This is a genomic window from Sphingomonas sp. Y38-1Y, from assembly GCF_032391395.1.
Taxonomy (GTDB): Bacteria; Pseudomonadota; Alphaproteobacteria; order Sphingomonadales; family Sphingomonadaceae; genus Sphingomonas.
The window spans coordinates 1,356,143-1,412,178 of record NZ_CP135916.1; the positions used below are offsets into that span (position 1 = coordinate 1,356,143).

Genomic DNA, 56,036 nt, shown 5'->3' on the forward strand with positions numbered 1-56,036 from the left:
CGTCCTTGGGGCTCTTGCCGCCCCACAGCACGAACTGGAACACAGGGTAGAAGCGCTCGCACTCGTCGATCGCGGTCTCGACCAGCAATTCGGCGCGATCGAGGCTCAGCGTCGCACCATCGTCGTCGTCGCCCAGCATTGCGGCGTGGCGATAAAGGAGGATGCCGCTCGACGACCAGAGCTCGAAATGGCCGATCCAGAGCTGTTCGTTGACCAGCCCGATCGTCTCGTAGATCGCGGCGCGGCGCTCTTCGGCGACGCGGATGTCGGGAAGCGCCAGGAACTGGAGGACGCCGTCCTCCTCGCGCCAGATCGCGCGCAGCTCATATTCGGTCCAGCTGCCCTTGAACTTGGCGACGATCTCGTCGTCCTCGCGCTCATGGCTCCAGCCATGCGCGGAGAAATAGCTTTCGAGCATGTCGATGGGGGCAGCGTCGTCGCGGTCGAACTCGGCTTCGTCGAGCATTCGTCTTTCCAGCGGCGGCAGGGGTGCCGCCGATCCATATGGTGCCGCGCAGCAAGCCGCCGCGCAAGCGGGGCGCCTCGCCCCTGTGCAGAAAGCTGTGGACGGCAGGGTGAAAAGGCAAGGGCGGGGCGACCGCATCCGGCCACCCCGCCCCCGTTCATGCCCGTCCGATCAGCGGCGACGCTCTTGCGGCAGCTGAATGTTCGGCCCGAGATTCTCGACCACCTGACGGGCGTCAAAGGCGCGGACGTCCTGCGGCTTGGGGCCGCGGCCCGTCTGGATCTCCGCCTGCGCTTCGTAGCGGTCGATCTGGCGGACATCGGTGATGCCGCCGCCGAACCCGCCGCCCCAGCCGCCCCAACCACCCCAGCCGAAGCCCGGGCGGAAGTAGCGCCAACGCGGACCCCAGCCATTCCAGCCGCCGAACCCGCCGCCCCAGCCGGGACCGTAGAAGGGGTCGTCGATGACCTGGGTGCGGGTACGCCGTTCCGTGTCGCGGTCGACAAGGGTGAAGAAGTCGTAGCCACGCTCGAGCGTCAGCTGCGCCGCGCGGAACAGCAGGTAGCGCTCCACCGTCTCGCGCGAGGTGAGGCTGTTGCCCGAGAAGCCGACACGGAAGCGGTTGTTCTCGATCTGCTCGTCGAAATAGCCGGTGCGATAGGTGCCCTGGCCCGTCACGGGGCGATAGGGGGTCGGCGTGGCGCAGGCCGACACGGCAAGCGCGCCGGCGACGACGAGGCCGATCCGACGCTGGGAAGAATTGGACATACGAACACTCCGGTGTGGATGCGGGGAAGCACCCGATCAGGATTAACGCCTGGGACGGCGGCTTTGGTCCGCCGGGTCGCGCGCGACAGGCTGTGCCAGAACGTCGATTAGCGGATGCTGAATAAGTCATTACGCACGCGCCGGGACAAGCCCCTTTCGCGGGGCCTCGCCGCGCACTAGGGCTGGAACATGGACAAGGGGCGGGCCGGCGCACCGCTTGCGCGGCGGCGGACATGATCGTGGCGACGGGATCGGCGGCGCTGGCCGGGGCCGTGCTCGCCTTGCTCGTCGCGGGTGCCGCCTGGGCGCTCTACACCGGCCTGAAGATGCGCGCGGCGGCGCGCGGCACCGACAGCGACAATGCGCGGCTCTGGGCACTGATCCGGTCGGCGCCCGCGCGCGCGCTGGTGGTGCGCGGCGACGGGCGGGTCGAGGCGTCGAGCCAGCTGCTAGTTTGGTTGGGATTGTCCTCGCCGCCGCGCGAGCTGTCGGGCCTGTCGGCGGACGGCGCCGGGCTGGTGCGCGAGGATGCCGATCGGCTGGCGGCCGCGATCGAGGGTGCGCGGCGGGCGGCGATCCCGTTCCGCCTGCCGGTGCGCGCGGTGGGAAGCGACCGGCTGTTGATGGCGGCGGGCGAGCGGGCCGCGTCGGCGCTGACGCGCGATGCCGGGGTCATCGTCTGGTTCTTCGACGCAACGGAAACGCAGGGCGAAGTGCAGCGGCTGTCGGAACGGGTCGAAATGCTGCGCGACGCGTATCAGGCGCTGAAGGGCCTGATCGAGGCGGCGCCGATGCCGATGTGGTATCGCACCGGCGACCTGAGGCTGGCGCTGGTCAACACCGCCTATGTCGCGGCGGTCGAGGCGAACGATGCGGACGATGCAGTCGCGCGGCAGGTCGAGCTGGTCGAGATGGGCGCGCCCGGCGCACCGCCCTCCCAGGCACTCGCCGCGCAGGAGGCGGGGGCACCGCGCGCGACCGCGCTGCCGGCGACGATCGGCGGGCAGCGACGAATGCTGCGCGTCCATGACGTGCCGCTTGCCGATGGCGGGATCGCCGGCTTCGCGATCGACATCGAGGATCTGGAGCGAGCGCGGACCGGCATCAAGCGCTTCGGCGAGGCGCAGCGGGCGATGCTCGACCGCATCTCCGCCGGCGTCGTGCAGTTCGGCCCCGACCGCGCGCTGGTCTTCTGCAACCAGCCGTTCCGCCGGCTGTTCGCGATGCGCGGCGAGTGGCTGGCCGACCGGCCCGAGTTCGACCGCGTGCTGGAACGAATGCGCGAGGCGGGTAAGCTCCCTGAGGTGCGCGACTTCCCCGGCTGGAAGAACGAGCGGCGCGGCTGGTTCACCGCGGCCGATGCGCAGATCGAGGAAGGCTGGCACCTGGCCGGCGGCATCCACCTGCGTGTCGTTGCGCAGCCGCTGCCCGATGGCGGGCTGCTGCTGATCTTCGAGGATCGGACCGAGCAGGTACAGCTCGCCAGCGCGCGCGACACGCTGCTGCGCGTCCGCACCGCGACAATCGAGAATCTGTTCGAGGCGATCGCCGTGTTCGCCGCCGACGGCCGGCTCCAGCATTGGAACAACAAGTTCCGCACCGCCTTCGGCCTGGACGAGACCATGCTTCAGGGCCATCCGCGCGTCGATGCGCTGGCCAAGGAAGTCGCGCCGCGGCTCGCCAATCCGTCGCGCGCGGCACTGATGGCCGAGCTCGTCCGGTCGGCAACTGCCGAGCGGCTCCAGCGCGGCGGGCGCGTCGCCTTTGCCGACGGGAAGCATTTCGAGTTCGGCGCGGTGCCGCTGCCCGACGGCAACGCGCTGCTGACGATGCTCGACATCTCCGACAGCCGGAAGATCGAGCAGGCCCTACGCGATCGTGCCGAGGCGCTGGAAGCCGCGGACCGCGTCAAGACTGCGTTCGTCGCGAACATGAGCTATGAGCTCCGCACGCCGCTCACCTCGATCAAGGGCTTCGCCGAGATGCTGGAGGGCGGTTATGCCGGCGCGCTGACGGAAACGGGGCAGGGCTATACCGCCGCCATTCTCGAATCGGTCGATCGGCTGGGTGCGCTGGTCGACGATGTGCTCGATCTGACGCAGGCCGACCAGCCGCCGGTGCGCGAGCCGCTGGGCGTCGGCGATGCCGCCGAGGCCGCCGCCGCCGCGGTCGCGCCGCTCGCCGCCGACAAGCGCATCGACCTCGCCACCGAGGTAAAGGGCACTGCGGGCAAGGTGCAGGCGGAGGGCAGGCGCATCCGCCAGGCAATCGAGCATGTGCTTCGCCACGCGATCTTCGGCACGCCCGCGGGCGGCCGGGTGCTGCTGCATGTCGATGGCGATCGCGACCGGGCGCGGATCGTCGTGTCCGACGACGGGCCGGGCATGTCGCCGGAGGCGCAGGCGCGCGCGTTCGACCGCTTCGCGCGGCACGGCGTCACCGGCTCCGGCGAGCGCGCGCTTGGCCTCGGCCTCGCCATCGCGCGCCAGGCGATCGAGGCGCATGGCGGCACGGTGACGCTGATGTCCGAACCGGGGCAGGGGACGCTGGTGACCATCGAGCTGCCGCGGCGATGATCGCGCTGGGCGACGAGGCGGCGGCGCTGGCGCTGGGCGCCAGGCTGGCGGCGGTGCTGCGGGCGGGTGATGCGGTGACGCTGTCGGGGCCGCTGGGCGCAGGCAAGACGACGATCGCGCGCGGCCTCCTCGCGGCGCTGGGGCTGGAGGGGGAGGCGCCGAGCCCCAGCTATGCGATCGTCCAGAGCTATCAGCCGCCGGAAGTCCGGCTGCCGGTGATGCATGTCGATCTCTATCGGATCGAGGACGAGGGCGAGCTGCTCGAACTCGGGCTGGACGACGCACGCTATGACGGCGCGCTGGTGGTCGAGTGGCCCGAGCGGGTCGGGGCCCACGTCTTTCCGGATGCCCTTCGCGTGACGCTGATCGTCGCCGAGGACGGGTCGCGCGGCTTGACAGCGGACGTGCCGGCGGCATGGGAAGCGCGATGGCCCCTGACCTGAATCCGCCGGCCGCGGCGCTGCCCTTCCTCGCGGCGCTCGGCTGGGGCGATGCCGAGATCCAGCCGATCCCCGGCGACGCCTCGTTCCGCCGCTATTTCCGCATCGTCGCGCCGGGACGCAGCGCCATCCTGATGGCTGCGCCGCCCCCGCGCGAGGACCCGCGCCCGTTCCTCTCGGTGGCGCGCTGGCTGACCGATCGTGGATTCGCCGCGCCCGAAATCCTGGGCGAGGATCTGGGCCGGGGCCTGATCCTGCTCGAGGATTTCGGCAATGCCCGAATGCGCGAGACCGTCGACGCGGCGCCCGAAAGCGAGCTGCGGCTGTATGAAGAGGCGGTGCGGCTGCTCGTCCGGCTGCACGAACATGCGCCGATGGACCTGCGTCCCTATGACATGGCAGAATATCGGCGAGAGGCGGCGCTGCTGACGGAATGGTATTGCGCGGCGCTGGGGCTGGACGTCGATGTCGACGGGTATGCGAGGGCGTGGGAGGCGGTGCTCGCGCCGCTGTCGCCGCCCAGCGTCACGGTGCTGCGCGACTATCATGCCGAGAATCTGATGCTGATCGAGGGGCGGGCGGAGACGCTGGGGCTGCTCGATTTCCAGGACGCGCTGGCGGGGCATCCCGCCTACGACCTCGTCTCGCTGCTCCAGGATGCGCGGCGCGACGTGCCGACGGCGATCGAGGCGGCGATGCTCGACCTCTATGTGCGAACGGTCGGCGCCGACGAGAGCTTCGCGATCGCCTATCACGTGCTCGGTGCGCAGCGGAACGCCAAGATCGTCGGCATCTTTACCCGGCTGTGGAAGCGCGACGGCAAGCCGCGTTACCCGACGCTCTGCCCGCGCGTGTGGGGATATCTGGAGCGCGACCTGGCGCATCCGGCGCTGGCCCCTGTGGCGGCGTGGTTCGATGCCAACATCCCGCCGCACCTGCGCGGCGATCCGGTCGAGCTCGCGCGCTGATGGCCCAGACGCTCTCGCTTCGGCCCAACCCCGACGTTGCGGTGCCCAGGACCGCGATGGTGATGGCCGCGGGCCTCGGCAAGCGGATGCGTCCGCTGACGGCGACGCGCCCCAAGCCGTTGGTCGAGGTCGCGGGCAAGCCGCTGATCGACCATGTCTTCGACCGGCTGCGCGCGGCCGGCGTCGCAAGGGCGGTGGTCAACGTCCATTATCTCGCCGACGTGCTGGAGGCGCACCTCCGCCACCGCGTGAAGGGCATCGAGATCGCGGTGTCCGACGAACGATCGCAATTGCTCGAGACCGGCGGCGGGCTGGCGCACGCGCGCGGGCTGCTGGGCAACGAGCCGATCCTGTGCGTCAATTCCGACAATCTGTGGGTCGATGGGCCGATCGACGCGATCGTGCAGCTGGCGCAGATGTGGGACGCCGACCGGATGGACGCGCTCCTCCTGATGGTGCCGCTCGCGCGGGCGAACGGCCATTCGGGGCGCGGCGACTTCCACCTCGATGCCGAGGGACGGATCGTGCGGCGGCGCGCGGCCGGCCGGCTGGCGCCGTTCGTCTATACGGGCGTCCAGATCCTCAATCCGGCGATCGTGCGCGATTATCCCGAAGGGCCGTTCTCGACCAACCTGTTCTGGAACCGCGCGATCGAGGCGGGGCGCGCTTATGGCGCCGCGCATGAGGGACTGTGGTTCGATGTCGGCAGTCCCAAATCGATCGGAATGACCGAGGCATTGCTCGCCGATGGCTGAAGCGGCCAGAGGCCCTTCGGTTTCCACCATTCCCGCGCACAAGGCGTTTGCCGACACGCTCGCGATCGGGCTGATGCGGCGATACGGGCGCGAGCCGATGGGGCTGGCGCGCGGGGTCGTCATCGTGCCGACCAGCCGCGCGGTGCGGGCGATCACCGATGCGTTCGTGCGGCTGAGCGAGGGCGGGCTGCTGCTGCCCCGCATCGTCGCGATCGGCGACACCGACTTGGACGAGGCGGTCGGGCCGTTCTTCGACCCCGCGGACGCCGCGCCGGTGCCGCCCGCGATCGAGCCGCTCAAGCGCCGGCTGATCCTCGCGCGGCTGCTTCAGGAGGCGCGGCCGGGCCTCGACCCCGCCGAGGCCGTGCGGCTGGCCGGTGACCTCGCCCGCACGCTCGACCAGTTGCAGGTCGAGGAGGTCGACCCGGCACGGCTGCGCGCGATCGATCTGTCGGGCGAGCTGTCGCAGCATTGGGCGACGGCGCTGTCGACGTTCGAGGTGGTGCTCGACCGCTGGCCGGGCGAGCGCGCGCGGCTGGGCGTCATCGACCTGGCCGAGCGGCGGCGGCAATTGCTCGACCGCGCGTGCCGGCACTGGGCAAATGCGGCGCCCGCGCGGTTCGTATGCGCAGCGGGCGTGACCTCGCCGGTGCCGGCGGTGGCGCGGCTGCTGCGCTGCGTGGCGGGGTTGCCGGAGGGGTTCGTCGTGCTGCCGGGTCTCGCGACCGGGCTGGACGATGCGGCGTGGGACGCGCTGGGGCCGCACGCACCCGATCCGGTGAGGGGCATCACCCGCCCGTCGATCGAGACGCACCCGCAATTCGCGCTCAAGCTGCTGCTCGACCGAATGGGCGTTGCGCGCGAGGAGGTGCAGCCGTGGCGCGTTGCGAGCGAACTCGACGCGCCGCCCGCGCGGGGGCGGGCGATCGACAGCGCGATGCTGCCCGCGAGCCTCACCCACCGCTGGCCGACCCTGCCCAAGGGCGAGCGCCGCTTCGACGGCGTGACTGCGATCGAGGTGGCGACCCCGGCCGAGGAGGCGCAAGCGATCGCGCTCAAGCTTCGCGAGGCGCTGGAGGTGCCGGGGCGCACCGCGGCGCTGGTGACGCCCGACCGCAACCTGGCCGCGCGCGTCGCCGCGCATTGCGCGCGCTGGGGAATCGCGATCGACGATTCGGCGGGCCGGCCGCTGGCGATGCTGGCGCCGGGGACGTTGCTCCTCGCCATCGTCGAGGCGGCGGGGCAAAGCTTCGCCCCGATGGCGCTGCTGGCGTTGCTCAAGCATCCGCTGGTCGCGGCGAGCGATCCCGAGCGGCGCCTCAAGTGGTTGGAGGGCGCGCGGCGGCTCGACCTGGCGCTGCGCGGCCCGAGGCCGGCGCCGGGGCTGGCGGGCATCGACGCGCATCTTCGCGAGGGCGACGCGCGCACCGCGCGGCTGCGCGAGGCGGCACGCGAGTGGTGGGACGGCGTGCGCGATTGCCTCGCCCCCGTCGCGGCGATGGCGGAGGGCGGCGACCGGCCGCTCGGCGATCATGCGGCGCTACTGCGCGAGGCGGCGACGTTGCTGGCGGGCGATGCCGCCTGGGCGCGTGCCGAGGGGCGGGCGGCGGCCGATCTGCTCGAGGCGCTGGAGCGCGACGGCGGCGAGGGGCCGCGCGCGATCTCCGCCGGCGCGCTGCTGCCGTTGATGCGCAACCTGCTCGACGAGGTGGCGATCCGGCCGCCGCAGGGCGGGCATCCGCGGCTCGCCATCTATGGCCTGATCGAGGCGCGGTTGCAGAGCGCCGACGTCGTCGTGCTTGGCGGGCTGAACGAAGGATCGTGGCCCGCGCTGCCCGCGCCCGATCCGTGGCTGGCGCCGCGCATCCGCGGCGAGCTTGGCCTGCCGTCGCTCGAACGCCGGATCGGTCTCGCCGCGCACGACTTCGCGATGGCGCTCGGCGCGCGCGAAGTGCTGCTGACGCGCGCGCGGCGAGATGCGTCGGCGCCGACGATCCCGTCGCGCTTCTGGCTGAGGCTGGAGGCGCTGGCCGAAGGGTTGGAGTCCGAGCCGGGATTGAACGGCTGGGTTCGCGCGCTGGATACCGCCGCGCATCGTCCGGCGGCGCGACCGGCGCCGTGCCCGCCGCTCGCGGACCGGCCGGATGCGATCAGCGTGACCGAGGTCGACCGGCTGAAGGCCGATCCGTACGCCTTCTACGCGCGGCGGATGCTGCGGCTGTCGCCGCTCGATCCCGTCGACGCCGATCCGAGCGCGGCGTGGCGCGGGACCGCGGTGCATTCGATCCTGGAGGCATGGTCGCGCCGCGACGGCCACGATCCGGTGCGGCTGGTCGAGCGCGCGCACGCGATGCTTGCCGACACGCGAACGCACCCGATCGTCCGCGCGCTGTGGCGCCCACGCCTGATCGCCGCGGTCGAATGGATCGCCGCCGAGCTGACCCGCCAGATGGGTGAGGGCCGACGCGTGCTGGGCGTCGAGGAATCGGGCGCGATCGCGATCGAACGCGTGACGCTGACGGGCAAGTACGACCGCATCGACCGGATGCCCGACGGCAGCCTGGGCATCGTCGACTACAAGACCGGCAAGCCGCCGAGTCCCGCGGCGGTGGCGGCGGGGTTCAGCCTACAGCTCGGGCTCATCGGCCTGATCGCCGAGCGCGGCGGGTTCGACCGGATTACGGGCGAGGCGATGAGCTTCGAATATTGGTCGCTGGCGAAACGCGGCGATGCGCTCGGCTATACGCAGAGCCCGGTCGGCGGGCGAAGCGGCATCGCGCCGGAGGATTTCGTCGGCATGGCGCACGACCATTTCGTCGCCGCGGTGCGCGAGTGGCTGACGGGGGAGGCGCCGTTCACGGCCAAGCTGGTGCCAGAGATGGCGCCCTATGCCGAGTATGACCAGCTGATGCGGCGGGACGAGTGGTATGGGCGTGATTGATCCCCGTTCCTACCGATCAAAACGCGTCGTACCCCGGCGAAGGCCGGGGTCCAGTGACGCGAAGCTGCTGGTTGCCATCCACGTGCTCCAACTGGACCCCGGCCTTTGCCGGGGTAAAGCACCATGAGCCGCCCACTCCATTCTCTCCGCGGTGCGCAGCGGGACGCGAGTCATCCGGAACGCCATGTCTGGCTCGCCGCGTCGGCTGGGACCGGCAAGACGCAGGTGCTGGCCGCACGGGTGTTCCGGTTGCTGCTGGCGGGGAGCCGACCCGAGGCGATCCTGTGCCTGACCTTTACCAAGGCGGGCGCGGCGGAGATGGCCGAGCGGATCGCGGGCACGCTCGCGCGCTGGGTGCGGCTCGACAGCAACGATCTGTTCCACGAGCTGCGCGGACTGGGCGAGCCCGCCACCCCCGACCAGGTCGAGCGCGCGCGGACGCTGTTCGCGCGCGTGCTCGACGCGCCTGGTGGCCTTCGCATCCAGACCATCCACGGTTTCTGCCAGAGCCTGCTCGCCGCCTTTCCGGCGGAAGCGGGGCTGGTGCCGGGCTTCCGTCCGCTCGAACCGCGCGAGCAGGCGGTGCTCCGCCGCGACGCGCTCGCCCGGCTGCTGGAGGACGAAGCGCGGGAGGGGCGGGTGCGCGTCGAGGAAGCGATCGGCGCGCTCGCGCTCCGCCTCGGCGAGGCGCGGGTGGAGGCGTTCCTCCATGCCTGTGCTGCCAAGCCCGATGCGATGGACGCGCTGCCGATCGGTGACGGGATCGCGCCGTGGCTGCGCCGCCAGCTCGGCCTGCCGGCGGGCGACGTCGATGCCGAGATCGAGGCGTCATGCGGCGACGATCGCTTCGACCTCGAAAGCCTGCGCGCGCTGTCGGCGCTGCAATCGGGCTGGGGGACGAAGCGCGGGCTCGAGCGCGCGGACGTCATCGCCGCCTGGCTTGCCGCCGAACCGGCGGTGCGCGCGGCGACGTTGGGCGACCTCCACCTCGTCTGGGCGACAGGCAAGGGCGATCCACGCGGCGGCAAGGGACAGGTGCCGCCCGGCGACGACTATGCGCCGCTCGCCGAGCGGCTGCACGGCCGCTGCGCCGAGCTGCTGCAGCTCAAGGTGCGTGCGGGCTATGCCGATGCGCTCGCCTCCGCGCTCGATGCGGGCCGCGCCTATGCCCAAGCTTATCGAAGCGCCAAGCGGCTGGCGGGGGCGGTCGATTTCGACGACCTGATCGCCGCGACCGTGCGCCTCCTGGAAACGCCGGGGATGGGCGAGTGGGTGCGCTACAAGCTCGACCTCGCGACCGAGCACGTCCTGATCGACGAGGCGCAGGACACCAACCTGGCGCAATGGCGGATCGTCCAGGCGATCGCCGACGAGTTCTTCGCGGGCGAGGGGACACGGGGCACGCGGGTGCGGACGCTGTTCACCGTCGGCGACGACAAGCAGGCGATCTTCGGGTTCCAGGGCACCGACCCGATCTTCTTCAACGCCGCGCGACTGCATTTCGATCGGCTGGGCGCCGGGCCGCCGATCGAGGCGGAGGCGCGCCGTCCGCTCGACACGGTCGCGCTGACCGAAAGCTTTCGGTCCACGGCGACGGTGCTGCGCTTCGTCGATGCCGCGCTCGACGCGCTGCCCGAGCCCGGCATGGGATCGGGCGATCGCCAGCCCCATGCCAGCCGCGTGCCGGGACCGGGCCGGGTCACGCTGATGCCGCCGGTGATCGCGGGCGGCAGCGACGCGGACGAGGAGAGCTGGATCGACGACCAGGTCCGCGAACTCGCCCGCCGCATCGCGCGGCAGGTGCGCGACTGGCTGAAGGATGGGCATCGGCTCGCGTCGAAGGGCCGGGTGCTCCGGCCCGAGGACGTGATGATCCTGGTCAAGCGGCGCGGCGATCTCGCTTCGCTGATCGTCGCGCGCCTCTATGCCGAGGGGGTGCCGGTGGCGGGCGTCGATCGGTTGCGGCTGAACGCGCCGCTCGCGGTGCAGGACCTGCTCGTGGCGATCCGCTTCGTGCTCCAGCCGGGGGACGACCTCAGCCTTGCCAGCCTGCTCGTCTCGCCGCTGATCGGCTGGAGCCAGGACGAGCTGATGGCGGCGGCGATGAAGCGGCAAGGGGGGCTGTGGCGCCACCTGCGCGCGACGCAGCCGGCCGAGCGGCTGGCACCGCTCCAGCACCTGCTCGCACGCGCCGACTTCACCACGCCCTATCGCTTCCTGGAGGACATCCTCTCGGGCGAGATCGAGGGGCGCCGCCGCCTGATCGAGCGACTGGGCGAGGAAGCGCGCGATCCGATCGAGGAGCTGTTGTCGGCCGCGCTCGCCTTCGAGCGGAACGCGACGCCGTCGCTCCAGCGCTTCCTCGACTGGTTCGACCGCGGCGAGGTCGAGATCGTGCGCGACAGCTCGCGGCCGCAGGCGGCGGTGCGGGTGATGACCGCGCATGGTGCCAAGGGGCTGCAGGCGCCGCTCGTGATCCTGGCCGACGCGACCGCCGACCCGACGCAGAACCGGCGCGAACTGATCGAGTGGCAGCCCGACCTCGACCTGCCGCCGCTCCCCGTCTTCCGCCCCCGCGCCGCCGAGCGCGGCGGGCCGCTCGACGCGGTGGTGGAGGCGAGCGACCGGCGCGAGCTGGAGGAGCATTGGCGGCTCTTCTACGTCGCGGCGACGCGGGCGGAGGAGCAACTGGTGATCGCCGGCAGCCTGTCCGAGCGGGCGAAGGGCGAGGCGCCGGCGCTCAGCTGGTACCGCGCGGCGTCGCTGGCGATGGATGCGCTGGGCGTGCCGGCCGGCGAGATGCGCGTGCTGGACGATGCCGAGCCGGCGGCGGCGATGGTGGCGGAGACGGGCGGGTCGGGATCGGCCGCGATGCCGCTCCCGGCCTGGGCACGGCAACCGGCGCCCGAGGAGGCACGCCCGCCGCGACCGCTCGCGCCGTCGTCGCTGGGCGATGATGCCGTTGCCGATCCGCCCCCCGCCGGCCCGGCGATGCAGGCCGCGGCCGAGCGCGGGCGGCTGCTCCACGGCCTGTTCGAGCGGCTGCCGGCACTCCCGCCCGGGCACCGCGCGGCGGCCGGCGAGGCGTGGCTGGCGGGCAATCCGCTGGGCGACGGGCTGGCGGCGCAGGCGCTGTCGATCATCGAGCATCCCGATTTCGCCGAGCTGTTCGGCGCGGATGCGCTGGCCGAGGCGCCGATCGCGGCGACGGTGGAGGGGCGGGTGATCGCGGGCACCGTCGACCGGCTGCTGGTCGAGCCCGATCGCGTTCGGCTGGTCGACTTCAAGACCGGCCGGCGGGCGCCGGCCGCGCTGGACGAGGTGCCGGTGCATCATGCGCGGCAGATGGCGGCCTATGCCGCGGCGCTCGGCGTCATCTTTCCGGGGCGGAGGATCGAGGCGGCCTTGCTCTACACCGCCGGCCCGCGGCTGATCGTGCTGCCGGCCGAGACGCTGGCGGCGCTGAAGCCCGGCTTGCCGGCCGCGGAGCAAAGCTTGGCTTCGCGCGCTTGAGCGGGGATGCCCGGCCTCATACGTTAAGCGCCAACGAAGGAGTTTAGACCCATGCCCACCAAGGCCATCACCGACCAGAGCTTCACCACCGACGTGCTCGACGCCGACAAGCCCGTGCTCGTCGACTTCTGGGCCGAGTGGTGCGGGCCGTGCAAGATGATCGGCCCGAGCCTCGAGGAACTGTCGGAGGAGCTGGGCGAGCAGGTGACGATCACCAAGCTCAACATCGACGAGAATCCCGACGCGCCGGGCAAGTACGGCGTGCGCGGCATCCCGACGATGATCCTGTTCAAGAACGGCGAGGTTGCCGCGACCAAGGTCGGCGCCGAGCCCAAGGGCCGGCTGAAGGCCTGGCTTGAGAGCGAGCTCTGATCGTCTTTCATCGCTGATTGCGGAGGGGCCGGCACCTTAGGTGTCCGGCCCCTTCTTCTTGTTACCCGGCGAAGGCCGGGGTCGAGTTCGGAAGGCTGATGGTAGGCGCAGCGCCCGTCACACAAGCCTTCCCAACTGGGCGCCGGCCTTCGCCGGGGAACAAGTAAGATGGCGCACACCGCGCGCTCGTAACGCCACTGTCACAACCGTCACGCCATCGTCATATCTTCGCAACCGAACCGTCTTCGAAACCGCATCCGCGCGTCACGCATGCCGCCTAGCGCGGCGGCGAGGTCGACGGGGGGAAATCCGAGTCGATCGAGGGGCCGACAGCGCCTCAGCCTCGTGAACCCGGAACCGCCGGAACGGAGATCTTCATGGCCGACTTCAAACGCCTTAGCCTTATCCTGCTGACGAGCTGCGCGGGCGCGACGCTCGCGGCGTGCGACGGCGCCTCGAGCGTCGCCTCGCCGGGCGAAGGCACCATCATCGTCCCGTCGCCCACGCCCTCGCCGGCGCCGACCCCCACGCCGACCCCGACCTCGACCGCGGGCACCCCGGCTGCTGACTGTCCGACCGGCACGACCAATGTCGGCACCGTCGGCAATTTCCGCAGCTGCCGCATCCCCGCGCTCGTCTCGGGCTCGCTGACGCTGCCGCGCCGCGCTGGCACCGCCTATGAGATCAACGGCCGCGTCGACGTGGGCGTGGATCGCGGCGGCGCCGGCACCGGCGGTTCGCAGGCGAACCTGACGATCGAGCCGGGCGTGCTGATCTATGCCAACACGACCAACGCCGACAACGACTTCCTGGTCGTCAACCGCGGCTCTACGATCACCGCCGACGGCCTGGCCAACGCGCCGATCATCTTTACCGCGCAGCAGAACCTGACCGGCAACGTCACCGACGAATCGCAGGGCCTGTGGGGCGGCATCATCCTGGCCGGTCGCGCGCCCGTCTCGAACTGCAACCTGTCGGGCGTCACCGGCGGCTCGGCGACCTGCGAGAACGTGGTCGAGGGTACCGGCAACGCGCTCTACGGCGGCGCCACCGCGGGCGACAATTCGGGCATCATGCGCTATGTCCAGATCCGCTATTCGGGCACGGTCATCACCCCGAACAACGAGCTTCAGGGCCTGACCACCGGCGGCGTCGGCTCGGGCACGCGCCTCGAGTACATCCAGATCCACAACAGCTCGGACGACGGCATCGAGATCTTCGGCGGCACGCACAATGCACGCTACTTCGTGGTGACCGGCGCCGATGACGACAGCATCGACACGGATGTGGGTTGGAAGGGCTTCATCCAGTTCGCGCTGGCGATCCAGAAGCCGAACAACACGCAGACCGACAACTACATGATGGAAATCGATTCGAACGGTGCCGAGGACGCGCTGCCGCGTCAGAACGGCCGGATCTCGAACTTCACCTTCATCCACACCTCTACCGCGACGAATGCCGGCATCCGCATCCGCGGCGGCGCCGACTTCACCTTCGTCAACGGCATCATGACCACGCCCCAGGCGTGCATCAACACCGTCGCCGGCACGACCGAGAATGGTGGCAAGTCGACGATCCGCGGCGCCAACTCGGCGATCGACGAAGCCGGCGCGCCGGTCTTCAACTCGGTCTATTTCGCGTGCGGCTCGCTGTCGGCCGAATCGACGCAGAGCGGCGTGACCGTGACCAATGCCGAGCAGGCGGCGCTGTTCACCGCGGGTACCAACAACGTGACCAACGGCACCGCGGCCAACGCCTATACCTCGACCTATCTGCCGGGCACGGGCGCGGCGGCGGTGACGCCGTTCAACGCCTCGACGCTCAACCCGGCGGGTTCGGCGTTCTTCGTCCAGACCTCGTACATCGGCGCGATCAACGGTTCGGCCGACACCTGGTACCAGGGTTGGACCTGCAACTCGAACCGCGGAAACTTCGGTTCGACCAGCGGTGCCTGCACCGCCGTTCCGACGACCTGATCGACGAAAAGCACCGAACAACGGGGGTGGCGGTGAAAAGGGGCCGCCATCCCCGTCGTGCCCAGTCGTCCTGCGCTTTCCGCGCGGCGATGCCCTGACGGAACCGAGAACATGACAAAGCCTGTGGCCTTCGCCAGCCTGCTCCTCCTCACCTCGACGCTGGTCGCGCCTGCCGCGCTGGCGCAGACGAGCGGCGGCGGCGCGCCCGCGACGAACGCGAGCCCGCCCGCGCAGGTGGTCAGCCCCAGCGCCGGCCAGCCGGGCACGCCGCCCGACACCGGCCCGGACGCCTCGCAGGCGCCCGACGCGCAGGACGAGGTCGAGGTTTCGGTCCCCGGCGCCAGCAGCGGCGATGCCGGCGACGACATCGTCGTCATCGGCCGCAATATCCCCAACATCGTCCGCAACACGCCGCAGGTCGTCTCGGTCCTGTCGAGCGAGGACATCGCGCGCACGGGCGAGGGCGACATCGCCGGCGCGCTCAGCCGCGTCACCGGCCTGTCGGTGGTCGGCAACGGCTTCGTGTTCGTCCGCGGCCTTGGCGACCGCTATTCCTCGTCGCTGCTCAACGGGTCGCCGCTGCCCAGCCCCGAGCCGCTGCGCCGCGTGGTGCCGCTCGACATCTTCCCGACCAACGTCATCGCCTCCAGCCTCGTCCAGAAGAGCTTCTCGGCCAATTTCCCGGGTGAGTTCGGCGGCGGCGTCATCAACCTGACGACGAAGGCGGCGCCCAAGAAGAGCTTCCTCCAGATCGGCGGATCGGTCGGTTTCGACACCGCGACCACGGCCGAGCTCGGCTATACCTATGACGGCGGGTCGCACGACTGGCTCGGCTATGACAGCGGCGAGCGCAAGATCCCCGGCTTCATCCGCGAGGCCGGCATGAACGGCACCGGCGTGACCGCCGCGCAGGTGACCGAGCTCACCAATGCCGAGACGTCGCTCGTCTTCGAGAACCGCAACATCCCCGCCAACTTCTCGGGCGAGATCAGCGCGGGCACGTCGTTCGACGTCGGCGCGACGCGCATCGGCCTGATCGCCGGCGGCGGCCTGTCCAACACCTGGCGCACGCGCGACGCGATCCAGCAGGTCGCGATCGACCAGGACGGCAGCCTCGTCAGCGACTTCCGTAACGTCGCCACCGATCACCGCGCGCTCGTCAACGGCCTGTTCGGTGTCGGCGCCGAGGTCGGCCGCCATCGCCTGCGCTGGACCAACCTCTACATCCACGACACGCTGAAGCAGGCGATCCTGGGGCAGGGCGAGGACCAGAACAACCTCGACCTCCTCAACCAGAACACCAACTGGTTCGAGCGCCAGCTGTTCACGACCCAGGGCGTGGCCGAGCTGAAGTTCGGCAATCTCAACGTCGACCTGCGCGGCGCTTATGCCAACACGCAGCGCAACTCGCCGTACGAGCGGACCTTCACCTACCTCTTCTCGCCGCAGGTCGGCGACTACATCAACAACCTCGCCAACCAGTCGCTTGCGCAGATCGCGTTCAGCGAGCTCAACGAGGATCTGTGGTCGGGCAGCGTCGACCTTGGCTACGACCTCGATCTCGACACGCCGGTGACGGTGCAGGCGGGCTATGCCTATTCGGACGCGGACCGTACCTCGTTCCGCTACCAGTTCCGCTATCAAGCGCTGAACGGCCTCGATCTGGCCGAGCAGCAGCTGCGCCCGGACTATCTGCTGAGCGACTATAACGTCATCCTCAACAACATCGTCCTTCAGAACGAATCGACGTCGCAGGGCGCGGCGGCCTACACCGCGTCGCTGCGCACCCATGCCGGCTATTTCCAGGTCGAGACAGAGGCCTTCGAGGGTCTGCGCGCCCAGGTCGGCGTCCGCTATGAGGATGCCGAGCAGCGCGTGCTGCCGGTCGGCACCAACGTGACGGGCACCAACCTCAACAACGGCTACTGGCTGCCCGCCTCGACGATCACGTGGAACTTCGCCGAGAACATGCAGCTTCGCCTGCACGCCTCGAAGACGATCGCGCGGCCGCAGTTCCGCGAGCTGGCGCCGCAGATCTATCTCGACTTCGAATCGAACCGGCAGTTCATCGGCAACCCGCGCCTGACCGACAGCGAGCTCTACAACCTGGAGGCGCGGTACGAGTGGTTCTTCAAGCGTGACCAGCGCCTGACCGCCGCGGGCTTCTTCAAGCGCATCGAGAACCCGATCGAGGCGTTCGGATCGCCGGGCGCCGGCAGCTCGTCGCTGCTGACCAGCTTCTCCAACGCGCCCGGTGCCAAGCTGTACGGCGGCGAGGTCGAGCTGGTGAAGCACTTCCCGCTGGACGGGATCGGCCTGGGCGACCTGTTCGCGACCAAGCGCGCGGTGCTGATCGCCAACTATACCTATACCAAGTCGGAGCTGGACGCGCAGAACCAGTCCGTCGTCAATCCGATCAACGTCAACGGCCCGCTGATCCCGGCAAGCCAGCTGTTCGTCGACGGCAGCCCGCTGGTCGGCCAGTCGAACCACCTGGTCAACGCGCAGTTCGGCCTGGAAGACACCGAGATGCTGAGCCAGGTAACGCTCCTGGTAAACTATGCCAGCGAGCGGATCACCAACCGCGGCGCGATCGTCAACGGCGTCCGCCTGCCCGACATCCGCGAGAAGCCGGGCTGGCGCTTCGACGTGGTGTGGCGCCAGGGCATCCCGCTGGGCAGCGACGACGACAAGCAGGTCGAGCTGAAGTTCGAGGCGCGCAACCTGACCAAGACGCGCTACCAGGAGTTCCAGATCTTCAACAACGGCGCGCGCGCCGACGTGAACACCTATGACCTGGGCCGGATCTTCAGCTTCGGGGTGAGCGTGGGTCTTTGATCCACGTCCTCCCGCGAAAGCGGGAGCGCGGCGTACCGAGTTAAAGGGGGATCGGGCTTTCGGCGACCATGCCGAAGGCCCTTTCTCGTCCAGCTCCGTTCGTGCTGAGCCTGTCGAAGCACGTGCCCGGCGACACGCCCTTAGACTAGCAACGGTAGCGGCGGCGAAGCTCGGTCTAGCCGCTCACCAGCCCCAGGGGCGCTCGCGGTACCATTTGGTGATGACGTACTTCGTCCCCGCGCGCACCTTCATCCCGTGGTGAAGCGTCGCCGGGTTCGGCCGACCGTCGGAACGCAGGTTGTTCCAGGCGAGGAGCTTGCCCGTTTCCGGCTGGACGAGCTTGTCGACCACCTTGAACCGCGTGGCGCCGCCGGCTTCGGGTTCGTTGAGGTAGATCATCAGCGTCCAGGTGCGGTTGCCCGCAACCGAGCAGAATTTGGCGAAGTCTGCGCCCTTGGGCTCGAAATAGTCGGTGTGCGCCTTGAACTCCTGACCCACGGCATAGCGCTGGCCCTGCACCGGCTCGCCATGGCGCGGATCGAGGCCGCTGAAGGCGGCGATCGCCGCTTCGAGTCGTTCGACCGCGGGCTCGGCGGCGTCGAGGTCGCAGGTCTCGCTCGTCCGAAACGCATTGTCGCCATTGGCATCCGCCAGCGTGGAGGGGCGGCGGTCCCGGTCGATCAGCGCGATCAGCTCGGCGCAGTGCGCGGCATCTAGGAAGCCCTTGGCGATGAACAGCGTCAGCTTGGGATTTGGCAGCTTCTGCACGCCGGGCTGCGCGGCGATGTGCGCCACCACAGGCTCGCTGGGATGTCCCGATCCGAGATTGCTCATCGCACCTTCCTGCCAGAGCGGCGCGCGTGCGACCAGCGTGCCATCAAACCGTAACCTTCGCGTCGCATCGCCGTCACCGATGGCCGCAGCAGCAAGGGGGCGGGGCGACATGGCGAGCGAAACCGCGATCGAGGCGCTGACCGCCGACGCGCTGGCACAGGGCGCGAGCGACATCCACCTCGATCTCGACGTCGATGCGGTGCGTGTGCGGCTGCGAGTCGATGGCCGGCTACGCGCCTGGGTGCCCTCACGGCTTCAGCCCGAGCGGCTGCGCGCCGATGCCTGGCAGGTCGTCGATGGCGGTGCCGACCGGCTCGCCGACTGGCATGTCGCGGCGCATGCCGATGGCGAGCGGCTGGCGCTGCGGCTGCGGTCGGAGCGGGCGGGCGGCGTCGCCGATGCATTGACGACGCTGGGCTTCGCCGCCCCGCAGGCGCGGACGATGGTGCGCGCGCTCGAGCGGCCGGGCGGCGTCGCAGTGATCGCGGGTCCCGCGCATTCGGGACGGCGCCAGACGATCGCGGCGCTGCTCGGCGGCGAGGCGCGGACGCAGAGCGTGGTTGCGGTCGGGATCGATGACCTGCCGGGCGCGCTGACGATCGGCGAAGCCGGCGGGGGTCAGCAGGCGATCATGGAACGCGCGCTGACGCTCGATCCCGACGTGCTCGTGCTCGGCAGCCTGGACGATCGCGGATCGGCGTCGCTGGCGTTCCAGGTGGCGGCGAGCGGGCGGCGCGTGATCGCGCGGGTCGAGGCGCCGGACGCGATCACCGCGTTCGAGCGGCTACGCGGCCTGGGCGTCGATCGGCTGGCGCTGGCGGCGCATCTGCGCGCGGTGACGGCGCAGCGGCTGGGCATGCGGCTGTGCCATGGCTGCCGTCGTCCGGTGCAGGCAAGCAACCGCGTCGCCGCGTTGCTCGGCTTCGATCCGGGTGCGGTGATCCACGAAAGCGCGGGCTGCACCGACTGCGGCGGCCGGCGGACCGGCGGACGGATCGGGGTGTTCGAGCTGATCGCGTTCGACGCGGTGGTCGCGCGGCTGGTCAATGACGGCGCCGATGCGGCACTGCTGGCGCGGCATGCTTTCCTCAATGCGCCGCGGCTCGATTCGGCGGCGCGGGCGATGGCGCGCGAGGGGCTGATCGACGCGGTCGAGGCGATCCGGATCTCGCGCGGGGAATAAGGACGAGCGCGTCGCGCCCGACTTACTGCGCCATCCCCTTCGCCCCGGCCTGCATCGCCAGGAAGCGGTCGAGGAGGACGAGGCGGAGCGCAATGCCCTCGCGCCACGGCGCGTTCGGCGGCGATAGCCGGAGCGCGCGCAGCCAGGCAGGACGCGCGGCGGCAAGGTCGCCGGCGCGGACATAGGCTAGCCCTTCGTAGAAATAAGGGCCGGGATGCTGCGGGTTGATGAGGTGCGCGCGGCGGAACGCCATCCGCGCCGCGGGCGACATCGCGCCGTCCGCGCCCGCCGTCGCAAAGGCGAAGCCCGTCCACAGCGGCAGGCTGTTGGGCGCGGAGCGGACGCCGCCCAGCATCGCCCGCGCCGCCTTTCGCTCCTCGCCCGCGCGGGTCAGCGCGTCGGCGATGAAGAAATAGCTGTCGCTATACTGAAAGCGGCCGAACAGTTGCTGGCGTAGCGTCACCAGCTCGGCATCGGCGACGCCGACGGGGGGCTCGGTCTTGGGCGTCGCAGCGGGAAGTGCCGGCGATCCCTGAAGCGCATAGCCGGTCGCGCCCAGCATCAGCGCCGCGCCGGCGAAGCCGACCACCGCCTTTGGCAGGCGAAGCACGAGCATCAGCGCGAGCGCCGCGGCCGCGATGCCGGCGAGCGCGAACCAGCCCATCAGCCGCGTCCGCGCTCGGAAGACATCAGGCGCGCCCGATCAGGCGCATCGCCTGGGCATCGGCGACCTGCGCCGCGGGCGTGTCGGTGCGCTCGCTCTCGGCCCACACAGCCTCGAGCCGCTCGGGAATGCGCGCGATGCGGCTCTCCACCTCGGCGCGGTCGCCCTGGCCGAGATATTCGAGGCCCACATTGATGATGCCGCCGGCGTTGATGACGTAGTCGGGGGCATAGAGGATGCCGCGATCGTGGATCGCCCGACCCTCAACTCGCGTCGCGAGCTGGTTGTTGGCGCCGCCCGCGACCGCCTTGCAGCGGAGCGCCGCGATCGACGTCTCGGTCAGGATCGCGCCCAGCGCATTGGGGCTGACGATGTCGGCCTCGACGCCCAGGATCGCGTCGGGATCGGCCAGCGCCGCGCCAAGCTCGTCGGCCATCGCGCTCGCGCGGTCGCAATTGACGTCGGCCAGCGTCAGCCGCGCGCCGTCGTTGGCGAGCAGGCGAGCGAGGCCGCCGCCGACGCTGCCCAGGCCCTGGATCGCGACATGGACGCCCGCCATGTCGTCGGTGCCGAGCGCACGCTTCGCCGCCGCTCGGACGCCCAGATAGACGCCGTGCGCGGTAAAGGGACCGGGGTCGCCGCCGGCGCCGCCGCTCGCTTTGACGGGCAGGCCCGAGGCGTAGCGCGTCTCGCCAGCGATCGTCGTCAGGTCGGCCTCTGAAATGCCGACATCCTCGGCCGTCACATAGCGACCGCCGAGCGATTCGACCGCGCGGCCGAACGCCTTGAGCATCTCGGGCGTTTTGGTGCGGTTGGCATCGGCCAGGATCACGCCCTTGCCGCCGCCCATGGGGAGCCCGGCCATCGCGTTCTTGAAGCTCATGCCGCGCGACAGGCGCAGCGCGTCGGTGATAGCCGCGCGCGGATCGGCATAATGCCAGAAGCGCACGCCGCCCGCCGCCGGGCCCAAGGTCGTCGAATGCACCGCGATCACGGCCTGCAAGCCGCTCACCGGATCGGTGAAGAGGTGAACACCCTCATGGTCGTCGAAGTCGGGGAATCCCCAGTCGGTAAGCACGTGACAATCCGCCGATCGCAGGAAGGAAGGGGGAGGTGGGGCGGACGACGGGACTTGAACCCGCGACCCTCGGTACCACAAACCGATGCTCTAACCAACTGAGCTACGACCGCCACTGAGCCCGCGCGCCTAGACCCAATTCGCGCGCCGCGCAAGATCGTTGCGCGGGTTTGGTGGAGGTTTTGAGCGGGGGCGCCTTTCCAGAACCGTCACCCCGGACTTGATCCGGGGTCCCGCTGCCTCTCCGGGCCTGTGCAAAGAACAAGCGGGATCCCGGATCAAGTCCGGGATGACGCGCTCAACTCCGTTCGTGCTGAGCTTGTCGAAGCACGTGTTCGAAGCGGCACGGTTTGGGGCACGTCCTTCGACAGGCTCAGGACGAGCGGAGCGTTCGGATCGCGTCCTCGATCGCGCCGTAGACCTGCGCCAGATCAACCTCGCCCACGCAATAAGGCGGCATCACATACACCGTGTTGCCGAGCGGGCGGAGGAGCACGCCGGCGGCGGCGCAGTGCGCCTTGATCGCAGGGCCGAGCGCCGAGAGATAACCGCTGCGCGTATCCTCGACCTCGAACGCGGCGAGGGTGCCGAGCGTGCGGGCGGCGGTGACGCCCGGCCATCCGGCCGCCCGATCCATCCAGCCGCGCTGACGCTCGCCCAGTGCGGCGACGCGGTCGAGCACCGGCTCTTCCTGCCAGATGGCGAGGTTGGCGGCGGCGGCGGCGCAGGCGATCGGATTGGCGGTATAGCTCGACGAGTGGAAGAACATGCGCGCGCGGTCGTCCGAGTAGTGCGCGTCATAGACGGGTGCGCTGGCCAGCGTGACCGCGAGCGGAAGGCTGCCGCCGGTCAGCCCCTTGGACAGGCACATGATGTTGGGGACCACGCCCGCCTGTTCGCAGGCGGTGAGCGTGCCGGTGCGGCCCCAGCCGGTCATCACCTCATCGGCGATGAACAGCACGCCGTGCCGCGCACAGATCGCCGCCATCGCCGCGAGCCGCTCGGCCGGATACATCCGCATGCCCCCCGCACCGAGCACCAGCGGTTCGACGATCAGCGCCGCCGGCCGCTCGCGGCACGCGGCCTCCAGCGCGACGAGTGCGGCGTCGTCGTCGGGGAAGGGAAGGGTGCCGACGTCGAACAGCAGCGGCGCATAGGCAGCGTTGAACACGCCGCGCGCGCCGACCGACATCGCCCCGATCGTGTCGCCGTGATAGCTTCCCTCCAGCACGAGGATTCGGTGGCGCGGCTGCCCCCGCGCGGTCCAGAAGCCGAGCGCCATCTTCAGCGCGACCTCGACCGCTGTCGATCCCGAATCGGAAAAGAACACGTGTGCGAGTTGCGGCGGGAACAGCGCGGCGAGGCCGTCGGCCACCGCCTCAGCCTGGGGATGGGTGTGGCCGGCGAAGATGATCTGGTCGGTGCTCGCCGCGGCCTCGGCGATGGCGGCGGCGATGCGCGGGTGGGCGTGGCCATGCGTCGTCACCCACCAACTCGAAATCGCGTCGATCAGCCGATCGCCGGTGTCGGTCCAGAGATAGGCGCCCTCGGTGCGGACGATGCGGGGGATCGGCTCGCCCAGACCATGCTGGGTAAAGGGGTGCCAGATGCGCGTGCGGGTCATCCGAAGTCGGCGAGGTCGAATCCGGCCGCGAACGCCGCGGCGAGCGTGTCGGGCGTCAGCGGATCGATCGGGGCGAGCCGGCCGAGCCGCCGCACGTCGCCCATTGCCTCAATCGTCGCCTCGCTGTCGGGCACGCTGTCGCCGACGAAGGCGATGCCGTGGATCGGGATGCCGCGGCGGCGCATCGCCTCGATCGAGAGGAGGCTGTGGTTGATCGTGCCGAGCGCGGTGCGGGCGACGAGGATGACGGGGAGGTTCCATCGCGCGACGAGGTCGATCGTCGGCAGCGTGCGCGTCAGCGGGACCATCAGCCCGCCGGCGAGCTCGATCACCAGCGGGTCGATGGCGGGCGGGGTCAGGCGCGCGGGGTCGATCGTCACGCCGTCGATCTCGGCGGCCAGGTGCGGCGAGCAGGGGGTGGCGAGGACATAGGCCTCGGGCAGCAGTCGCTCGCGAGGGATGCCTGCCAGCGCGGCGACGGCGGCCGTATCGGTGCCCTCGTCGGTGCCCGACTGAACCGGCTTCCAATAGGTCGCGCCGATCGCCTGCGTCAGCGCGGCGGCGAAGACGGTCTTGCCGATGCCGGTATCGGTGCCCGCGATGACGAAGCGGCTCACAGCGCAGCCTTCAGTGCGTCGGCCAGCGCATCGATATCGTCGAGCTCGACATGGTTGGTGATCGCGATCCGCAGCCGCGCGGTGCCGGGGGGGACGGTCGGCGGGCGAATCCCGCGCACGTCGAAGCCGGCGGCCTGCACTGCCGCGGCGACCGTCATCGCACGATTGTCGTCGCCGAGGATCAGCGGCAGGATCTGCGATCGGCTTCCGATGCCGAGCGATCGTTCGGCATAAGCGATCCGCTGCCATAGCGCGTCGCGGCGCTCGGGCTCGTCGGCGAGGGTGCGAAGGCTCTCGCGCACGACTGCCGCCATCAGCGGCGAGGGGGCGGTCGAGAAGATGAAGCCGCGACCGCGATTGATGAGGAAGTCGCGCATGATCGCGGGGCCGGTCACCAGCGCCCCTTCGGCCCCCAGCGCCTTGCCGCAGGTGTGGAGCGCGATCGTCCGCTCGGGCGCAAGGGCGTGCGACAGGCCGCGGCCCGCATCCCCGAACACGCCGGTCGCATGCGCCTCGTCCACCAGCAGTATCGCGTCGTGGCGCTCGGCGACCGCGACAAGCTCGGCCAGCGGCGCGAGGTCGCCGTCCATGCTGTAGAGGCTCTCGACCGCGATCCACGGCGTGCCCATGCCGCCGCCCCGCCGCCACGCGGCGATCGCGTCGTCGAATCCTTGCGCGTCGTTGTGCACCGCCGCCACGCGATCGGCGCGCGACAGGCGCATGCCGTCATGGGCGCTCGCGTGCACCAGCGCGTCATGGACGATCAGGTCGCCGCGCTGGGGCAGCGTCGCGAGCAGCGTCAGATTGGCGGCATAGCCGCTGGAAAACCACAGCGCCGCCTCATGTTCGAAGAACGCCGCTGCCTCGCTCTCCAGCGCCTCGATCTCGTCATGGTTGCCGCGCAGCAGGCGCGAGCCGCCCGAGCCCATCGGCACGCCGCGCGCGATCGCGTCGGCGGCCGCCTTTCGCAGCCGCGCCGATCCGGCGAGACCGAGATAGTCGTTGGAGGCGAAGTCGACGCCCTCTCGCGGCGCGAGCGACCGGCGGCGCCCGATCGTCGCCAGCGCGTCGAGGTCGGCCGCCTGTGCCGCCAGCATCATCCGCGGCGCCGATGCTGGCTGAGCACCTCATACGCCATCACCGCGGTCGCGACGGCGGCGTTGAGGCTGTCGGCCTTGCCGAGCATCGGCATCTTGACGCGCAGGTCGCAGGCCGCGGCATAGGCGGGCGGCAGGCCCTGCGCTTCATTGCCGGTCAGTAGGAAGGTCGGCGCGGCATAGGCCGGGTCCTGATAGTCGAGATCGGTGTCGAGGCTGAGCGCCACGAGCTGGCCCGGCCCGCACCGCAGCCAGGCGATGAACGCGTCCCAGCCCGCGCGCACGATCGGCACGGTGAACAGCGCGCCCATGCTCGCGCGAACCGCCTCGACGGAGAAGGGGTCGACGCAATCGTCGACCAGGATCAGTCCGCCCGCGCCGACCGCATCGCCGGTGCGCAGGATGGTGCCGAGATTGCCCGGGTCGCGCAGCCGCTCCGCGACCAGCCAGATGCCGGCGGCGCTGCGGTCGAGCTGGTCGAGCGGCGTCTCGAACTCGGCGAATACGCCGACGACGGCGCCGGGATTGTCCTTGCCCGACAGCTTGGAAAGGATGTCGGGCGTCGTCTCGATGGCGTCGCCGCCCGCCGCCTCGACCGCCTCGACCAGCGCGACGACCAGCGGATGGCGCGCGCTGTCGGCGGCAAAGAACATCTGTTCGGGCAGTCGCCCGCCCTCGCGCGCCTCGGTCAGGATGCGCAGCCCCTCGGCCAGGAAGCGACCCTGCGCGCGGCGGTGCTTCTTGTCGCGAAGCTCGCGCGCCGCCTTGACGGCCTGATTGGAATAGGCGGTGATCTGGCGAGGCATGGCGGCGCGCTTTGCCCCAGCGCGGGCGCGAGGAAAAGGGGGCAGCCCCCTAAGCGACGGCCGGCCGGGGCGGTGCGAGTGCAGCCGGCCTCCATTCCACCAGCCGCGTGGCCCCGATCGCCAGCAACGCCACACCCACGCCAGCGATGCACTCGATCAGATAATGCCCCCCTGTCGTCGGCGTGGCCGCCAGCATCATCAGGTTGATCGGCACGAAGAACAGCCGAAGCCGACCGGTCGGCCAGCTCGCCCAGATGAAGAGCACGGCGGCCGCGGCGTGGAAGCTGGGGAAGGCGATCAGACCGCACAGCGCGCCGAGGTCGATCGCGCGCAGCGTGCCCGACCGCAGTGCCTCGATTACGGCGATGTGCATGAAGCCGGGCTGCGGCATCATCGGGTCGTCAGGCCGCAGGAAGTGGGCGCCGGCGGAGGTCGCGCGCGCCAGGGCGAACAGCGCATTGGTGAGGATGAGTGCCAATGCAAAGGCGAGCACGAAGCGATCAAGCCGGGCCTGATGCCCGCTCCATGCCAGTGCCGCCGCCAGCAGAGTGGGTGTCGCGAAGATCGTGAGATAGGCCGCGTCCAGCGGCGCCCCGATCCAGCGATTGAGCTCGAAAAGCCGCCAGTATGTCGGCCAGAAGCTCTCGAGCGGACCCCCCAGCGCGATCAGGTCGGCATCGGCCCAGCCGCTGGTCGAGGCGGCGATGGCGTAGCTGGCGATCGAGCCCAGCAGGCTGAACGCGGCCAGCATGCCCGCCGATGCGATCGCCGCGGTGGCGCGGGGATGCCGCGTGGCGAACCCTTCGCGGGTCAGCCACGGCAACGCGATCGACAGCGCCGGAAACAGGATGGCGACCAGCGCCATGGGACTTGGCGCAAGCGACAAGCCAACGAGCGGGAGGGCGATGGCGAGCGATAATGCCAGGAGCAACGCGCCTGCGCTGGCCAGCCTTCGATATGTCATGCAGCCCCCCGGTCGCTTGGACCTCAGGCTAGGCGCAGACTCGTTAACAAGCCGTCGGGGTCATGCAGCGGATCCGCCGCCGAGCCGCGCATCGATCGCGCGCTCCACGGCGTCGAGGCCGTCTTCGCTGGCGATCGCGAGGTCGAGGGGGCGGCCGCCCAGCGCCTCGTCATGGCCGTTGAGGAACGCGATCGCACGTTCGGAGCCGAGGCGCTTAAAGGCGAGGAGGGTGATGCGGCCCTGTCGCTCGGCGGCGACCGGGTCCATCTTCTTCATCGCGCGGCGCGGGCTGAAGCCCGAGCGGCGGGGTGCGGGTGCCGGTTCGGCCGGCGTGGTCGTCGGTTGATCGGTCATATTCGTCCTGCCCCCTTCGAATGACGTGCCGCCAGCGCTCAGGTGATCGTCGCGCCGATGACGCTCCTCGATCCGGTGAAGTCCGCTTGGACCGTCCGGATCTGTGCGGCATAGGCCGAGGCGAGCCCCTGATGCGAGCGGCGCGAAGCGACGCACGCGGACTGGTCGGCGCGCATGAGCGACACCTGGTGCCGCGCGAGTAGATAGTTGAGGTCCATGGAGACCACTCCTGCAATGTAAGCGGGAGCGCGATGGTCTCTCAGCCACGGGTGCCTACGGATGCGTGTCCCCGGTGGTAACCGATAGGTAGTGCGGATCGGCCGCAATTATAAGACACGGACGCTTGACTCTTAAATCTACATATCTAGTCTTTTTCTGCAAGGCGGCAGAGAGGACGGGCGGATGCGACGTTGGATCGGCGTGGGCGCGGGTGTCGTGGCGGTCATCGCCGGGCTGCTGATTGCGTGGCGCGTGTTCCTCTACGATCCATATGTGAGTGCAGGCGAGAACGGAGTCTACGCCAATGGCTGCTGCGGCACGATCGAGCTGCGCGACGGGCGCATCCTGCTCAACGGGCACAAGTCGGTGCGCTATGTCGTCGGCCGGGACGACGGCGGCGCGTTCGTTCTGCCGCGCCACTATGTCGGCGCGTTCCCCTATCGGCGGTTCGAGGTCGACGGTTCGGCCGCCGTGGTGAATCTTCGGCTCGACAGGCTGCCGACGCCGGGAACGATCACGCTCTATCAGGGATCGGCGGCTTACGACTTCAAGCGCAAGGCGCCGCCTCCGCCGAACTGAAGCTCACTCTTCGCCGAAGCGGTCCTCGACCAGGGTGCAGAGCGCGGTCACGGCGTCCTCGGCGGCGTCGCCGGTGGCGGAGATGGTGATGGTATCGCCCTTGGCGGCGCCCAGCATCATCAGGCCCATGATCGACGTGCCGGTGACGCGCGAGCCGTCCTTCTCGACGGTGACTTCGGTCGGCTGGGCGCTGGCGAGCGTCACGAACTTGGCGCTGGCGCGTGCGTGGAGACCGCGGCGATTGGTGATGAGGACCGCGCGGCTGACGGTCATGCCGCCGCCTCGCCCAGCACTTCGGAGGCGACGGAGATGTACTTGCGCCCCGCCTCTCGCGCGGCAGAGACGGCTTCGGTGACCTTCATCGTCTTGCGCGCGCCGCCCAGGCGGATGAGCATCGGCAGGTTGATGCCCGCGATCACCTCGACCCGGCCGGTCTCGAGCAGCGAGATGGCGAGGTTGGAGGGGGTGCCGCCGAACAGGTCGGTGAGGACGATCACGCCGCGGCCGCCATCGACCTCGCCGATCGCGCGGGCGATATCGGCGCGGCGTTCCTCCATGTCGTCTTCGGGGCCGATGCAGATCGTCGCGATCGCATCCTGCTTGCCGACGACATGCTCCATCGCGACCACGAATTCCTGTGCAAGGCGTCCATGGGTCACGAGGACCAGGCCGATCATTGGATTTTCCGTCATAGCCTTCATGTCTTGGCGGGCGCGCCTTCGAGCGAGTCCTGCGGCGCGGTGCCCAGGTCGCGGTGTTGTACCGTGGGCGAAAATCCCTCGGCGCGCAACCGTGCGCCCACCCGTTCGGCCAGGTGGACCGAGCGGTGTCTTCCCCCGGTACAGCCGAATGCGACGGTGACATAGGCCTTGCCCTCCGCACGGTAGCGGGGGAGCAGCATCAGCAGCAGCCGCTCGATCGCGTCGACCGACTCGGCATAGGCGGGATCGCCGCGGACATAGTCGGCGACGTCGGCATCGCGGCCGGTGCCGGGGCGAAGCTCTGGCACCCAATGCGGATTGCGCAGGTAGCGCATATCGAAGACGAGGTCGGCGCTTCTCGGTACGCCGCGGGCGAAGCCGAACGACATGACCGACAGCGTCGGTTCGCTGCCGCCCTCGCCGCCGAAGCGGTCGCGCACTTCCTGCGCCAGCGCGTTCGCCGACAGGGTGGTGGTGTCGATCAGGCGGCCGGCCCAGTCCTTGATCGGCTGCAGAAGCTCGCGTTCGCGCAGGATGCCGTCGGCGGCGGGGCGGTCCTGCGCCAGCGGATGGCGGCGGCGCGTTTCCGAATAGCGGCGTTCGAGCTCGGTGCCGCCGCAGTCGAGATAGAGGATCGTGATGTCCTGGCCGCGGTCGGCGAGCTGCTGAACGCGCTTGACGATGCGCGCGGCGTCGAAGCCGCGGGTGCGCGTCCCCATGCCGAGCGCGAGCGGTCGGTCGCCGTCCGGCGATCCCGTCGCGGGCGCGGTCTCGAGCAGCCGGTCGAGAAGGACGAGGGGAAGGTTATCGACCACCTCCCACCCCAGATCCTCGAGCGTGCGGAGCGTGGTGGTCTTCCCGGCACCCGACATGCCGGTGACGAGGAGGATGCGACGGGGCTGGGTCATGGTTTCTGCCGGGCGAGCGCCAGTTCGACCTTGATCGGCGCGGACGGCTCGAGCGAGGCGAGGGCGGTGCAGGGGATGTCGATCCCGGCAATCGAGCGAGACCGGAGATCGGCCGGCAGGCGCTCCGGCGCCGGATCGATCGTCACAAGCAGCGCGACCGGCACGTCCGCGACGTGCGCCATCTCGACGATGCCGATCCCGCGCACCTCGATCCGGCCGGCGATGGTAACGGGCGGAGATGCGAGGAGCGTCGATCCGGCGCGGCGAAGAAGGGTATAGTCGTCGCTGACGAGCACCGCGCCGCGATCGATCAGGCGGAGCGCGAGGTCGGACTTGCCCGTGCCAGAGCGGCCCGCGATCAGCACCGCGCGACCCTGGATCGCCACGCACGACGCGTGCAGCGTCTCCGACGACAACGCCGTCATCCCTCGATCCGATCCCCGTCCCCAAAGGCCCGCGGCAGCCGCACGACGAAGCGCGCGCCGCTGACCCGATCCTCGCGCGACTCGACGTGGATCGTGCCCGAATGGCCTTCGACGATCGTACGTGCGATGGCAAGGCCGAGGCCGGAGTGTGCGCCGAATGCCTCGCCATCCGGGCGGACCGAATGGAAGCGGCGAAAGATCGCCTCGCGCGCTTCCTCAGGCACGCCGGGCCCCTCGTCCTCGACGCGGACGATCAGCCGGCGGCCGGCTGCCGAGGCGCCGACGCTGACGACGGCTTGGTCGGGGGAGAAGGACAGCGCGTTGTCGATCAGGTTCTCGAACACGCGCGCCAGCCGCGACCCGTCGCCATTGACGATCAGGGCCTCGTCGCCGGGCAGGTCGAGGCGGAGGCGGATGTCGCGGGGCAGGCCGCGCGTCCGCCGCGCCTCGACGATCGCCTCCAGCATCTCGGCGAGGTCGAGCGGCTCGAACTTGGTGCGGCTCAATTGCGCGTCGAGGCGCGACGCCTCCGAAATCTCGGTGATGAGACGGTCGAGGCGCTGGACGTCGTCGCGAACGATGTCGAGAAGCTGCGCCTGAAGCGCCGGGTCGCGGATCGACCCCAGCCCCTCCACCGCCGAACGGAGCGATGCGAGCGGATTCTTCAATTCGTGCGTCACGTCGGCGGCAAACGCTTCGGTCGCGTCGATGCGCAGGCGTAGCGCCTGGCTCATGTCGGACACGGCGCGGGCGAGCATCCCGATCTCGTCGCGGCGGTCGGGCAGGCGCGGCACGACCACTTCGCGCGCGCGGCCCAGCCGGACGCGGACCGCGGCGCGGGCGAGCTTGCGGAGCGGCTGGACGATCGTGCGCGCCAGGAAGAAGGACAGGAGGAGCGACGCGAGAGCGACGCCCGCTAGGACGACGGACAGCCGCCAGCGCTCGGCCCGCACGACCGAGGTGATGTCACGCGCATTGACCGTGGTCATCAGCGTGCCGCGAGCCCCCAGCGGCGCGGCGGCGGTGAGGACCGGGGTCCGATCGGGAGCGCGCCACAGCGTCGACGGCGCCTCGTGCGTCGAAAAGGCGCGGGCGACGTCGGGCCAGCGATAGCCGCGACCGCGCGGACGCTCGCGATAGAGCGGCGCGCGGTCGGCGCCAACGACGGTGTCGATCCCTGCGTCGAGGAAGCGGCCGATCGTCTGGCCGACCGGCTGCTTGTCGGGATCGCGCAGGCGGAAATTGGCGACCCCCAGCGCGCGGCTGTCGGCGCGCTGGACGCCGTCGGGGCCGAAAGTGCGGATGCGCGTCCCCGTCTGTCGCGCGAGGCGGGTGACGAGCACTTCCTCGTCGCTCATCCGCGTCGCCATCAGCGCCTGGGCGATCAGCCGCGCTTCCCGGCTCGCCTGTTCGAGCCGCGTGTCGATCAGCCGCGTGCGATAGCTGTCGAGATAGAAGAACCCGCCCGCCAGCATCGCCAGCGCGATGCCGTTGACCGCCAGGATGCGCGGCGTGAGGCTGATCCGCCCCGACCAGCGCAGCGAGAGCGCCCGATCGTCGCTCCGCGACGGGCCGCGATCCTCACTCGTCGGAGAAGCGATAGCCCGCACCATAGAGCGTCTCGATGGCGTCGAACTTGGGGTCGACCTGCCGGAACTTGCGGCGCACGCGCTTGATGTGGCTGTCGATGGTGCGGTCGTCGACGTAGATGTCGTCCTGATACGCTGCATCCATCAGCTGGTTGCGCGTCTTGACGATGCCGGGCCGCTGGGCGAGCGTTTCGAGGATCATGAACTCGGTCACGGTCAGCGTGACGTTCTGGCCGCCCCACAGCACCTTGTGCCGGGCAGGGTCCATGACCAGCCGCCCGCGTTCGAGCACGGGCGCGGCGGGCTCATTCGACCCCTCGCCAAGCCCCGCCGCCGCTTCGGTCCGGCGCAGGATCGCGCGGATGCGGGCGATCAGCAGGCGCTGGCTGAACGGCTTTGCGATATAGTCGTCGGCGCCCATCGCGAGGCCGAGCGCCTCGTCCAGCTCGTCGTCCTTGCTGGTGAGGAAGATGACCGGGATCGTCGACTTCTCGCGCAGCCGGCGGAGGAGCTCCAGCCCGTCGAGCCGCGGCATCTTGATGTCGAGCACGGCGAGGTCGGGGGGATTGTCGATCAGCGCCTTCAGCGCCGCTTCGCCGTCCGAATAGACGCGCGTCAGGAAGCCTTCGGCCTGAAGCGCGATCGAGACCGAGGTGAGGATGTTGCGGTCGTCGTCGACCAGCGCGACCGTCGCGCTCACGGTTTCGGAGGCTCGATGATGCGATGGCCCATGCCGCTCGCCTAGCCCAAAGCGCGACCCGGCTCAATCGCTCGCGAAGGGCGACCGCGCTGCTTGACGAGGGGGCGGAGCGGGCCGACAGCGTGGGCGATGGCCAGTTCCCCCTTGTCGCCGCCCGAAACCGCCGCCGGCCAGCAGGCGGCGTTGATCGCCGGTGCCGGCGGGTTGGCGGCGGCGGTGCTGGTGCTGGGGCTGCTCGGTGATTGGCGGATCGCGGTCGCGTTCCTGGCGGCGGCGCTGGTGGTGGCCGGGGGCGTGCTCGCGTTCGCGCGCGTCGATCGGCGGCGCGGGGCGGAGGCGGCGGGGCCGGACTGGTCGCTGGCGCAAGCGCTGGCGTCGGCTAGCGAGGCGGCCGTCGCGGTTACCGATCGATCCGGACGGCTGGTCTGTGCCAACGACGCCTATCGCCTGCTGTTCGACGGGCTGCCGACGCCGCCGGGCCTGCCACTGGATGGCGATGGCGAGGGGCGGCTGGGCGTCGCGGGCCGGGCGGCATGGCGCGATGGCGCGGCCGAGATCGAGGGGCTGGCACGGCACGGGCAGTCGGTGAGCGCCCGGATCACCCGCGCGGGCGACGACATGCTCCTCTGGCAATTCACGCGGATCGCCGGCGACGGTGCGGCGGCGAGCGGGATCGAGACGCTGCCCGCGATCCTGTCGGCGATCGCCGGCGCGCCGGGCGAGCGGTTGGGCGGCGCGGGCGTGATGACGGTGGCGATCCAGCCCGATGGGCGGATCGAGGCGGCGAACCGCGTCTTCGCCGCGCGTGCGCTGGGCAGCGCCGATGCGATCGTCGAGGGGCGCGACTTCGCCCGGCTGATGCTCGCCGACCCCAGCGGCCATGTTCGTTTCGAGCGGGAGGGTGAGGCGGGCAATCCGCTGCGCCTCATCCAGCTGCCGCTGGGCGAGGGCGAGCAGGCGCCGATCGTCCTGGCGCTGATCGACGAGGAGGATGCGGGGCTTCCCGCCAGCATCGGCGAGGATGTGGCAGCGCATGTCCGCGCGCTCGTCAGCCTGTTGCCCGTGGGCGTCGGCATGGTCGACCGCGAGGGGCGCTTCGTCCACATCAACGATTCGTTCGCGGCAGCGACGGGCGTCAACGCCGCCGCACCGCCGCTCTATCCGGGCGACCTGGTGGTGCGCGAGGACAAGGCAGCGCTCGCCGACGCGATCCGCCGCTTCTCGGGCGGGGCAAGCCATGCCGCCGACATGCAGGTGCGGCTGGCCGCGCGGCCCGACGAGCCCGTCGCGCTGACGCTGGCGGGGGCGCGCGGGCTGGGCAACGCGTCGGTCATCCTTTGCCTCAAGGAGACGGGCGAGGAGGGGCAGCTGAAGCGCCAGGTCGCGCAGGCGACCAAGATGCAGGCGGTCGGCCAGCTGGCGGGCGGCGTCGCGCACGACTTCAACAACATCCTGACCGCCATCATCGGGCATTGCGACCTGATGCTGATGCGCCATTCGCCGGGCGACAGCGACCATGACGACATCCAGCAGGTCCGCCTCAACGCCAATCGCGCCGCGGCGCTGACGCGCCAGCTCCTCGCCTTCTCGCGCCAGCAGACGCTGCGGCCGCATGTGCTCCAGCTGGCCGACGTGGTGTCGGAGGTTTCGCACCTCCTCACCCGCCTGCTGGGCGAGACGGTGCGGCTGGAGGTCGCGCACGGTCGCGGGCTGGGCGCGGTGCGCGCCGATCCGGGGCAGCTCGAGCAGGTGATCGTCAACCTCGCGGTCAACGCGCGCGATGCGATGGTCGCCGCCAACCCCAAGGGCGGCGGCACGCTGACGATCGAGACGCTGGCGCTCGGACGGGCGGCGGTGAAGCGGATGGCCGACGACGTGCTGCCGGTCGGCGATTATTCGGTGCTGCGCATCACCGACACCGGCACCGGCATCCCGGCCGAGATCCTCCCCAAGATCTTCGAGCCCTTCTTCACCACCAAGGAAGTGGGCAAGGGGACGGGGCTGGGCCTCTCCACCGTCTATGGCATCGTCAAGCAGTCGGGCGGCTACATCTTCGCCGAATCGCCCGCCGGCCTGGGCGCGCGCTTCACCATCTATTTCCCGGTCTATGCCGCCGGCGAGGTGCCGGTGGCCAAGGTGCCGCCCAAGCCGGTCAAGCGTGCCGCCGAATGGGGCACCGGCACCGTCCTCCTGGTCGAGGACGAGGCGATGGTGCGGGCGATCGCCGAGCGCGCGCTCGCCCGGCAGGGCTACAAGGTACTGACCGCGGAGAACGGCGAGGCGGCGCTGGAGCTGATCGCGACGAGCGAGCGGCCGGACCTGCTCGTCTCCGACGTCGTCATGCCGATGATGGATGGGCCGACGATGGTCGCCAAGGTGCGCGAGCGCTATCCCGACCTGCCGATCCTGTTCATGTCGGGCTATGCCGAGGAGCAGCTGCGTCGGTCGATCGACCTCGACAACGTCGCGTTCCTGCCCAAGCCCTTCTCGGTCCAGCAGCTGGCCGACGCGGTGCGCGGGGTGATGGAGGCGTAATCAATGCTTGGCGCAAACGCTACGCCGTGCGTATGACGCCGGCATGACCGAGCGCACGCGTATCCTCATTGTCGAGGACGAACCCCTGATCGCCATGATGCTTGAGGATTTCCTCGACGCGCTGGGCAAGCAAGTGGCGGGGACGGCGGAAACCGTGGCGGGCGCGTTGGACCAGGTTGCGCGCGGCGGCGTCGATGCCGCGATCCTCGACGTCAACCTGCGCGGCGGCGAGAAGAGCTGGCCGGTGGCCGACGCACTGGCCGCCGCGGGCATCCCGTTCGTCCTGGCGACCGGCGGCGACACGGTCGCGGAGGCGCACTCGACGCGTCCGGTGCTGGCCAAGCCGTTCACGATGGACGGTGTGGAGCAGGCGCTGGGGGCGCTCTGACGCCACCTGTTCATAAAATCACCGTTAGCGGCCGAGCGAAGTCGAGGTCGCGTATCGAAGCACTGTTTGGCGGTCCTTCGATACGCCATCTCGACTTCGCTCGATGGCTACTCAGGACGAACGGGTGGGAGGTTCTTCTTCCGGTGAGGGGAAGTCGCGCTAACCCACCCGATCCCCGACCACGCTGAACGCTAATTTAACCTCTCACCGCGCATAGCATCCCCGTTTCTGCATGCGGTTGCGGGTCGTCCCCGTGTCCGCTGCACCGGTGGAGATGTGGGATGCGAGTTCGCGTGAAGGCCAGGGCGGCGCTGTTGCTGGGGACCGCTTCGGTGCTGGTAAGCGGCTGTTCGTCGGGCAATCGGCCCGAGCTTCCCCCCGCCCAGTTCGTCGCGACCAAGGAAGGGCCGGGCGAGGAATATGTTATCGGCCCGCTCGATTCGCTCCAAATCTTCGTCTGGCGCAATCCGGAGCTGTCGGCCAAGGTTCAGGTGCGCCCCGACGGCCGCATCACCACCCCGCTGGTTGCCGACATGCCCGCGGTGGGCAAGACGCCGTCGATGCTCGCCGACGACATGAAGATCGCGCTCAAGGAATATATCAAGGACCCGATCGTCTCGGTCATCGTCGACCAGTTCCAGGGCACGTTCAGCCAGCAGATCCGCATCGTCGGCGCGACCGAGAAGCCCGCATCGATCCCGTATCGCGCCAACATGACGCTGCTCGACGCGATGATCGCGGTCGGCGGACTGTCCCAATATGCGGCAGGTAACAAGGCGCGACTGGTCCGCTTCGATCGCGACACCGGCAAGCAGCGCGAGTATGCCGTGCGCTTGGGCAGTTTGCTGAAGGACGGCGACGTGTCGGCGAACGTTCGCCTCGAAGCGGGCGACGTCATCATCATTCCGCAGAGCATGTTCTGATGGACGCGATCTACGACGAGATCCGGGTCGGCCTGCACGCCGTCTGGCGGCGCCGCTGGCTGGCGCTTGCCGTCGCCTGGGGCATCTGCCTGGCGGGCTGGCTGGTCGTGTCGCAGATCCCGAACCAATATGTCTCGTCCGCCCGCGTGTCGGTGCAGCTTCGCAGCGTGCTGCCCGGGCAGGACAATCCGATGGCGCAGGCCGACCAACAGCGCGACGTCGATCGCGTTCGCCAGACGCTGTTGTCGGCGGTGAACCTCGAAAAGGTCGTGCGCGGCACGTCGATCGCCAACTCGGTGTCGAGCGACCGCGACGTCGCCGATCGCGTGGCGGCGCTGCAAAAGGCGATCAAGATCACCGCGCAGCCCGACACCAACATCTTCGAGGTATCGGCGACGATCGCCAATGCCGGCGCGTCCGATGCCGCCAACGCCAAGCTGGCGCGCGAGGTCGTGCAGAAGCTGATCGACATCTTCGTTGAGGCGAACCTAGCCGACACTCGCGACGAGGCGAGCCAGTCGCTGAAGTTCCTGGACGAGCAGATCGATCAGCGCCAGCGCCAGCTTCAGGATGCCGAGGGCAAGAAGGCCGAGTTCCAGTCGAAGTACATGGGCGCGCTGCCTGGTACCGGCAGCCTGGAGGAGCGGATGTCCGCCGCGCGCAATCAGTTGGCGCAGGTCAATTCCGACCTCGCCGCCGCGCAGTCGGGCCTCGCCGCGGTCAACGGCCAGATGGCGGGCACGCAGCCCTCGCTGCCCGGCACCGCGGGCTCGGCAGTCGGGCCGGCGCGCGCGCGGGTCGCGACGATCCAGGGGCAGCTTGCCGAGGCGCGCGGACGCGGCTGGACCGACAGCCATCCGGACGTCATCGCGCTCAAGAACCAGCTTGCGATCGCCAACGCCGCCGCGCGCGGCGAGCCGCTGGCGGGCGGCGACGGCGGAGCGCCCAATCCGCTCTACCTGAGCCTCCGCTCGATGCAGGCCGACCGCGCGGCACAGGTCGCGGCGCTGACGCAGCGCAAGGCGCAGCTCGAGGCCGATATCGCGCGCTTTGACGGGACGATGGGCGCACAGCCCGCCGTCGCCGCCGAACAGGCGTCGATCGACCGCGACTATCTCGTCCTCAAGGACCAGTATGACAAGCTGCTCGCCAGCCGCGAGCAGGTGCGTATCCGCGCGCAGGCGAACAACGAGACCGACGCGGTCAAGATCACCGTGATCGATCCGCCGACCAGCCCGCGCAAGCCGACCGCGCCCAACCGGCCGCTCCTCCTGTTCGGCGTGCTGATCGTCGGACTGGGCGGCGGTGCGGCGGGGGCGTGGGGGCTGTCTAAGCTCCAGACCACCTATCCCACCGTCCAGCGCCTGGAAAAGGCGAGCGGGATGCCCGTGCTCGGCAGCATCGGCGAGGTGGTGAGCGATGCGGTGCGCACGGGTCGCCGGCGCCAGCTCAAGCTGTTCGCGGGCGGCGCGGGCGCGCTGGTCGGCGCCTTCCTGCTGCTCATGAGTATCGAGTTCCTCCAGCGCGGGCTGGTGGCGTGATGGAGACGAGGAACATGACCGCCGCCGATCCCAATCGCCCACCGCGGGCCTCCCTGCTCGAGCGTGCGAGCGACTGGTTCGACTATGCGCCGCCGCCGCCGACCGTGGCTGCGCCGCGCCACGATCCGTTGCCGCCGGCCTATGTGCCCGAACCGATCGACGCAGCGCCCGCGGGCGAATTCGTCGCCGTGCCCGTCGTTCGCGAGCGTGTGTCGATCGACCGGGAGCGGTTGACCGAGCGCGGGATGCTCGTTCCCGGCGCGGCGGTGACGCCGCTTGCCGAGGAGTTCCGGCTGGTCAAGCGCCAGCTGCTCGCCGCCGCGGCCGAGGTCGCGCGCAGCGACGCGGACAAGGCGCGCGCGCTGCTCGTCTGCTCGGCGCGGCCGGGTGACGGCAAGACGTTTTGCGCCGCCAACCTCGCGTTCAGCCTGGCGGCCGAGCGGGATGTCGAGGTGCTGCTGGTCGACGCCGATGTCGCCAAGCCCGACGTGCCGCGCGTGCTGGGGCTGGAGGACGGGCCGGGTCTGCTCGATGCGATCGGCGATCCGGCGGCCGACGTCGAGACGCTGGTGCTCGACACCGACGTGCCGCAGCTTCAGATCCTGCGCGCGGGTACCCGTGGCCATGCCGATACCGAGCTGCTCGCCTCGACCCGCGCGCGTCAGGTGATCGCCGGGCTCGCGCGCGCCAATCCGCGCCGGATCGTGCTGTTCGATTCGCCGCCGGCCCTGGCCGCCAGCCCTGCGGGCGTGCTCGCCGGGCTGGTCGGACAGGTGATGATGGTGGTTCGCGCCGACCGTACGAGTGAGGGCGACCTGCGCGAGGCGGTGACGCAGCTCGCCGCCTGCGACCGGGTGGCGTTGATCCTCAACTCGGTCTCGCTGCGGCCGGGCGGCAATCGCTACGGCGACTATTATACCTATGGGGGTGAAGCGTGATGCGCACGTTTCTCGTCGCGTCGACGGCGCTTGCGTGCGGCCTTGCCGTGCCGGCGGCGGCGCAGGACCTGCCGCCCGGTAGTGGCGGCGGCGCCGGCGGCGGTCAGCCGCGCAGCGACATTTCGCCGTTCATCAACCTGAGTCAGGTGCTCGTTGCCGATCTCAACAACGGCAGCGACGTGCTGACCTATTCGACCGTTCAGGCGGGTGTCGACGCGACGGTGCAGACGCGCCGCGTGCAGGCGCAGGTCAACTACACCTATGAGCATCGCTTCGCCTGGGGCGACGACCTGGACGACACGTCGGTGCACAGCGGCCTGGCGGTCGCGACAGCTCAGTTGACGCCGTCGATCGGCTTCGACGTCGCCGCGATCGGCACACGGGCGCGCAGCGACATTCGCGGCGCCGCGCCGGGCCTGCTGGTCGGGAACGTCGCCAACATCGTCCAGCTCTACGGCATCTATGGCGGCCCGACCTTCCAGACGCAGGTCGACCAGCTTTCGGTCAACGCCGCCTATCGGCTCGGCTATTCGAAGGTCGAGACGCCCGACAGCGGCGTCGGCCTGCTGCCCGGCCAGCCGCGGCAGGACTATTACGACGACAGCATCAGCCACATGCTGACCGGCAGCATCGGCACGCGTGCTCACACCTATCTCCCCGTCGGTTTCACGGTGTCGGGCCTCTATGAGCGCGAGGATGCCGGCCAGCTCGACCAGCGGTACGAGGGCTATTACGGCCGCGGCGACGTGGTGCTGCCCGTCTCGGGCACGCTCGCGCTGACGGCGGGCCTCGGTTACGAGCGGATCCAGATCAGCCAGCGCGACGCCTTGCTCGATGCCGACGACAATGTCGTCGTCGATCGCAACGGGCGCTTCGTCACCGACGAAAGCTCGCCGCGCCGGCTCGCCTACGACATCGACGGCGTCTTCTATGACGCGGGCGTCGTGTGGCGGCCGAGCCCGCGCACCACGCTGGAGGTGCATCTGGGCGAGCGGTACGGCACGTTCAGCGGCACCGGGTCCCTCAGCTGGCAGATGAGCGAGCAGGCAGGCCTGCAGATCGTTGTCTATGACAGCGTGCAGAGCTTCGGACGCCAGCTCGGCGACGGGCTGTCGGCGCTGCCGACCAGCTTCTCCAATCCGTTCGCGGGGCAGGGCAACCAGTATAATGGCTGCATCTTCGGCACGCGCGGCGGCGCGGCGGGGGGCTGCCTCAATTCGGTGTTCCAGTCGGTCTCGACCGCCAACTATCGCGCGCGCGGGATCGACGCTGTCTATGCCGCGACGCAGGGCAATCTGCGCCTGGGTCTGGGCGGCGGCTATTCCAACCGCCGCTTCGTGACGGGCGAGAACGTCCCCGGCGTGTCGCTGTCGGGGCTGGAGGACGAGAGCGCGTACGTCCAGGCGTTCGCCAGCCGCCAGCTCGATGGCAATTCGGGGCTGACGGGCGACGTGTTCTACAACTGGTATCGCGCGGGGCTCGGCGGATTCGAGACGCGCGGCGCGGGCGCGACGGGCGCCTATTATCACAATTGGGGCCGGCTCGACGCGGTGGCGTCGGCGGGCGTCTATGTCTCCGACCAGTCGCTCAGCGACGCGGACGTGGTGGCACAGGCGCTGCTCGGCCTTGGCTATCGGTTCTGACGGGGGCGGCGATGTACGACACGCATTACGGGCTGACCGGGCGACCCTTTCAGCTGACGCCCGATCCGAGTTTCTGGTTCGATACCGCCACGCACCGAAAGGCGATGGCGTATCTTGGCTATGGCCTGGCGCAGGGCGAGGGCTTCATCGTCATCACCGGCGATCCGGGCGCGGGCAAGACGACTTTGGTCGGTCACCTGATGGGCCGGATCGACCGCGAGCGGCTGCACGTCATCCACATCGTTTCGACCCAGGTCGATTCGGCGGACCTGCTGGGGCTGGTCGCGGCGGGACTCGGCATCGCCGCCACCCTGCCCAAGGCGCAGCTGCTGACCGCGATTGAGCGCGGGCTGCACGCCGTCGCGCGCGGCGGCAAGCGCACGCTCTTGATCGTCGACGAGGCGCAGTCGCTGCCGGTGGAGAGCCTGGAGGAGCTGCGCATGCTCTCCAACTTCCAGGCGGGCGGCTATCCACTGCTCCAGATCTTCCTGCTCGGCCAGCCCGAGTTCCGCCATGTCCTGCACGGTGCCGGCAGCCTGGAGCAGCTTCGCCAGCGCGTCATCGCGATGCATCACCTGGAGCCGATGGGCGTCGAGGAGGTGGAGGCATATCTGATCCACCGCCTGACCGTCGTCGGGTGGGACGGACGTCCGTCGTTCGACGAGGGCGCGATCGCTGCGCTCCACGCCTGGTCGGGCGGCGTGCCGCGCCGGCTCAACCAGCTTGCCGCGCGGTTGATGCTGCATGGCGCGATCGAGGGGATCGAGCGGTTCGAGGCGCGCGACGTCGAGACGGTGACCGCCGAGCTCGACGCCGACATGGCGCCGCCCGCGCCGCTGCCCGAGCCGGTGGTGAGGCCGCTCGACGCCGCTGCCCCGCGCCCGATCCGCGCCGAGGGTCCGCCCCCGCCGCCGTCGCAGCCCATGGCTACGGATTCGATGTTGGAGCGCCGCGTCGCCGAACTCGAAGGGCGGCTGGAGGAACAGGATGCGGCGCTGCGCCGTGTCTTGACGCTGCTGGTCGACTGGGTCGAGGGTGAACCGCGAGCCGAAAAGACGGTGCTGCGCGGCTCCGCCGCCTGAACACGAAAGGCCGGCCATGTACCATGATCGCCAGCTCGGCGCCGGGCCCGCCAACGTCATGTCGGTGGACGTCGAGGACTGGTTCCAGGTCGGCGCGTTCGAGCGGGTGATCGACAAGGCCGACTGGCCGCGGCTTCAGCACCGGGTCGAGGCGAACACCGACGCGGTGCTCGCACTGTTCGCCGAGACGGGGGTCAAGGCGACCTTCTTCACGCTGGGCTGGGTCGCGCATCACTATCCCGCGCTGATCCGCCGTATTGCGGAGGCCGGGCATGAGGTGGCGAGCCATGGCTGGGACCATGACCGGGTCTTTACCTTTACCCCCGACCAGTTTCGCGACGACCTCGCCCGCGCGCGCGCGGCGCTGGAGGATGCTGGCGGGCAGGCGGTGACGGGATATCGCGCGCCGAGCTTCTCGTTCGATGCGCGCACGCCCTGGGCGCACCGCGTGCTGGCGGAGGCGGGCTATGGCTATTCCTCGTCGATCGCACCGCTCACCCACGATCATTATGGCTGGCCCGACGCGCCGCGCCGCCCGTTTCGCCCGCTGGCCGACAGCCCGCTGATCGAGATGCCGGTGACGGTCGCGACGGTGCTGGGGCGCGAAGTGACCGCAGGCGGCGGCTTCTTCCGCCTGCTGCCTTCCAGCGTCGTCGAGAAAGCCATCGTCCGGTCCAACGCGGCCGGCGACGCGGCGATCTTCTACTTTCATCCCTGGGAGATCGATCCAGGCCAGCCGCGCGTCCAGAGCGCGCCGCTCAAGTCGCGCATCCGCCATTACAGCCGGCTGGGTGCGATGGCGGGCAAGCTCCGGCGATTGACCGCCAACCATGGTTGGGGCCGCGCCGATTCGATCGCGGCGCGCGCTGCCGCAACGCTGGCATGAACGCGCTATTCACGGCGCCGGCCCTGACGATCCGAGAGGCCGACCTGAACGACACCCGCGAGCGAGCGCGGATCATCGGCTATCTGGCCGAGGATGCGGACTCGACGCCGTTCCACCATCCCGCCTGGAACCGTGCGGTCGTGCGCGCGTGCGGGCAGAAGGCGCATTACCTTGTCGCCGAGCGCGGCGGGACGATCGTCGGCGTGCTTCCGCTGATCGATATCCGCTCGCCCGTGGTCGGCCGCTCGCTGACGTCGGTCGGGTTCGGCGTCGATGGCGGCATCCTCGCCAGCGACCCGAAGGCGCACCGCGCGCTGGAGGATGCGTGCTGGACGCTCGCGCAGACGCTCGGCACCACCACCGTCGACCTGCGCGGCGGCACGGTGACGGGGGAGGGCTGGCACGCCGACCGCGACACCTATTTGGGCTTTGCGCGCGACCTGACCGCAACGCACGAGAGCGAGCTGCTCGCGATCCCCAAGAAGCAACGGGCGGAAGTGCGGCGCAGCTTCACCTTCGATCTCAGCGTGACGACGGGGCGGGGTAAGCGCGACCTGGCGGCGCAGTATCGCTGCTACTCCGAATCGATGCGCAATCTCGGCACGCCGATGTTCCCGCGGTCGCTGTTCTCGGCGATGCTGGAGGAATATGGCGACGACGCCGATATCCTGACGGTGTGGCAGGGCGAGCGCCCGCTCTCCTCCACGCTCAACGTTTATTGGGCGGGAGTGATGTACCCCTTCTATGGCGGCGGGGTGCGTGAGGCGCGCGATCTGCGCGCCAATGATCGCATGTTCTATGGTTATGCCTGCCACGCGCTCGATCGCGGATGCCGGCGGCTGGACCTCGGGCGGTCGAAGGCGGGCAGTGGCCCGGCGGCGTTCAAGAAGAATTTCGGCTATGCGCCGCGGCCGCTCACCTATTGGCGGCGGACGCTGGACGGATCGCCGCCGCGCACCGTCAACCCGCTCGACCCCAAATATGCGCGCAAGACGAAGCTTTGGAAGAAGCTGCCGCTGCCCGTCGCCAATTTGATCGGGCCGCTGATCGCGCGCGGGCTGGGGTGATGGGCGCGACGCTGTTCCTCGCCCACCGCGTTCCCTATCCCCCCGACCGCGGCGACAAGATCCGAGGCTGGCACCTGCTTCGCCACCTGGCCGAGCGGGGCGACGTGCACCTCGTCACCTTCGCCGACGACCGCCGCGACCTGCACCACGATGCCGCGCTGTCGGCGGTGTGCGCGAGCCACCATGTCGCCTGGCGCGGCAAGCCGCAGTGGCGTGCGGGGCTGGAGGCGCTGGCGAGCGGCAAGCCCGTTTCGCTGACGGCCTTCGCGGATACCGGCATCGCCGCGACCGTTCGCCGGCTGATGGCGGTCGAGCCGATCGACACGATCTTCGTCTTCTCGGGCCAGATGGCGCAATATGTGCCGCCGGTCACCGCGGCGCGCGTCGTCATGGATTTCTGCGACGTCGACAGCGCCAAGTTCGCCACCTACGCGACGACTGCCGCCGCGCCGATGGCGTGGATGCTGTCGCGTGAGGCGCGGCTGATGGGCGCGTTCGAGCATGACGTGGCGGAAAGCGTCGACGCCAGCCTGTTCGTCAGCGAGGCCGAAGCCGCGCTGTTCCGATCGGGCGGCCCGGCGCCGCGCGTGATGGTGGTCGAGAACGGCATCGACACCGACTTCTTCGATCCCAATGCGGCGTTCGACCGCGACGCCGCGCTCGGCCTGACCTTCACCGGGCAGATGGATTACCTCCCCAATGTCGAGGCGGCGCAGTGGTTCGCGGGCGAGGTGATGCCCCGGCTCGCCGCGCGCGGGCACGACATCGCCTTCAACATCGTCGGCCGCGCCCCGACCCGCGCGGTGCAGGCACTCGCGAGCGAGCGCGTCCGGGTGACGGGCGAGGTCGCCGACGTCCGCCCCTGGCTCGCCGCCGCGCCGGTCGTCGTCGCGCCGCTGCTCAGCGCGCGCGGCGTGCAGAACAAGGTGCTAGAGGCGATGGCGATGGCGCGGCCGATCGTCGCGAGCATGGTCGCCGCCGAGGGGATCGACCATCGCGGCACGCTGTCGGTCGCGGGCGATCCCGATGCGTTCGCCAATGCGGTCGCGGCGCTGATGACCGATCGTGCCGCCGCCGAGCGGCAGGGCGCCTCGGCGCGGACGTGCGTTCGCGATCGCTATGGCTGGGCCGCGCGCCTCGCCGCGCTCGACGCGATCCTCGAGGCACCACACGCGCGCCGGGCGGCGGCATGACCGTTGCGACGCTGACGGCCGGTCGGCCGATCTTCGGTGAAGCGTGGCGGCGCCATGGGGCGGCGCTGGCGGGGGTGGTCGCCGCGCTCCTGCTGCTGTTCCACCGCGACGTCCGCGACCTGGCCGAGATCTACTGGAACTCGGAGACATTCGGGCATTGCCTGCTCGTCCTGCCGATCTTCGCCTGGCTTGTGTGGCAGCGGCGCGAGCCACTGGCCGAGCTGGTGCCCGCGGGTTGGTGGCCGGGGCTCGTCCTGGTCGCGGGCGGGGCGCTCGCGTGGCTGCTCGGCGCGGCGGCGAGCGTGGCGGTGCTCCGCCATCTCGGCCTCGTCGTCATGATGCAGGGGGCCGCCGTCGCAATCCTCGGCCCCAACATCGCCCGCGCGCTCGCGTTCCCGCTCGCGTGGCTGTTCTTCCTCGTGCCCTTCGGCCAGTCGATCGAGGCACCGCTTCAAGACCTCACCGTGCGGCAGGTGATGCCACTCCTCGACCTGACCGGCGTGCCAGCCACTTACGATGGCGTGCTGATCGTCACGCCCGATGGCGTGTTCGAGGTCGCGGAGGAGTGTTCGGGCGCGCGGTTCGTCCTCGCCATGCTCGCCTTTGCGGTGCTGGCGGCGAATGTGTGCTTCTGCACCTGGCCGCGCCGGATCGCCTTCGTCGCCTTCGCGCTCGCGGCGCCGGTGCTCGCCAATGGCGTACGGGCGTGGGGGACGATCTATGCTGCGCACCTCACTTCGGTCGAGGCGGCGACGGGGTTCGACCATCTCGTCTATGGCTGGGTGTTCTTCGGCGTCGTCATGGCGCTGGTCATGGCGCTCGCCTGGCCGTGGTTCGATCGCGACATCGACACGCCGTGGTTCGATCCGGCGGCGTTCAGGGCCGTACCGCGCCTGGCCGCCCCGCTGCTGCCGGTCGCGGGCGCCGCGCTGGCGATCGCGGTCGTGGGCGCAGGCTGGGCGCACGCAATCGACGCGCGCGCGGCGACGCTGCCGGCACGGATCGAGCTGCCGGAGGTGCCCGGCTGGCGGCGCATACCGATCGGCCCGGTGGCGCCCTGGACCCCGAGCTACCCGGGCGCCGACCATTTCCTGATCGGCCGCTATGCCGATGCCACGGGCGCGACGGTCGACCTATCGATCGCGGTTCAGGCGAGCCAGCGCGAGGGCAAGGAGATCGTCGGCTTCGACATCGGCCCGATCGTCGAGCATGGCGCGTGGCTGCGCGTCGCCGACCTCGCCCCGCTAGAGGGCGGCGCGGCGATGCGGATCACCCATGCCGGCCCGGTCGAGCGCGAAGTGGTGACGTGGGTGCGCATCGGCTCTATCCTGAGCGGCGACCCGAAGCGGGTGAAGCTGGAGACGCTGCGCGTGAAATTGCTGGGGGGCGAACAGGCGGCGGTGGCGGTGCTCGTATCGGCGGAGAAGCGCGGCAGCGAGGACACGCGGGCGACGATCCGCCGCTTCCTCTTCGCGCTCGGTCCGGTCGAGGCGCTGACTGACCGCGCCGCCGGTCGCCGCTAGCATGTGCGGCATCGCAGGGCTGTTCTACCCTGGCACGCCCAAGCCCGTCGAACCCGGCCGCATCGCCGCGATGTGCGACGCTCTGGCCCATCGCGGGCCGGACGGATCGGGCATCTGGACCGCGCCCGGCGTCGGCTTCGGCCATCGCCGGCTGTCGATCATCGATCTCGCCGGCGGACGCCAGCCGATGGCGACCGACGATGGCGAGCTGACCGTCACCTATAATGGCGAAATCTACAATTTCGCCGAGGTTCGCGCCGAACTGGAGGCCAAGGGCGCGCGCTTCCGCACCGCCGGCGATACTGAGGTGCTGCTGCATGGCTGGCGCGCCTGGGGGCCGGAACTGCTGCCCCGGCTCAATGGCATGTTCGCCTTCGCCATCCACGATGCGGCGCGACAGTCGCTGTTCCTGGCGCGCGATCGGATGGGGGTGAAGCCGCTCCATTATATCGAGCTGGCCGACGGTGCGCTTGCGTTTGCGAGCGAATTGAAGGGCCTGCTCGCGCATCCGCTCGTCCGGCGCGAGCTCGATCCCGCCGCGATCGAGGATTTCATGGGCCTGGGCTATGTTCCCGATGATGCGTGCATCGTCGCGGGCGTGCGCAAGCTGCCCGCCGGCCACTTCCTGCTGGTCGAGCGCGGCAAGCCCGTGCCCCAGCCACGGCAATGGTGGGACGTCGACTTTTCCAGGCGCGCCAAGGGCAGCGCCGCCGACCTCGCCGCCGAACTGACCGAGCATTTGCGCGCGGGCGTGCGCAGCCGCATGGTCGCCGACGTGCCATTGGGCGCCTTCCTGTCGGGCGGGGTCGACAGCTCGGCGGTGGTCGCGCTGATGGCGGAGACGTCCAAGCACGCGGTCAAGACCTGCACGATCGGGTTCGAGGAAGCGGGCCATGACGAGCGCGCCTATGCCGGTGAGATCGCACGCCGCTTCGCGACCGACCATCGCGAGCGCGTCGTCGCCGCCGACGATTTCGCGCTGATCGACACGCTGGTGGGTGCGTTCGACGAGCCCTTCGCCGACGCATCCGCGCTCGCCACCTATCGCGTGTGCGAGCTTGCGCGGGCGGAAGTGACGGTCGCACTGTCGGGTGACGGCGCGGACGAGGCGTTGGCCGGCTATCGCCGCTATCGCTTCCACGCCGCCGAGGAGCGGGCGAGGGGGCTGATGCCCGCCCCGCTGCGCCGCGCGGCCGGCGCGCTGGGCGCGATCTATCCCAAGGCCGACTGGGCCCCTCGCGTGCTGCGCGCCAAGACGACGCTGCTCGGTTTGGCCGAGGAGGGCGCCGCCGCCTATGCCAAGGGGGTCGGCGTCACCGGCCCGGCGCTGCGCGCGCGGCTCTACAACCCGGCGATGACGCGGACGCTGGGCGACCATGTGGCCGAGGCGCGCTACTGGCGGACGATGCGTGCCGCGCCGGCGCGCGACGGGCTCGACGCCGCGCAATATGCCGACTTCAAGCATTGGCTTCCCGGCGACATCCTCAACAAGATCGACCGCACCTCAATGGCGGTCAGCCTGGAGGCGCGCGAGCCGCTGCTCGACCACCGCCTGATCGAGTTTGCCGCGACCTTGCCGCCGGCGATGCGGATCCGCGCCGGTCAGGGCAAATGGCTGATGAAGAAGGCGATGGAGCCCTATCTGCCGCGCGATATCCTCTACCGGCCCAAGATGGGGTTCGTGACGCCGGTCACCGCCTGGTTCCGCGGATCGCTCGTAGACGAGGCCACGGGCCTCGCGCGATCGACGCGGCTCGCGACCTGGTTCGAGCCCAAGGCGATCGAGGCGCTCGCCGCCGACCACCGCGCCGGCCGTGCCGATCACGGCCGGACGCTGTGGCAACTCCTGGTGCTCGATCGCAGCGTCGCCCGCCTCTTCGGCTGAGGTTTAGACTTGGCGCATGCCCCCGTCGACGGGCAGCACCGCGCCGGTCGTGAAGCTCGCCGCATCGCTCAGCAGGAACAGCGCCGCCGCCGCCACTTCGTCCGGTCGGGCCATGCGGCCGAGCGGGATCGGGGCGATCAGCTGCTCGCGCATGTCCGCCGGTACGACCGCCATCATATCGGTGTCGGTCGGTCCCGGCGCGACCACGTTGACGCGAATGCCCCGCGGCGCGAGTTCCGCGGCCCAGCTTCGCGCATAGGAACGCAGCGCCGCCTTCGTCGCGGCATAGGTGCTGTAGGGCGAGACGCCCATCCCGTCGGCGATCGAGCCGACCAGAACCACCGACGCGCCATCGGGCAAAGCGGGCAGGGCGGCTTGGAGCCCGAACAGCGCGCCGCGCACGTTGACGCCGAAATGCCGGTCGAAATGCTGCGGCGTCTCATCGGCGATCAGCGCCGGCTCCGACAGGCCCGCATTGAGCACCAGCGCGTCGATCCGGCCATGCGCCGCGCGCACCTGCTCGACCACGCGCACCAGGTCGTCGGGATCGCTGGCGTCGGCGACGATGCCCGTCGCGCCAAGCTCGGCGGCGACCGCTTGGACCTCGGCCGCCCGCCGCCCGGTCAGGAAGACCGTCGCGCCCTCGCCCGCCAGCCTACGGGCGATCGCCAGGCCGATCCCCTTTGCGCCGCCCACCACCAGTGCCACCTTGTCCGTCATCGATGCCATCGTTCGATCCTTTGCGATTACGATGGCGAGCGAGATATACATCGAATATCTGCTAGCAAGAACGCACCTTGAGGAGCCTAGATATGGCCGACGATACCGACCTTGCCGCGCTGTCGTGTCAGGCGATGGTCGACGTGCCGCGCATCCGCCCCGTGCTCGACAAGATCGCGGACAAGTGGACGATCATGATTCTGACCGTGCTGTGCCCGCAGCCCGCGCGCTTCAACGAGATCAAGCGGCGGCTCGACGGCATCACGCACAAGGCGCTGGCCGATGCGCTCAAGCGGCTGGAGCGGCACGGGTTCGTCACGCGCACGGTGCTGCCGACGCAGCCGATCGGTGTCGAATATGCGATCACGCCGCTCGGCCACTCGCTCCGCGAGCCGTTCGAGGCGCTGTGCCGTTGGGCGCTGGCGCATGAGGGCGCGTTCGTGGAAGATCGGCAAGCGGCATGACCGCCTATGTCGGGCTCCTGCGCGCCGTGAATGTCGGCGGCACGGGCAAGCTGGCGATGACCGACCTCAAGCGGCTGTGCGAGGATGCGGGCTTCGCAAACGTGCGCACCTATATTGCCAGCGGCAACGTCGTGTTCGAAAGCGACCTGGGCGCCGATGCGGTCAAGCAGCGGATCGAGGATGCCCTCGCGGCCCATGCCGGTCGGGCGATCCCTGTGGCGATCCGCACGGCCGAAGAGATGGCGGCCGTGCTGCGCGACAACCCGTTCTCCGACGCGCCGAAAAACCGCACGGTCGCCGTCTTCCTGGACGAAGCGCCGGCGCCCGAAGCGCTCGACGGCGTCGTCGCGCCCGATGGCGAGAAGGTCGCGCTCGGCGCCCGCGAGATCTACATAGCCTATGGCGACGCAATGGCGCGGTCGAAGCTGAAGGTGCCGGCGGCCGAGCGCGGGACGGCGCGCAACATGAACACCGTCGCAAAGCTTGCGGCGATGGCGGCGGGTGGCTGATCCCGCTTCGTCCGGCGATGGTTTGAAGTTGGTCGGGACGACAGGATTCGAACCTGCGACCCCCACACCCCCAGTGTGATGCGCTACCAGGCTGCGCTACGTCCCGACCGAGCGCGCGCCTCTACGCGGATCGTTCGGGGAGTGCAAGGGGCTGCGGCCCACGTGCCGGAACCATTGCGCCTGTGCCTGCTGCATGATAGCGCGCGCCGCTTGATGGGGCGATCCGCCCCGCCCCTGAATACAGGCGCAATCGATCCCAATGTTTGCAAGCACAGCCTTCGCCCAGTCCGCGGGCGCCGCATCGCCCGGCATCACCGGCCAGATCCTCGGCATCGCGCCGCTGATCCTGATCTTCGTGGCGTTCTACTTCCTGATGATCCGTCCGCAGCAGCGCCGGATGAAGTCGCTGCAGGACATGATCGCCAATGCCAAGAAGGGTGACACCGTCGTGACTGGCGGCGGCCTGGTCGGCAAGGTGACGCGCGTCGAGGACCAGCATCTGGAGGTCGAGATCGCCCAGAACGTCCGCGTCCGCGTGGTCAAGGGCACGATCGCCGAGGTGACGCCGCTGGGCGGCAAGCCGGCCAACGACTGATGCTCGACTTTCCGCCCTGGAAGAAGTGGCTCACCTGGGCCACCGTGATCGTCGGCGTACTGCTGGCGGTGCCGACGCTGCTATCCGGCACGTCGATTGGGCCGCAGCTGCCCGCCTGGATGAACAAGACCAAGGTCAATCTGGGCCTCGATCTTGCCGGCGGCAGCTACATCCTGCTCGAGGCGCAGACCAGCGACGTGCGCAACCAGCGCCTCGAAACGATGCGCGACACGATCCTGGGCGAAATGCGCCGCGCGCCGCGCATCGCCATCGGCGACATCTCGACGCGTGACGGCCGCATCAGCTTCATGGTCCGCGACGTCACTCAGATCGACGCGGTGCGAGAGCGGCTGCTGCCGCTGACCGCGGGTGCCGGGCTGACCGGCCAGCGCGACTGGAACATCGAGGTGCGGGACACGACGCGTGTCGTCATGACCCCGACCGAGGCCGGCCTTGCCCAGGCGACCGAGCAGGCGATGGTCGATGCGACCGAGGTCGTGCGCCGCCGCGTCGATGAGCTCGGCACGCGCGAGCCGACCATCATCCGCCAGGGTTCGAACCGCATCGTCGTCCAGGTGCCCGGCCTTCAGGACCCGCAGGCGCTCAAGGAGCTGCTCGGCAAGACCGCGCGGCTCGAGTTCAAGCTGGTCGATACCGCCGCCGATCCGGCGCAGCTTGCCCGCGGGCAGGCGCCGATCGGCAGCCAGGTGCTGCCGTATCCGTCGAGCGGCGCGCCGATCGCGGTCAAGCGCTCGACGATCATCTCGGGCGACCAGATCGCCGATGCGCGCCAGGAATATGACCCGCAGACCGGCGCGCCGATCGTCGGCATCCGCTTCAATTCCGAAGGCGGCCGCCGCTTCGCGCGGGTGACGCAGGAGAATACGGGCAAGCCGTTCGCGATCATCGTCGACAACTCGGTGATTTCGGCCCCCAACATCAACGAGCAGATCCTGGGCGGTGCCGCCAGCATTTCGGGCGGGTTCACCGTCGAGAGCGCCAACCAGCTCGCGATCGCGCTCCGTTCGGGCAAGCTGCCCGTCGACCTCACCGTGATCGAGGAATCGACGATCAGCCCCGAGCTTGGCGCCGACTCGATCCAGTCGGGCGTCATCGCCGGCGTGATCGGCACGCTGGCGATCGTCGTGCTGATGCTGTTCGCGTATCTGCGCTTCGGCGTGTACGCCAACATCGCGCTGGTCGTGAACGTCCTGATGATCCTGGGCGTGATGGCGCTGTTCAACGCCACGCTGACGCTGCCGGGCATCGCCGGCTTCGTGCTGACGATCGGTGCCGCGGTCGATGCGAACGTGCTCATCAACGAGCGCATTCGCGAGGAGCGGCGCCGCGGGCGCAGCGTCAATTCGGCAGTCGAGTTCGGCTACAAGGAAGCGACGCGCGCGATCTTCGACGCCAACGTCACCAACGCCATCGCCGCGGTGATGATGTTCGTGTTCGGCGCGGGCCCCGTGCGCGGTTTTGCCGTGGTGCTCATCATCGGCATCGTCACCTCGGTGTTCACCGCCGTTACCTTTACCCGTTTGATGGTCGCCGACTGGCTGAAGAAGCGTCCGCGCGAGCTGGTGATCTGAGGAAGTCTGCGATGCGTCCGCTCAAGCTTGTCCCTGACAACACCAACATCGACTTCATGTCGTTCCGCAAGATCGCCGCGGTGATCTCGACGGTAATGGTGATCGCCTCGCTGGCGCTGCTCGTCACGCGCGGCCTCAATTTCGGCATCGACTTCGTCGGCGGGCAGCTCGTCCGCGTGACCTTCTCGCAGGATGTCGAGATCGAGCAGCTGCGCGCGCGCGTCGATGCGCTCGGCGTCGGCGAACCGACGATCCAGCAGTTCGGTAGCGCGCGCGACATCGCGATCCGCCTGCCGGTGCCGGAAAACGAGACGCCCGCGTCCGCCAGCCAGGCGGCGCAGAAGCTGCGTGACACCATCGAGCAGGCCTATCCCGGCGCGCGCGTCGGATCGGTCGAGGCGGTGTCGGGCAAGGTGTCGGGCGAATTGTTCGAGAAGGGCGCCCTCGCGCTCGGCCTCGCGATGATCGCCATCGCAATCTACATCTGGTTCCGCTTCGAATGGCAGTTCGGCGTCGGTGCGCTGCTCGCGCTCGCGCAGGACATGATCGTCGTGCTGGGCTTCTTTGCGGCGACGCAGCTGGAGTTCGACCTCAACACGATCGCCGCGCTGCTGACGATCATAGGCTACTCGCTGAACGATAAGATCGTCATCTTCGACCGCGTGCGCGAGAATCTGCGCAAGTTCCGGCGGATGGGGATCGTCGAGATCCTGAACCTGTCGATCAACGAGACGCTGTCGCGCACCGTCATGACCTCGCTGTCGATCACGATGCCGCTGCTCGTCCTCGTGTTCTTCGGCCCCGATGTGATCTTCGGCTTCAGCCTGGCGATGGCGCTCGGCATCATCGTCGGCACCTGGTCGTCGATGTTCGTCGGCAACGGCATCCTCATCCAGTTCAACGTCTCGCCCGAGAATTTCGATCGCAAGGCGGTGACGGCGAACGCCAACGCGGAGCGCGTGGCCCCGCGCGAGCGTTAAGCACGGATGCGGATGGATCGCGATCAGCGCGGCGAGGGGCCGCTCATCAGCGGCATCGTCGGGCGCGGCTTTCGCATCGATGATGGCGTCTATGAGGGGCTGGTGATTACGCCCAAGCGCGCCGACGGCTGGTCGCCGCCGCCGATCGCGGAGCTGACCGAAGCCAATCTCGCGCCCGCGCTGGCGATCGATCCGCTGCCAGAGTTTATCGTACTGGGCACCGGCAATCGCCTCGTCCGCCCGCCGCGCGCCCTGATCGCGGCGCTGGAGGCGAAGGGCATCGGCGTGGAGCCGATGGACAGCCGTGCGGCGGCCCGCGCCTGGGGCGTGCTGCGCGCGGAACTCCGCTGGGTCGCCGCCGCGATCTATCCGCTCGACTGAGGAACCGCGGCTAGCCGGCGGCGATGCTCGCGCCAGGCGATGTAGATGCCGCTGGCGATCAGGATCGGCGCGCCGATCCACGTCGTGTCACTCGGCAGCTGGCCGAACAGCAGGAAACCCAGCAGCGTCGCCCAGAGCAAGGCCGAGTAATCCATCGGGACGACGATGGAGATCGGCGCATGACGCAGCGCCGCGGTCAGCGCGATCTGGCCCGCGCCGCCGACCACGCCGATCCCGACCAGCATCGCCCAGGTCCCGAGCGCATGGGGACGCAGGTCGGCGAGCCAGAACGGCAGCAGCGGCGGCAGCGACAGCAACGAGAACCAGAACACCGTCGTTCCCGCGCTCTCGGTCCGGCCGATCTGGCGCAGCAGCACCGAGATGACCGCGATCATGAAGGCGGAGGCGAGCCCGACGGCCGCGCCCGCCACGGGGATGGTGTGGCCGCCGGGCTGGACGATGATGAGGATGCCGACGAAGCCCGCCACCACTGCGCCCCAGCGGTGCCAGCCGGTCGGCTCGCGCAGCCAGAGCGCGCCGAGCAGCGTCGCGAACAGCGGTGCGGTGAACTGGAACGTCGTTGCTTCGGCAAGCGGGAGGAGGTGCAGCGACCCGAACGTCGCGGTCATGCCGATCAGGCCGGCGGCGGCGCGGCGGGCGTGCGCGCCGAAGCGCTGCGTCCGGACCGTGCCGATGCCGTCGGTTCGCCACAGCCAGAGGATGACGATCGGCAGCGCGCAAAGCTGGCGGAAGAACATCGTCTCGATCAGGCCGGCACCATGCTGCTCGGCAAGCTTCACCAGCGCGCCCATCGTCGCGAGCAGCGCGACGGCGAGGAGGCGCAGCGCAATGCCCTTGAGGATGGAGTCGCCGGTCACCCGTGCGGGCTAGGCGGGGGATTGCTGCGCCGCAATGCGTTTGTCGTCGCAGCCCGCGCGACGTCGGGAGTTACCGCGCGGCGATCTCGCGCTGGCGCATCGGCATCGCGTCGATGGTGCGCTCCAAGTGGCGGGGCGGGATCGCCTCTGCCGAGCGGAGCTTGACGCCGCCGTCACGGCCGACCAGCACCACGCCGAAGCGCGTCCGCGACATCGCGTAACGCTGGCGGATCGCGGCGGCATAGTCGTGCGCACCGGCGACGGAATCGCCCACCACCTCGATTACATGCACGTCGCGATCGTTGAGCGACGAGCGCGCCTGATGCAGCAACGCCTGCTGTCGGAGCAGCATCGGATCGTTGCGATTGGGCGCGAAGACGATGACGAGGCGCGGGTCGCGAGCGCGCTGTTCGATCGAACCGGGCCGCGGCTGGACAGCGGCGGCGATGCTGAGGGGGATAAGCGCTTCGATCACCCACAATGAACGCGAAACCCGCGGGAAAGTGCCATCGCTCAGCCGCGACGGCGGATCAGCCCTTCCTGCGCGGCGCTGGCGACGAGGCGGCCGTCGCGCGTGTAGATGCGGCCGCGATTGTGGCCGCGGGCATGGCCCGACCAAGGACTGTCGGTCGTGTACAGCAGCCACTCGTCCGCGCGCAGCGGTTCGTGCAGCCACAGCGCATGGTCCAGGCTGGCGGTCTGCACCGATCCGTCCAGCCAAGTGAGGCCGTGCGGCAGCATGCAGGTGCCGAGCAGCGTCATGTCGCTGGCATAAGCGAGCATCGCGCGGTGGAGCGCCGGATCGTCGGGAAGCGGCGCGGCCACGCGGAACCAGTTGTGCTGGACGGGCTCGCCGGGTGCGCTGGAGAACCAGTGCTCGGGCGCGGTCGGGCGCACTTCAATGGGCCGTGCGCGCAGGAAGAAGCGGCGCATCTTTTCGGGCACACGCGCCTCGATCTCCTGCCGCAGCTCGGTTTCGCTGCGCAGCGCCTCGGGTGGGGGGACGTCGGGCATCGCTTCCTGGTGCGACAGCCCATCCTCGGGCGTCTGGAAGCTGGCGATCATGTTGAGGATCGGCGTGCCGCGCTGCATCGCGATGACGCGACGATTGGCGAAGCTGCGGCCGTCGAAGTCGCGCACCACGCGGTAGATGATCGGGTGATCCTCGCTGCCCGGCCGCATGAAATAGGCGTGGAGCGAGTGCGCGACCTTGTCGTCGTCGACCGACCGCTGCGCGGCCTGAAGCGCCTGAGCGATCACCTGGCCGCCGAACACTCGGCCGACACCGCCGGGCTGGCGCGCCCCGCGATAAAGGTCGGTGTCGATCGTCTCGACGTCGAGCAGCTCGATCAGCTGCGCGACGAGGCCCTCCGCGGTGGTCGCGCGTTCCGCCATCAATAGCCGCTGGCGCGGGCGAGCGCGTCGGCATGGTGGCCGGCATCGCCGAACAGCTCCGCCAGCACCCGCGCGCGCTTCATGTAGAAGCCGATGTCGTAATCGTCGGTCATGCCGATTCCCCCGTGCATCTGGATGCCTTCCTGCACCGACAGCGTCGTGGCAAGCCCCGTCATCGCCTTGGCAACCATCGTCGCCTCGCCCGCGCGGGGATCGCCGGCGTCGAGCAATTGCTGCGCCTTGAGCACCGCGGCGCGGGCGATCTCCATTTCGGAATAGAGGTGTGCGGCGCGGTGCTGGAGCGCCTGGAAGCTGCCGATCGGCTGCCCGAACTGCTTGCGCTGCTTGAGATAGTCGACGGTCATGTCCATCGCGCCGCCGCCGACGCCGAGCAGTTCGGCCGACGCGCCGGTGCGGCCCGCGGCCAGCAGGCGGTCGAGCACGGCCTGGCCGCCGCCCACCTCGCCGATCACCGCGTCGGCATCGACCTCGACCCCATCGAAGACGAGCTCGCTGGCGAGGCTCGAGTCCGCAAGCCGGCGCGGGTCGGCGGTGAGGCCGGCCGCGCCCGCTTCGACCGCAAACAGGGTCACGCCCTCGCCGGTCTGCGCGGCGACGAGGATAAGGTCGGCGACGTGGCCGTGCTGGACGGATCGCTTGGTGCCCGACAGCTTGAAGCCGTTGCCGGAACGCTCAGCCGCCATCACTACGCGGCCGGTGTGCTTGGCGCCCTCGTCGATCGCGAGCGCGGCGACGGTCTCGCCCCCGGCGATGCCGCGAAACCAGCGCGCGGCATGGGCGGTCCCCTTCAGCGCCTCGACCGCGGCGACGGCGGTCGAGAGGAAGGGCGAGGGTGACAGGTTGCGCCCGATCGCCTCCATGACGACGCCCGCCTCGACATGACCGAGGCCGAGGCCGCCCTGGTCCTCGGGCACGAGGATGCCGGTGAAGCCCATTTCGGCA

General features: G+C 70.0%; 52 protein-coding genes and 2 tRNA genes (2 of these 54 running past the window's edge). 29 read left to right on the top strand and 25 right to left on the bottom strand.

Annotated features, from left to right (window positions below; genetic code table 11):
* Both RS883_RS06475 and RS883_RS06480 read right to left on the bottom strand, forming a co-directional pair.
* On the bottom strand, positions 1 to 466 hold the 5' portion of the coding sequence (locus RS883_RS06475; RefSeq protein ID WP_315763944.1) for a YbjN domain-containing protein. Its footprint begins 41 nt before the window's first position; the window shows 466 of its 507 coding nt (coding positions 1–466); its start codon is at positions 464 to 466; its stop codon lies beyond the left edge, outside the window.
* A gap of 171 nt (positions 467 to 637) precedes the next feature.
* The gene (locus tag RS883_RS06480; RefSeq protein WP_315763946.1) at positions 638 to 1,234 is read right to left on the bottom strand and encodes a CC0125/CC1285 family lipoprotein; all 597 of its coding nucleotides are present in this window, start codon (positions 1,232 to 1,234) and stop codon (positions 638 to 640) included.
* Between the two features lie 233 nt (positions 1,235 to 1,467).
* Between RS883_RS06480 and RS883_RS06485 the strand changes: the two genes are divergently transcribed.
* The 9 genes from RS883_RS06485 (at position 1,468) to RS883_RS06525 (ending at position 17,613) form a co-directional block, all read left to right on the top strand.
* Positions 1,468 to 3,810 (top strand): sensor histidine kinase, encoded by a 2,343-nt coding sequence (locus RS883_RS06485; protein ID WP_315763948.1) that lies wholly within the window; start codon positions 1,468 to 1,470, stop codon positions 3,808 to 3,810.
* Complete coding sequence (gene tsaE / locus RS883_RS06490; RefSeq protein ID WP_315763950.1) at positions 3,807 to 4,253, top strand: tRNA (adenosine(37)-N6)-threonylcarbamoyltransferase complex ATPase subunit type 1 TsaE; 447 nt, start codon at positions 3,807 to 3,809, stop codon at positions 4,251 to 4,253. Before RS883_RS06485 ends, tsaE begins: the two co-directional genes overlap by 4 nt.
* Positions 4,250 to 5,218 (top strand): aminoglycoside phosphotransferase family protein, encoded by a 969-nt coding sequence (locus RS883_RS06495; RefSeq protein ID WP_315765014.1) that lies wholly within the window; start codon positions 4,250 to 4,252, stop codon positions 5,216 to 5,218. Before tsaE ends, RS883_RS06495 begins: the two co-directional genes overlap by 4 nt.
* On the top strand, positions 5,218 to 5,973 hold the full coding sequence (locus RS883_RS06500) for a nucleotidyltransferase family protein (RefSeq protein ID WP_315763952.1): 756 nt from the start codon (positions 5,218 to 5,220) through the stop codon (positions 5,971 to 5,973). Before RS883_RS06495 ends, RS883_RS06500 begins: the two co-directional genes overlap by 1 nt.
* Positions 5,966 to 8,914: a double-strand break repair protein AddB gene (addB, locus tag RS883_RS06505; RefSeq protein ID WP_315763953.1), complete on the top strand. Its 2,949-nt coding sequence runs from the start codon at positions 5,966 to 5,968 to the stop codon at positions 8,912 to 8,914. Before RS883_RS06500 ends, addB begins: the two co-directional genes overlap by 8 nt.
* Before the next feature lie 123 nt (positions 8,915 to 9,037).
* A complete protein-coding gene (addA, locus tag RS883_RS06510; RefSeq protein WP_315763955.1) occupies positions 9,038 to 12,427 on the top strand; it encodes a double-strand break repair helicase AddA in 3,390 nt (1,129 codons plus the stop codon).
* 51 nt (positions 12,428 to 12,478) lie between these two features.
* Positions 12,479 to 12,799 (top strand): thioredoxin TrxA, encoded by a 321-nt coding sequence (trxA, locus tag RS883_RS06515; RefSeq protein WP_315763958.1) that lies wholly within the window; start codon positions 12,479 to 12,481, stop codon positions 12,797 to 12,799.
* Positions 12,800 to 13,176: 377 nt separating this feature from the next.
* Positions 13,177 to 14,775, top strand: a complete 1,599-nt coding sequence (locus RS883_RS06520) for a hypothetical protein (RefSeq protein WP_315763961.1) — start codon at positions 13,177 to 13,179, stop codon at positions 14,773 to 14,775.
* Between the two features lie 111 nt (positions 14,776 to 14,886).
* Positions 14,887 to 17,613, top strand: a complete 2,727-nt coding sequence (locus RS883_RS06525; protein ID WP_315763964.1) for a TonB-dependent receptor domain-containing protein — start codon at positions 14,887 to 14,889, stop codon at positions 17,611 to 17,613.
* Positions 17,614 to 17,796: 183 nt separating this feature from the next.
* On the opposite strand, the gene RS883_RS06530 is transcribed toward RS883_RS06525, so the two are convergent.
* On the bottom strand, positions 17,797 to 18,447 hold the full coding sequence (locus RS883_RS06530; protein WP_315765015.1) for a 2OG-Fe(II) oxygenase: 651 nt from the start codon (positions 18,445 to 18,447) through the stop codon (positions 17,797 to 17,799).
* A gap of 109 nt (positions 18,448 to 18,556) precedes the next feature.
* Between RS883_RS06530 and RS883_RS06535 the strand changes: the two genes are divergently transcribed.
* Complete coding sequence (locus tag RS883_RS06535; RefSeq protein ID WP_315763967.1) at positions 18,557 to 19,630, top strand: ATPase, T2SS/T4P/T4SS family; 1,074 nt, start codon at positions 18,557 to 18,559, stop codon at positions 19,628 to 19,630.
* Positions 19,631 to 19,652: 22 nt separating this feature from the next.
* On the opposite strand, the gene RS883_RS06540 is transcribed toward RS883_RS06535, so the two are convergent.
* From RS883_RS06540 to RS883_RS06585, 10 genes are all read right to left on the bottom strand, one after another.
* On the bottom strand, positions 19,653 to 20,294 hold the full coding sequence (locus tag RS883_RS06540) for a hypothetical protein (RefSeq protein WP_315763969.1): 642 nt from the start codon (positions 20,292 to 20,294) through the stop codon (positions 19,653 to 19,655).
* A 25-nt stretch (positions 20,295 to 20,319) separates the two neighbouring features.
* Complete coding sequence (locus RS883_RS06545; RefSeq protein WP_315763972.1) at positions 20,320 to 21,372, bottom strand: Glu/Leu/Phe/Val family dehydrogenase; 1,053 nt, start codon at positions 21,370 to 21,372, stop codon at positions 20,320 to 20,322.
* 36 nt (positions 21,373 to 21,408) lie between these two features.
* Positions 21,409 to 21,485, bottom strand: a tRNA-His gene (locus RS883_RS06550).
* A 260-nt stretch (positions 21,486 to 21,745) separates the two neighbouring features.
* Complete coding sequence (locus RS883_RS06555; protein WP_315763974.1) at positions 21,746 to 22,996, bottom strand: adenosylmethionine--8-amino-7-oxononanoate transaminase; 1,251 nt, start codon at positions 22,994 to 22,996, stop codon at positions 21,746 to 21,748.
* Complete coding sequence (gene bioD, locus RS883_RS06560) at positions 22,993 to 23,613, bottom strand: dethiobiotin synthase (protein ID WP_315763977.1); 621 nt, start codon at positions 23,611 to 23,613, stop codon at positions 22,993 to 22,995. Before bioD ends, RS883_RS06555 begins: the two co-directional genes overlap by 4 nt.
* Positions 23,610 to 24,710 carry an 8-amino-7-oxononanoate synthase gene (locus tag RS883_RS06565; RefSeq protein ID WP_315765018.1) on the bottom strand — a complete coding sequence of 367 codons (1,101 nt, stop codon included), beginning with the start codon at positions 24,708 to 24,710 and terminating at the stop codon, positions 23,610 to 23,612. Before RS883_RS06565 ends, bioD begins: the two co-directional genes overlap by 4 nt.
* On the bottom strand, positions 24,710 to 25,516 hold the full coding sequence (locus RS883_RS06570; RefSeq protein WP_315763979.1) for an RNA methyltransferase: 807 nt from the start codon (positions 25,514 to 25,516) through the stop codon (positions 24,710 to 24,712). The genes RS883_RS06565 and RS883_RS06570 overlap by 1 nt, the downstream gene beginning before the upstream one ends.
* Before the next feature lie 49 nt (positions 25,517 to 25,565).
* Positions 25,566 to 26,381, bottom strand: a complete 816-nt coding sequence (locus RS883_RS06575) for a phosphatase PAP2 family protein (RefSeq protein WP_315763982.1) — start codon at positions 26,379 to 26,381, stop codon at positions 25,566 to 25,568.
* Positions 26,382 to 26,540: 159 nt separating this feature from the next.
* A complete protein-coding gene (locus tag RS883_RS06580) occupies positions 26,541 to 26,834 on the bottom strand; it encodes an antitoxin Xre/MbcA/ParS toxin-binding domain-containing protein (RefSeq protein ID WP_315763985.1) in 294 nt (97 codons plus the stop codon).
* 38 nt (positions 26,835 to 26,872) lie between these two features.
* Complete coding sequence (locus RS883_RS06585; protein WP_315763987.1) at positions 26,873 to 27,052, bottom strand: hypothetical protein; 180 nt, start codon at positions 27,050 to 27,052, stop codon at positions 26,873 to 26,875.
* Between the two features lie 184 nt (positions 27,053 to 27,236).
* Between RS883_RS06585 and RS883_RS06590 the strand changes: the two genes are divergently transcribed.
* Entirely contained in the window at positions 27,237 to 27,632 is a 396-nt protein-coding gene (locus RS883_RS06590) for a hypothetical protein (RefSeq protein ID WP_315763990.1), read from the top strand.
* Between the two features lie 3 nt (positions 27,633 to 27,635).
* On the opposite strand, the gene RS883_RS06595 is transcribed toward RS883_RS06590, so the two are convergent.
* From RS883_RS06595 to RS883_RS06620, 6 genes are read right to left on the bottom strand one after another with little or no spacing between them, the layout of a single operon-like run.
* Entirely contained in the window at positions 27,636 to 27,905 is a 270-nt protein-coding gene (locus RS883_RS06595) for an HPr family phosphocarrier protein (RefSeq protein ID WP_315763994.1), read from the bottom strand.
* A complete protein-coding gene (locus tag RS883_RS06600) occupies positions 27,902 to 28,309 on the bottom strand; it encodes a PTS sugar transporter subunit IIA (RefSeq protein WP_315763997.1) in 408 nt (135 codons plus the stop codon). Before RS883_RS06600 ends, RS883_RS06595 begins: the two co-directional genes overlap by 4 nt.
* Before the next feature lie 20 nt (positions 28,310 to 28,329).
* The gene (gene rapZ, locus RS883_RS06605) at positions 28,330 to 29,241 is read right to left on the bottom strand and encodes an RNase adapter RapZ (protein ID WP_315763999.1); all 912 of its coding nucleotides are present in this window, start codon (positions 29,239 to 29,241) and stop codon (positions 28,330 to 28,332) included.
* Complete coding sequence (locus RS883_RS06610) at positions 29,238 to 29,666, bottom strand: HPr kinase/phosphatase C-terminal domain-containing protein (protein WP_315764001.1); 429 nt, start codon at positions 29,664 to 29,666, stop codon at positions 29,238 to 29,240. Before RS883_RS06610 ends, rapZ begins: the two co-directional genes overlap by 4 nt.
* Positions 29,663 to 31,279, bottom strand: a complete 1,617-nt coding sequence (locus tag RS883_RS06615; RefSeq protein ID WP_315764003.1) for a sensor histidine kinase — start codon at positions 31,277 to 31,279, stop codon at positions 29,663 to 29,665. Before RS883_RS06615 ends, RS883_RS06610 begins: the two co-directional genes overlap by 4 nt.
* Complete coding sequence (locus RS883_RS06620) at positions 31,248 to 31,955, bottom strand: response regulator transcription factor (protein ID WP_315764005.1); 708 nt, start codon at positions 31,953 to 31,955, stop codon at positions 31,248 to 31,250. The genes RS883_RS06615 and RS883_RS06620 overlap by 32 nt, the downstream gene beginning before the upstream one ends.
* 129 nt (positions 31,956 to 32,084) lie before the next feature.
* Here RS883_RS06620 and RS883_RS06625 point away from each other — a divergent pair, with 129 nt between their 5' ends.
* The 12 genes from RS883_RS06625 (at position 32,085) to RS883_RS06680 (ending at position 47,559) form a co-directional block, all read left to right on the top strand.
* Entirely contained in the window at positions 32,085 to 34,490 is a 2,406-nt protein-coding gene (locus RS883_RS06625) for a hybrid sensor histidine kinase/response regulator (protein ID WP_315764007.1), read from the top strand.
* Positions 34,491 to 34,533: 43 nt separating this feature from the next.
* On the top strand, positions 34,534 to 34,878 hold the full coding sequence (locus tag RS883_RS06630; RefSeq protein ID WP_315764010.1) for a response regulator: 345 nt from the start codon (positions 34,534 to 34,536) through the stop codon (positions 34,876 to 34,878).
* A 281-nt stretch (positions 34,879 to 35,159) separates the two neighbouring features.
* Positions 35,160 to 35,801: an XrtA/PEP-CTERM system exopolysaccharide export protein gene (locus tag RS883_RS06635; RefSeq protein ID WP_315764013.1), complete on the top strand. Its 642-nt coding sequence runs from the start codon at positions 35,160 to 35,162 to the stop codon at positions 35,799 to 35,801.
* Positions 35,801 to 37,342, top strand: coding sequence for an XrtA system polysaccharide chain length determinant (locus tag RS883_RS06640; protein WP_315764014.1), 1,542 nt, complete (start codon positions 35,801 to 35,803; stop codon positions 37,340 to 37,342). Before RS883_RS06635 ends, RS883_RS06640 begins: the two co-directional genes overlap by 1 nt.
* A gap of 14 nt (positions 37,343 to 37,356) precedes the next feature.
* Positions 37,357 to 38,280: a P-loop NTPase gene (locus tag RS883_RS06645; RefSeq protein WP_315764017.1), complete on the top strand. Its 924-nt coding sequence runs from the start codon at positions 37,357 to 37,359 to the stop codon at positions 38,278 to 38,280.
* Positions 38,280 to 39,923 (top strand): hypothetical protein, encoded by a 1,644-nt coding sequence (locus tag RS883_RS06650; RefSeq protein WP_315765020.1) that lies wholly within the window; start codon positions 38,280 to 38,282, stop codon positions 39,921 to 39,923. The genes RS883_RS06645 and RS883_RS06650 overlap by 1 nt, the downstream gene beginning before the upstream one ends.
* An 11-nt stretch (positions 39,924 to 39,934) precedes the next feature.
* A complete protein-coding gene (locus RS883_RS06655) occupies positions 39,935 to 41,005 on the top strand; it encodes an ExeA family protein (RefSeq protein ID WP_315764021.1) in 1,071 nt (356 codons plus the stop codon).
* 16 nt (positions 41,006 to 41,021) lie between these two features.
* Positions 41,022 to 41,891: an XrtA system polysaccharide deacetylase gene (locus RS883_RS06660; protein WP_315764024.1), complete on the top strand. Its 870-nt coding sequence runs from the start codon at positions 41,022 to 41,024 to the stop codon at positions 41,889 to 41,891.
* Positions 41,888 to 42,958: a FemAB family XrtA/PEP-CTERM system-associated protein gene (locus RS883_RS06665; protein WP_315764029.1), complete on the top strand. Its 1,071-nt coding sequence runs from the start codon at positions 41,888 to 41,890 to the stop codon at positions 42,956 to 42,958. Before RS883_RS06660 ends, RS883_RS06665 begins: the two co-directional genes overlap by 4 nt.
* Complete coding sequence (locus RS883_RS06670; protein WP_315764032.1) at positions 42,958 to 44,151, top strand: TIGR03087 family PEP-CTERM/XrtA system glycosyltransferase; 1,194 nt, start codon at positions 42,958 to 42,960, stop codon at positions 44,149 to 44,151. Before RS883_RS06665 ends, RS883_RS06670 begins: the two co-directional genes overlap by 1 nt.
* Positions 44,148 to 45,674 (top strand): exosortase A, encoded by a 1,527-nt coding sequence (xrtA, locus tag RS883_RS06675; RefSeq protein ID WP_315764034.1) that lies wholly within the window; start codon positions 44,148 to 44,150, stop codon positions 45,672 to 45,674. Before RS883_RS06670 ends, xrtA begins: the two co-directional genes overlap by 4 nt.
* Before the next feature lies 1 nt (position 45,675).
* Complete coding sequence (locus RS883_RS06680) at positions 45,676 to 47,559, top strand: XrtA/PEP-CTERM system amidotransferase (protein ID WP_315764036.1); 1,884 nt, start codon at positions 45,676 to 45,678, stop codon at positions 47,557 to 47,559.
* A 3-nt stretch (positions 47,560 to 47,562) separates the two neighbouring features.
* On the opposite strand, the gene RS883_RS06685 is transcribed toward RS883_RS06680, so the two are convergent.
* Positions 47,563 to 48,288 (bottom strand): SDR family oxidoreductase, encoded by a 726-nt coding sequence (locus RS883_RS06685; protein ID WP_315764038.1) that lies wholly within the window; start codon positions 48,286 to 48,288, stop codon positions 47,563 to 47,565.
* 83 nt (positions 48,289 to 48,371) lie between these two features.
* Here RS883_RS06685 and RS883_RS06690 point away from each other — a divergent pair, with 83 nt between their 5' ends.
* Positions 48,372 to 48,743, top strand: coding sequence for a helix-turn-helix domain-containing protein (locus RS883_RS06690; protein WP_315764041.1), 372 nt, complete (start codon positions 48,372 to 48,374; stop codon positions 48,741 to 48,743).
* Positions 48,740 to 49,252, top strand: a complete 513-nt coding sequence (locus RS883_RS06695) for a DUF1697 domain-containing protein (RefSeq protein WP_315764044.1) — start codon at positions 48,740 to 48,742, stop codon at positions 49,250 to 49,252. Before RS883_RS06690 ends, RS883_RS06695 begins: the two co-directional genes overlap by 4 nt.
* 29 nt (positions 49,253 to 49,281) lie before the next feature.
* Here the strand turns inward: RS883_RS06695 and RS883_RS06700 are convergent.
* Positions 49,282 to 49,358 (bottom strand) — tRNA-Pro (locus RS883_RS06700).
* Positions 49,359 to 49,511: 153 nt separating this feature from the next.
* Between RS883_RS06700 and yajC the strand changes: the two genes are divergently transcribed.
* From yajC to RS883_RS06720, 4 genes are read left to right on the top strand one after another with little or no spacing between them, the layout of a single operon-like run.
* On the top strand, positions 49,512 to 49,847 hold the full coding sequence (gene yajC, locus RS883_RS06705; protein WP_315764047.1) for a preprotein translocase subunit YajC: 336 nt from the start codon (positions 49,512 to 49,514) through the stop codon (positions 49,845 to 49,847).
* Positions 49,847 to 51,439, top strand: coding sequence for a protein translocase subunit SecD (gene secD / locus RS883_RS06710; RefSeq protein WP_315764050.1), 1,593 nt, complete (start codon positions 49,847 to 49,849; stop codon positions 51,437 to 51,439). Before yajC ends, secD begins: the two co-directional genes overlap by 1 nt.
* A gap of 11 nt (positions 51,440 to 51,450) precedes the next feature.
* Positions 51,451 to 52,419, top strand: coding sequence for a protein translocase subunit SecF (gene secF / locus RS883_RS06715; protein WP_315764053.1), 969 nt, complete (start codon positions 51,451 to 51,453; stop codon positions 52,417 to 52,419).
* Between the two features lie 12 nt (positions 52,420 to 52,431).
* On the top strand, positions 52,432 to 52,800 hold the full coding sequence (locus tag RS883_RS06720; RefSeq protein ID WP_409977401.1) for an Mth938-like domain-containing protein: 369 nt from the start codon (positions 52,432 to 52,434) through the stop codon (positions 52,798 to 52,800).
* Here the strand turns inward: RS883_RS06720 and RS883_RS06725 are convergent.
* From RS883_RS06725 to RS883_RS06740, 4 genes are all read right to left on the bottom strand, one after another.
* Positions 52,785 to 53,678 carry a DMT family transporter gene (locus tag RS883_RS06725; RefSeq protein WP_315764057.1) on the bottom strand — a complete coding sequence of 298 codons (894 nt, stop codon included), beginning with the start codon at positions 53,676 to 53,678 and terminating at the stop codon, positions 52,785 to 52,787. The genes RS883_RS06720 and RS883_RS06725 overlap by 16 nt on opposite strands.
* Before the next feature lie 70 nt (positions 53,679 to 53,748).
* Positions 53,749 to 54,153 carry a DUF4174 domain-containing protein gene (locus RS883_RS06730; RefSeq protein ID WP_315764059.1) on the bottom strand — a complete coding sequence of 135 codons (405 nt, stop codon included), beginning with the start codon at positions 54,151 to 54,153 and terminating at the stop codon, positions 53,749 to 53,751.
* 38 nt (positions 54,154 to 54,191) lie between these two features.
* Positions 54,192 to 55,073: an acyl-CoA thioesterase II gene (locus RS883_RS06735; protein WP_315764061.1), complete on the bottom strand. Its 882-nt coding sequence runs from the start codon at positions 55,071 to 55,073 to the stop codon at positions 54,192 to 54,194.
* Positions 55,073 to 56,036, bottom strand: the 3' portion of a protein-coding gene (locus RS883_RS06740; protein ID WP_315764063.1) for an acyl-CoA dehydrogenase family protein. The gene runs 146 nt beyond the window's last position; the window shows 964 of its 1,110 coding nt (coding positions 147–1,110); its start codon lies beyond the right edge, outside the window — the gene reads right to left on this strand; its stop codon occupies positions 55,073 to 55,075. Before RS883_RS06740 ends, RS883_RS06735 begins: the two co-directional genes overlap by 1 nt.

Excerpts from the sequence above, each read along its gene's own strand:
- RS883_RS06480 (WP_315763946.1), bottom strand. The coding sequence starts at position 1,234 with ATGTCCAATTCTTCCCAGCGTCGGATCGGCCTCGTCGTCGCCGGCGCG.
- RS883_RS06485 (WP_315763948.1), top strand. The coding sequence starts at position 1,468 with ATGATCGTGGCGACGGGATCGGCGGCGCTGGCCGGGGCCGTGCTCGCC.
- tsaE (WP_315763950.1), top strand. The coding sequence starts at position 3,807 with ATGATCGCGCTGGGCGACGAGGCGGCGGCGCTGGCGCTGGGCGCCAGG.
- RS883_RS06500 (WP_315763952.1), top strand. The coding sequence starts at position 5,218 with ATGGCCCAGACGCTCTCGCTTCGGCCCAACCCCGACGTTGCGGTGCCC.
- addB (WP_315763953.1), top strand. The coding sequence starts at position 5,966 with ATGGCTGAAGCGGCCAGAGGCCCTTCGGTTTCCACCATTCCCGCGCAC.
- addA (WP_315763955.1), top strand. The coding sequence starts at position 9,038 with ATGAGCCGCCCACTCCATTCTCTCCGCGGTGCGCAGCGGGACGCGAGT.
- trxA (WP_315763958.1), top strand. The coding sequence starts at position 12,479 with ATGCCCACCAAGGCCATCACCGACCAGAGCTTCACCACCGACGTGCTC.
- RS883_RS06520 (WP_315763961.1), top strand. The coding sequence starts at position 13,177 with ATGGCCGACTTCAAACGCCTTAGCCTTATCCTGCTGACGAGCTGCGCG.
- RS883_RS06525 (WP_315763964.1), top strand. The coding sequence starts at position 14,887 with ATGACAAAGCCTGTGGCCTTCGCCAGCCTGCTCCTCCTCACCTCGACG.
- RS883_RS06530 (WP_315765015.1), bottom strand. The coding sequence starts at position 18,447 with ATGAGCAATCTCGGATCGGGACATCCCAGCGAGCCTGTGGTGGCGCAC.
- RS883_RS06535 (WP_315763967.1), top strand. The coding sequence starts at position 18,557 with ATGGCGAGCGAAACCGCGATCGAGGCGCTGACCGCCGACGCGCTGGCA.
- RS883_RS06540 (WP_315763969.1), bottom strand. The coding sequence starts at position 20,294 with ATGGGCTGGTTCGCGCTCGCCGGCATCGCGGCCGCGGCGCTCGCGCTG.
- RS883_RS06555 (WP_315763974.1), bottom strand. The coding sequence starts at position 22,996 with ATGACCCGCACGCGCATCTGGCACCCCTTTACCCAGCATGGTCTGGGC.
- RS883_RS06565 (WP_315765018.1), bottom strand. The coding sequence starts at position 24,710 with ATGCTGGCGGCACAGGCGGCCGACCTCGACGCGCTGGCGACGATCGGG.
- RS883_RS06570 (WP_315763979.1), bottom strand. The coding sequence starts at position 25,516 with ATGCCTCGCCAGATCACCGCCTATTCCAATCAGGCCGTCAAGGCGGCG.
- RS883_RS06575 (WP_315763982.1), bottom strand. The coding sequence starts at position 26,381 with ATGGCGCTGGTCGCCATCCTGTTTCCGGCGCTGTCGATCGCGTTGCCG.
- RS883_RS06580 (WP_315763985.1), bottom strand. The coding sequence starts at position 26,834 with ATGACCGATCAACCGACGACCACGCCGGCCGAACCGGCACCCGCACCC.
- RS883_RS06585 (WP_315763987.1), bottom strand. The coding sequence starts at position 27,052 with ATGGACCTCAACTATCTACTCGCGCGGCACCAGGTGTCGCTCATGCGC.
- RS883_RS06590 (WP_315763990.1), top strand. The coding sequence starts at position 27,237 with ATGCGACGTTGGATCGGCGTGGGCGCGGGTGTCGTGGCGGTCATCGCC.
- RS883_RS06595 (WP_315763994.1), bottom strand. The coding sequence starts at position 27,905 with ATGACCGTCAGCCGCGCGGTCCTCATCACCAATCGCCGCGGTCTCCAC.
- RS883_RS06600 (WP_315763997.1), bottom strand. The coding sequence starts at position 28,309 with ATGATCGGCCTGGTCCTCGTGACCCATGGACGCCTTGCACAGGAATTC.
- rapZ (WP_315763999.1), bottom strand. The coding sequence starts at position 29,241 with ATGACCCAGCCCCGTCGCATCCTCCTCGTCACCGGCATGTCGGGTGCC.
- RS883_RS06610 (WP_315764001.1), bottom strand. The coding sequence starts at position 29,666 with ATGACGGCGTTGTCGTCGGAGACGCTGCACGCGTCGTGCGTGGCGATC.
- RS883_RS06615 (WP_315764003.1), bottom strand. The coding sequence starts at position 31,279 with ATGGTGCGGGCTATCGCTTCTCCGACGAGTGAGGATCGCGGCCCGTCG.
- RS883_RS06625 (WP_315764007.1), top strand. The coding sequence starts at position 32,085 with ATGGCCAGTTCCCCCTTGTCGCCGCCCGAAACCGCCGCCGGCCAGCAG.
- RS883_RS06630 (WP_315764010.1), top strand. The coding sequence starts at position 34,534 with ATGACCGAGCGCACGCGTATCCTCATTGTCGAGGACGAACCCCTGATC.
- RS883_RS06635 (WP_315764013.1), top strand. The coding sequence starts at position 35,160 with ATGCGAGTTCGCGTGAAGGCCAGGGCGGCGCTGTTGCTGGGGACCGCT.
- RS883_RS06640 (WP_315764014.1), top strand. The coding sequence starts at position 35,801 with ATGGACGCGATCTACGACGAGATCCGGGTCGGCCTGCACGCCGTCTGG.
- RS883_RS06645 (WP_315764017.1), top strand. The coding sequence starts at position 37,357 with ATGACCGCCGCCGATCCCAATCGCCCACCGCGGGCCTCCCTGCTCGAG.
- RS883_RS06650 (WP_315765020.1), top strand. The coding sequence starts at position 38,280 with ATGCGCACGTTTCTCGTCGCGTCGACGGCGCTTGCGTGCGGCCTTGCC.
- RS883_RS06655 (WP_315764021.1), top strand. The coding sequence starts at position 39,935 with ATGTACGACACGCATTACGGGCTGACCGGGCGACCCTTTCAGCTGACG.
- RS883_RS06660 (WP_315764024.1), top strand. The coding sequence starts at position 41,022 with ATGTACCATGATCGCCAGCTCGGCGCCGGGCCCGCCAACGTCATGTCG.
- RS883_RS06665 (WP_315764029.1), top strand. The coding sequence starts at position 41,888 with ATGAACGCGCTATTCACGGCGCCGGCCCTGACGATCCGAGAGGCCGAC.
- RS883_RS06670 (WP_315764032.1), top strand. The coding sequence starts at position 42,958 with ATGGGCGCGACGCTGTTCCTCGCCCACCGCGTTCCCTATCCCCCCGAC.
- xrtA (WP_315764034.1), top strand. The coding sequence starts at position 44,148 with ATGACCGTTGCGACGCTGACGGCCGGTCGGCCGATCTTCGGTGAAGCG.
- RS883_RS06680 (WP_315764036.1), top strand. The coding sequence starts at position 45,676 with ATGTGCGGCATCGCAGGGCTGTTCTACCCTGGCACGCCCAAGCCCGTC.
- RS883_RS06685 (WP_315764038.1), bottom strand. The coding sequence starts at position 48,288 with ATGGCATCGATGACGGACAAGGTGGCACTGGTGGTGGGCGGCGCAAAG.
- RS883_RS06690 (WP_315764041.1), top strand. The coding sequence starts at position 48,372 with ATGGCCGACGATACCGACCTTGCCGCGCTGTCGTGTCAGGCGATGGTC.
- RS883_RS06695 (WP_315764044.1), top strand. The coding sequence starts at position 48,740 with ATGACCGCCTATGTCGGGCTCCTGCGCGCCGTGAATGTCGGCGGCACG.
- yajC (WP_315764047.1), top strand. The coding sequence starts at position 49,512 with ATGTTTGCAAGCACAGCCTTCGCCCAGTCCGCGGGCGCCGCATCGCCC.
- secD (WP_315764050.1), top strand. The coding sequence starts at position 49,847 with ATGCTCGACTTTCCGCCCTGGAAGAAGTGGCTCACCTGGGCCACCGTG.
- secF (WP_315764053.1), top strand. The coding sequence starts at position 51,451 with ATGCGTCCGCTCAAGCTTGTCCCTGACAACACCAACATCGACTTCATG.
- RS883_RS06720 (WP_409977401.1), top strand. The coding sequence starts at position 52,432 with ATGGATCGCGATCAGCGCGGCGAGGGGCCGCTCATCAGCGGCATCGTC.
- RS883_RS06735 (WP_315764061.1), bottom strand. The coding sequence starts at position 55,073 with ATGGCGGAACGCGCGACCACCGCGGAGGGCCTCGTCGCGCAGCTGATC.